This window comes from Pseudomonas sp. JC1203, from assembly GCF_056175065.1.
The window spans coordinates 116,130-171,837 of sequence record NZ_JBWCAM010000009.1 but is presented as its reverse complement, the minus strand read 5'-3'; the positions used below and the strand labels follow the sequence as shown (position 1 = coordinate 171,837).

Below are 55,708 nucleotides of genomic sequence, written 5' to 3'. Positions count from 1 at the left end.
CCCTCTGAAGCATCAGGGTGCAATTGAGCGCAAGCGGAGGTGCCGATGACGCAAGTCTGTTCGATCGATCGTGCCGTCGACGAGGTGCTGGCAAGGCTGCCGGCACATATCCACATGGGCCTGCCGTTGGGGCTGGGCAAGCCGAACAGGTTCGTCAATGCGCTGTACGCGCGCATTCGCCAGTTGCCCGAGCGGCGCCTGACCATCTATACGGCCTTGAGCCTGGGCCGCCCCAAGTTGGGCGACGGCCTGCAAAAGCGCTTCCTGGAGCCTTTCGTGGAGCGGGTGTATGGCGATTACCCCGAGCTGGATTTCCTCGCCGACCTGCACAGCGACAGCCTGCCGGCCAACATACGCGTCGAGCAGTTCTTCATGCAGCCGGGCAACCTGCTGCACAGCCATGCGGCGCAGCAGTCCTACGTCAGCAGCAACTACAGCCACGCCGCCCGTGACATCAACGCCCAAGGCCTGAACCTGGTGGCGCAGTTGGTGGCCCAGGACCCTTACCACCCGGCGAAGCTGAGCCTGAGCTGCAACCCCGACATCACCCTGGACCTGCTGCCCATGCTGGCCAAGCGTCGCGAGGCCGGCGAGACCATCCTGATGCTGGGGCAGGTGCATGCCGAGCTGCCGTTCATGGCCGGGGACGCCGAGGTGGATCGCAGCCTGTTCGACCTGATGATCGATGAAGCCGACACCACCACGCTGTTTTCCACGCCGAACATGCCGGTGGGGCTGCAGGACCATTTCATTGGCCTGCATGCCAGTACCCTGGTGCGCGACGGCGGCACGCTGCAGATAGGCATTGGTTCCATGGGTGATGCCCTGACCGCCGCACTGCTGGCGCGCCAGGCCGACAACGCCGGCTACCAGGCGCTGATGGCAGACCTGGACCTGGCCCCCTGGCAGGCGCTGATTGCCCGTGAAGGCGGCGTGGGGCCGTTCGCCGAAGGGTTGTATGGCTGCAGCGAAATGTTCGTCAACGGCCTGATGGTGCTGGTGGACGCCGGCATCTTACGCCGCAAGGTGTACCCGGACGAGCAGGCCCAGGCGTTGGCCAATGCCGGCCGGCTTGCCGGTGACGAACCAGGCGGGGTCAGCGTGCACGGCGGCTTTTTCCTCGGCCCGCGCAGTTTCTACCAGCGTTTGCGCGAGCTGCCGCGCCATAGCTTGAACAACTTCAACATGACCGCCATCAGCTACATCAACGAGCTGTATGGCCAGGAAACCCTCAAGCGCCTGCAACGGCGTGACGCCCGCTTCATCAACACGGTGTTCACCGTGACCCTGCTCGGCGCGGCAGTGTCCGACCAGCTGGAAGATGGCCGGGTGCTGAGTGGGGTCGGCGGCCAATACAATTTCGTCGTGCAGGGCCATGCGCTGCACGACGCGCGGTCGATCCTGGTGCTGCGCAGCTGGCGCGAGGCAGGTGGCGAGGTCAGCTCGAACATTCTGTGGGAGTACGGCCACTGCACCATCCCCCGGCACTTGCGTGACATTGTCGTCACCGAGTACGGCATCGCCGACCTGCGCGGGCGCACCGACGCCCAGGTGATCGAAGCGCTGCTGACCATCACCGACTCGCGCTTCCAGACCGCGCTGATCGAGCAGGCGCAGATCGCCGGCAAGCTGCCGAAGGACTTCCGGCTCCACCCGCGCTTCACCGACAACACCCCTGAACGCCTGCAGGCGCTGGCCAGCAAGCACGCGGCGCTGTTCCCCGAGTACCCGTTGGGTTGTGATTTCACGGCTGAGGAGCGCGACCTGCTGCGGGCGCTGAACTGGCTCAAGAGCAAGTTCAAGCTCACCGAGCTGCTGGACCTGGGCAAGGCTGCGCTGGACGCGCCACCGGCGTCGAGCTTTCCCGTGCACCTGATGCGCATGCAGTTGGCGCAGCCAGAGGGGCTGCGTGAGGATTTGTTGCAGCGCTTGCTGCTGGCGGGGTTGCAGGCCACGGCGCAGCCGGAGCCCCTGAGCTACCTGCGGGGGTAGCGGCCTTCGGCCGCTGCCACGAAGATTCCGTAGCAGCTGCCGAAGGCTGCGTCAGCCGTTACTCGATGAAAGTCACTACGCCGTCTTTCAACGATTCAACGCGCGCCAGGGATTCCACGTGGTAGCCCTGGGCGTCCAGTTCGGCGCGGCCGCCCTGGAACGACTTCTCGATGACGATACCCAGGCCGGCAACGCTGGCGCCGGCCTGCTTGATGATCGAGATCAGTGCCTGGGACGCTTTGCCGTTGGCCAGGAAGTCGTCGATCACCAGCACGCGGTCGCTGCTGTTGAGGTGGCGTGGCGAGATGGCCACGGTGCTCTCGGTCTGCTTGGTGAACGAGTAGACGGTGGCCGACAACAGGTTCTCGGTCAGGGTCAGCGACTGGTGCTTGCGCGCGAAAATCACCGGCACGCCCAGTTTCAGGCCCGTCATCACCGCCGGGGCGATGCCCGAGGCTTCGATGGTGACGATCTTGGTCACGCCGGAATCCGCGAACAGGCGGGCGAATTCGTCGCCGATCTGCTGCATCAGGACCGGGTCGATCTGGTGGTTCAGGAAGGCGTCAACCTTCAGTACCTGATCGGAAAGCACGATGCCTTCTTCGCGAATTTTCTTGTGCAGTGCTTCCACGGCAGTTCCTCAATATACGTATTGGCCCCGGCTACGGGGCCGAGGCGATGTTGAATCAGCGTTTGAGCATGGCGCGAATATCGGCCAATGCATTGTTGCCTCTTACGGCTTTGACTTCCGTGGGGGTGTCATCATTGCCTTCCCAGGCGAGATCATCCGGCGGCAGTTCATCGAGAAAGCGGCTGGGCGCACAATCGATGATTTCGCCGTACTGCTTGCGCTTGGCCGCGAAGGTGAAGGCCAGGGTCTGGCGCGCGCGGGTAATGCCCACGTAGGCCAGGCGGCGTTCTTCCTCGATGGTGTCGGCCTCGATGCTGGAGCGGTGCGGAAGGATTTCCTCCTCCATGCCCATGATGAACACGTAGGGGAATTCCAGGCCCTTGGAGGCGTGCAGGGTCATCATCTGCACACCCTCGGCACCGTCTTCTTCTTCCTGTTGACGTTCAAGCATATCGCGAAGCACCAGTTTACCGATGGCTTCCTCGATGGTCATGCCGCCTTCTTCGTCTTTTTCCAGGGTGTTCTTCAAGGCCTCGACCAGGAACCACACGTTGCTCATGCGGTAGTCGGCGGCCTTGTCGCTGGAACTGTTGGTGCGAATCCAGGTTTCGTAGTCGATGTCCATGATCATGCTGCGCAGGGCGGCGATCGGGTCATCGCCGGCGCAGTTCTCGCGCACCTTGTCCATGTAGCGCTTGAAGCGCGACAGGCGGTCGGTGAAGCGCGCGTCCAGGTGCTCGGTCAGGCCCAGCTCGTCGGTAGCCTGGTACATCGACACCTTGCGTTCGGTGGCGTAGTTGCCGAGCTTCTCCAGGGTGGTGGAGCCGATTTCCCGGCGTGGCACGTTGATCACCCGCAGGAAGGCGTTGTCGTCGTCCGGGTTCACGATCAGGCGGAAGTAGGCCATCAGGTCCTTCACTTCCTGGCGCCCGAAGAAGCTGTTGCCGCCACTGAGGCGGTAGGGCACCTGGTGGTGCTGCAGCTTCAGCTCGATCAGCTTGGCCTGGTAGTTGCCGCGGTACAGGATGGCGAAGTCGCTGTAGGGGCGGTCGGTGCGCAGGTGCAGGGTGAGAATTTCCATGGCCACGCGCTCGGCCTCGGCGTCCTCGTTCTTGCAGCGCAGCACACGGATCTCGTCGCCGTGGCCCATCTCGCTCCACAGCTGCTTTTCAAAGGCGTGCGGGTTGTTGGAAATGAGCACGTTGGCGCAGCGCAGGATGCGGCTGGTGGAGCGGTAGTTCTGCTCCAGCATCACCACTTTCAACGACGGGTAGTCGTCCTTGAGCAGCATCAGGTTTTCCGGGCGCGCGCCGCGCCAGGCGTAGATCGACTGGTCGTCGTCGCCCACCACGGTGAACTGGCAGCGGGTGCCGATCAGCAGCTTCACCAGCAGGTATTGGCTGGCGTTGGTGTCCTGGTATTCGTCCACCAGCAGGTAGCGCACCTTGTTCTGCCATTTTTCCAGAATGTCGGCGTGTTCCTGGAACAGCTTTACCGGCAGCAGGATCAGGTCGTCGAAGTCCACCGCATTGAACGCCTTGAGCGTGCGCTGGTAGTGGGTGTAGACGATGGCGGCGGTCTGTTCCTTGGGGTTGCGCGCGTTTTCCAGGGCCTCGGGCGGCAGGATCAGGTCGTTCTTCCAGGCGCCGATCATGTTCTTGATCTCGTCGACGCCGTCTTCGCCCGAATATTCCTTTTGCATGATGTCGGTCATCAATGCCTTGACGTCCGTTTCGTCAAAGATCGAGAAACCAGGCTTGTAGCCCAGGCGCGCATGCTCCTTGCGGATGATGTTCAAGCCCAGGTTGTGGAAGGTGGACACGGTCAGGCCGCGGCCTTCGCCGCCGCGCAGCAGGGTGCCGACGCGCTCCTTCATCTCGCGCGCGGCCTTGTTGGTAAAGGTCATGGCGACGATGTACTGGGCGCGGATGCCGCAGTTCTGCACCAGGTGCGCGATCTTGCGGGTGATCACGCTGGTCTTGCCGGAACCGGCACCGGCGAGCACCAGAAGAGGGCCGCCGACGTAGTTCACGGCTTCTTGCTGCCGGGGGTTGAGTCGGGACATGCGGAAATAGGGTTCGCTAGCGAAAATGGCCGGGCATTTTAACAGGGTCGGAGGATATTGCCGCGACCATCCGACACTGTGACGTATCCCTCTATCTAAATTTGCCGGTTTTGATACTTTGCCGCAGGATACGTAACAATTTTACCGCAGATAGTCGAAAATAGCGGTCACGGGTGGCTGCCGTCTCCCTTACAGTGTCGCCCGCCCCGCGATGCCGTCCCTTTTCCAGCCTTGATTGCCAGTGGATTTTCCTGAGGAGCCCGCTTGTCTACGCCCGTCGAACCTGTGCGCCTGTTGCTTCTGGCCAACGACCCAGCCTGGGCGACGTTGCTGCGCGAGTGCCTGGCACCGCTGGGCGCTGCCGCCATGCTGGTGGTGGCGCAGTCGTTCGACGCCGTGGGCGAGGTATTTCAGAGCGACCGCAGCGCCGTGGTGCTGGCTACCCCCGAACTGCAACCGCCCGCAGGGCGCTGCAGCCTGCCGGTGGTATTGCTGCTGGAGCACGAGCCGGCGCAGGCGCCAATGGGGGCAAGCGACTGGCTGGTGAAGGACACCTTGAGCGTTGATGCGCTGCGCCGCTGCCTGCGCCACGTGCGCGAGCGCGGCCTGCTGGAAAGCACGCTGCAGCGCCTGGCCGAGCAGGACCCGCTGACCGGTATCGCCAACCGCCAGGGCTTCCAGACACTGCTGAATGCGCGCCTGGCGGAATTCGAAGGCCGCGGCCTGGCCCTGGGGCACCTGGACCTGGACAACTTCCGCCACGCCAACGATGCCCTGGGCCACCAGGCTGGCGACCGCCTGATTCTGCAGGTGGTCGCGCGCTTGCGCAGCCAACTGGAGGCCGGCGACCAGCTGGCGCGCCTGGGCAGCGATGAGTTCGCGCTGCTGATCGACACCCGCCGCGACGCCGAACGCGCCGAGCGCCTGGCCGAAAACATTGTCGAGGCCTTGGCCGAGCCTTACTGGGTGGATGGCGAAAGCCTGCTGATCGGTTGCAGCCTGGGCATCGCCCACGCCCGTGCCCAGGGCGGCGCCGACCCGCTGATGTGGCACGCGCACATTGCCATGCAGCAGGCCAAGAGCACCCAGGGCTGCACCTTCCACATTTTCAACGAGCGCATCAACCGCAACGCCCGCAGCCTGGCCGACCTGGAAAGCGAACTGCGCCGCGCCCTGCGCCGCGACGAACTGGAGCTGCATTACCAGCCGCGCCTGGACCTGCAAAGCGGCGCCATTGTCGGCCTGGAAGCGCTGGTGCGCTGGCGCCACGCCGAGCGCGGCCTGCTGCCGCCCAGCGAGTTCGTGCCGCTGGCCGAGCAAAGCGGGCTGATCGTGCCGCTGGGCTACTGGGTGATTTCCCGCGCGCTGCGCGACATGCAGGCGCTGCGCGAAGCCGGCCTGCCCGAGCTGCACATGGCGGTGAACCTGTCGTTCCGCCAGTTCCAGGACAGCCAACTGCTGGCCACCCTGGGCCGCCTGATCGCCGACCGCGGCATCGATGCGCGCTGGTTGGAGTTCGAACTGACCGAGACTGCGGTGATGCGCCGCAACGACCTGGTCAAGCAGACCATGGACGCCCTGGGGCGCCTGGGCGTGCGCTTCTCGCTGGATGATTTTGGTACCGGCTTTTCCTCGTTCGTGCACCTGAACAGCCTGCCGATCGCGCTGCTGAAGGTGGACAAGAGCTTCGTCGGCGGCATGGAGCAGCGCGAGGAGAACCGCAAGCTGGTGCACGCCATGATCAACCTGGCCCACAACCTGAACCTGGAAGTGGTAGCCGAAGGGGTCGAGACCCCCGAGCAGCTGGCGTTGCTGCGCAGCTTTGGCTGCGACCAGGTGCAGGGCTACCTGATCAGCAAGCCTTTGCCGCTTCCAGAGCTTCAGGAGTACCTGATGTTCGGCCTGTCCCAGCGCGCGGTGCAGGGTTGAGCGCAGCGGCGGCCTTGAGCCGCCGCACGCGCCATTCGAACGCCAGCGTCAGGCTGGTGGCCGAGCAGGCCAGCCCCAGCGCCAGGCCCCACCACACACCCTGCGGCCCCCAGCCCAGCGGGAACGCCAGCAACCACGCCGCTGGCGCGCCGATCAGCCAATAGCAGCCCAGCCCCACCAGGAAGGTGACCTTGGCGTCTTTCAGGCCGCGAATGGCGCCCATGGCGATGGTCTGCACGCCGTCGAACAGTTCGAACCAGGCGGCGATGCCCAGCAACACCACGGCCAGCTGGATAACCCCGGTGAAGCCTGGGTTGTCGCGGTCCAGGAACAGCTCAACCAGCGGCTGTGGCGCCACCCAGAACAGCAGGGCGAAGCCGAGCATGGCCAGGGCACCAAAGCCGATGCCCACCCGCCCGGCCAGGCGCACGGCGTGCAGGTTGCCGGCGCCGTAGTGCTGGCCCACGCGCATGGTCACAGCGTACGAAAGCCCCGCCGGTACCATGAACGCCACCGAGACGATTTGCAGGGCAATCTGGTGGGCCGCCAGTTGCGTGCTGCCCATGGTGCCCATGCACAACGCCGCGAAGGCGAACAGCCCGACTTCCACCGAATAGGTGCCGCCAATTGGCAGGCCCAGCCGCCATAGCTCCCGCAACGCCGCCAGGTGCGGGCGCGCCAGGCCCTGGCGCAGCGGGTAGGGCTGGTAGGCCGAATGCAGGCGGATGTACAGCGCCAGTGCCGCCGCCATGCCGGTGGCGACGATGGCCGTGACCAGGCCGATGCCGGTCAGGCCCAGCTTCGGCAGGCCGAACAGGCCTTCGATCAGTGCGTAGTTGAGGCCGAAGTTGGCCACCACGGCCACCAGGCTGATCATCATCACCGGGCCGGCGCGGCCCAGGGCGCTGGTGAAGCCGCGCAGGGCCATGAAGCTCAGGTAGCCGGGCAGGGCGAAGGGCAGCAGCAACAGGAACTGGCGCGCGCCGTCGACGTTTTCCGGGGTCTGGCCCAGCATCAGCAGCAGCGGCCCCAGGTTCCACATCACCAGCGCGCCCGCCAGCGCCATGCCCCATGCCAGCCACAGCCCGGCCTGGGCGAGGCGGGTCACGCCGAGGGTGTCGCCGGCGCCCTGGCGAATCGAGGCCAGGGTGCCCACTGCGGCAATCACGCCAATGCAGAAAATCGACACGAAGGTGTAGCTCACCGCCCCCAGGCTGCCGCCGGCCAAGGCCTGTGGGCCGATGCGCGCCATCATCAGGGTGTCGGTCAGCACCATCAGCATGTGCGCCAGTTGCGAGGCAATCAGCGGGCCTGCCAGGCGTAGCAGGGCACCGAGTTCGATACGGATGGCAGAAGGCATGGGCAGGCTCGTTTCACAGGTAGCAGGAGAGCGGCAATTCTGGGCGTTTGTCGGCTTTGGCACAAAAGGATAAAAACGATGGCTCGCATGAGTTTTACTCATCCGAGTAATATCACCCACCAGAGCCAGTGGTATTTCCAGGAATCGCCCTCATGTCCCGTCGCCTGCCGCCTCTGTATGCCCTGCGTGCCTTCGAGGCCGCTGCCCGCCATAGCTCGTTCACGCGCGCGGCAGATGAGTTATCGATTACCCAAAGCGCGGTCAGCCGGCACATCCGCACGCTGGAAGAGCACTTCTCCTGCCGACTGTTCCAGCGCAATGGCCGCAACCTGCAGCTCAGCGAGTCGGCGCGCCTGCTGCTGCCCGGCGTGCGCGAGGGCTTCGCCGCCCTGGAGCGGGCGTGCGCCACGCTGCAAAGCGAAGACGATGTGCTGCGCATGAAGGCGCCTTCCACCCTCACCATGCGCTGGCTGTTGGCGCGGCTCAGCCGCTTCCGCCACCTGCAGGCCGGCAACGAGGTACAGCTCACCAGCGCCTGGATGGACGTGGACCACGTCGACTTCAACCACGAGCCGTTCGATTGCGCGGTGCTGCTGGGCGACGGCAACTTCCCGCCCGACTGGCAGGCCACCTATCTCTTCCCTGAACTGCTGATTCCGGTGGGCTCGCCCGCGTTGATCAGTGACCAGCCGTGGACGGTTGAACAGTTGGCCGCGGTGGAGCTGTTGCACCCCACCCCGGACCGCCGCGACTGGCGTGACTGGCTGGAGCGCATGGGCTTGGCCGAGCGTATCTCGCTCAAGGGCGGCCAGGCCTTCGACACCCTGGAGCTGGGCATGATCGCCGCGGCGCGCGGCTATGGCGTGTCCATCGGCGACCTGCTGATGGTGGCCGAGGACGTGGCCCAGGGCCGCTTGAGCCTGCCGTGGCCGAGCGCAGTGGCCAGTGGGCTGAACTATTACCTGGTGTGGCCCAAGACCCGTCCGGGTGGCGAGCGCCTCAAGCGCCTCAGCGATTTCCTCCAGGCCGAGGTGCAGGCGATGGAATTGCCGGTGGTCGAAATTCTTCGTTAGGTGGCGAAAAGCCGCTAAAATGCCATCAGTTTAACGTTTGCGAATAACCTGCCCAAGCACTCAAGTATTGGCCGCCGCAGCCGAATCTACAGGGTGCAGGACCTCATTCAGAAAGGTCCGTTTAAAACCGAATCGAACACTACGCCGCCTGGCCCCGAGCATTTCGGGTGTGCCCTGCGGTCAGGAGCCATCATGTCTCAACCCCGTGCCCGAATTGCCTCGCAACTCGGTATCGCCCTTGCGGCCATTCTCGCTGTCGTCATTAGCGGCAGCACTGTCTTCGCCCTGCGCTCGCTGGACAGCGCCAACCTCGCCACCCGCGAGCAGCACCTCGCCAGCGAGGCGCGGCTGCTGGCCGACCAGCTCAGCACCTTCCACGGCACCCTGCGCGACAGCACCCAGCGCCTGAGCGGGCTGTTTGAAAAGCGCTTCGCCAGCGGCCTGACCCTGGACAGCGAGACGCCTGTCACCGTGGCCGGCGTGCCCACCCCCAGCCTGCTGCTCAACGGCAAGGCGCTGAACAACGATTTCCGCGAAGTGGACGACTTCCGCCAGATGACCGCTGGCGTGGCCACCGTGTTCGTGCGCAAGGGCGACGACTTCGTGCGCATCAGCACCTCGCTGACCAAGCAGGACGGCAGCCGCGCCATCGGCACGCTGCTCGACCACCAGCACCCGGCGTACACGCGCCTGCTGGCGGGCCAGAACTATGTGGGCCGCGCGCTGCTGTTCGACCGCTATTACATGACCCAGTACACCCCGGTCAGCGACCGTAACGGCCGGGTTATCGCCGTGCTGTTCGTCGGCTTCGACTACACCGACGCGCAAAACGCCCAGTTCGACAACCTGCGCCGCTTCCGCATCGGCCATACCGGTTCGCTGGCGCTGCTGGATGAAAACAACAAGTGGCTGGTGGCCCCGGCTGGCGTGCAAGCGCTGGACAAGGCCACCGGCACCCTCGACACCTTCATCAAGCACCCGGGCAAGGGCGACTTCTGGAGCGACACCAACGAAGACTTCTACAGCGTGGCCGTGCGTTTCGATGGCGGCCCCTGGAGCGTGCTGGCGACCATGCCCAAGGCCGAGATCCGCGCGGTGACCTGGAGCGTGGGCATTCGCCTGGCCATCGGCAGCCTGCTGGCCATGCTGCTGGCGGTGGGCGTGTCGATGTGGCTGCTGCGCACCAAGCTCAAGCCGCTGGGCGACCTGGTGCGCCAGGCCGAGGCCCTGGGTGCCGGCGACCTGGACGCGCGCCTGAGCGTGGCCAGCAACGACGAAATCGGCCAGCTGGCGCGCAGCTTCAACCACATGGGCGAAGCGCTGGCCACCATGGTCACGCACATCCGCAATGCTGCCCACGAAGTCAGCGGCCGTGCACAGGCGCTGTCGGGCATGTCCACCGGCGCCTACGAAGGCATGGAGCAGCAGTCTGGCGAAATCACCAGCATGGCTGGCGCGGTGGAAGAGTTCAGCGCCACCTCGCTGAACATCGCCGACAACATGGGCAACACCCAGCGCATGGCCCAGGAGAACGCCGAGCAGACGCGCATCGGCCGCACCTCGATGACCGAGGCGTCCTCGTCGCTGGAACAGATTGCCGGGGCACTGAACAGCACCGCCACCGTGATCAACACCCTGGGCCAGCGCTCCCAGGAGATCGGCGGCATCGTCGGGGTGATCACCTCGATCGCCGAACAGACCAACCTGCTGGCGCTGAACGCCGCTATCGAAGCCGCGCGCGCCGGCGAGCAGGGCCGCGGCTTTGCCGTGGTGGCCGACGAGGTGCGCAGCCTGGCCTCGCGTACGCGCCAGGCCACCGATGAAATCTCGGCCATGATCGGCAGCATTCAGCACGAGACCGGCAATGCCATCAGCACCATGGAGCAGGGCAAGGAACTGATGGAAGAAGGCCTGTCGCGCAATGCCAAGGTCGCTGCAGCGCTGTCGCATATCGACGAGCAAAGCCGCTCGGCCGGCCAGCAGTTCGCGGCCATCACCACCGCCACGCAGGAGCAAAGCAGCACCGCGACGTTGCTCAGCAGCAACCTGCAAAGCATCGCCCTGGCCAACAGCGAGCAGCGCGAAGTGGTCTCCAACCTGGCCATCACCGCCCGCGAACTGGAAACCCTGGCCGCGGACCTGCGCCAGGAAGTGAACCGCTTCCGCGTCGGCCGCTAAGGCTCAGGCCAGGCTCGCCAACCCCAGCTGCGCCGCGCACTGCTGCAGTGAGCGGCGCTGGCTTTGGGCATACAGCCCAAGCTCATCCAGCACCGGCCGGCCCAGGGCCTGGTGAAACGCCTGCTGGGTAGAGCCGCCGGCGTAGTGGCTTTGGGCGTGGTCGCCCAGGTTGGACTGGAAGATGCCGGCGGCGCTCACCGGCAGGAAATCCTCGTACACCAACGGCTCGAAATGCACGTGCCCGGCATCGATCAGCCGCTGCAGGCTGGTGGGCCGGCCACGCTGCTCGCGTGCGGCCAAGCCTGCTTCGGTAGCGAAATAGCGGAAGTAGGCCAGGCCCTGCTCGCGCATCTGCTGCACATCATCCGGGAACTCGGCGAAGTGCTCGCCCAGTTGGCGCATGTATTCAGCGGCATTGCCCTCGCTGGGGAAGCCTGCCAGCGCCTCGCGGGAATTGTTCAATAAACGATCGTAAAGCTCGCGCCCCTTGGGCGTCAGGGCCGCGCCGCGCTGTTCTATTTCGCCGAAGCGCGCGGTGTGGCTGCCGCAGGTACCGTGCTGGTCGGTGAAAGCGACGCTCTCCTGCAGGGCCTTGAAGCTGGTCTGGCGCAGCAGAATGGGGTGGCGGCGGGTGGGCGGGCCCTCTATCACTGCCTTGGGGCTGATGCCTTTGCCGGGCATGGCGGCCTGCACGGCATCGATGTCCAATGTGCGGGGGGTGAGGTGGTTGATGTGCGGGCCCTTGAAGGCCACCACGTCGGCGATCAACCGGTGCTGGTCGTGCAGTTGCTGGTACTGCGTGCTGCTGACCGTGGCGTCGTGGTGCCAGCGGAAGGTTTCCAGCGCCTGGGTGACGAACGTCTCGGCGTCGGCTTCGTCGAGGCCGCCGTCGTTTTCGCATTGCTCGATGAGTTGCAGGGCGCGCGGCGTGAAGATCTGCCGTTGCGCGAGCAGCGCCTGGGCCAGTTCGCGCAGGGGCGGGTTGTCGATCAGCTCCAGGCGCAGCAGCGAGGTGAACACGCGGAACGGGCTGACCTGCAGCGACTGCTCGTGCACCGCGCGAAAGGCCGTGGAATGCACCGGCACGCCGGCAGGGGTCAGGTCGTAATAGCCCACGGGCTGCATGCCCATGACCGCGAACAGGCGGGCGATGGTGGAAAGCTCTGCGGCGGTGCCCACACGGATGGCGCCGTGGCGCTCCATGTCCAGGCGCTGGATCTCGCCGGTCCATTGCAGCGCCTGGGCAACGTCCGGCTGCCGGGCCATGACGGCCTGGTTGACCTCGCCCACCAGCTCCAGCAGCGCCCCGTAAAGCGGGACTTCCTGCTTGTACATGTCGGACATGGCACGGGAAAACCGGGCGCGGATCGCGTCGGGGCTGACGAAGCTGGGCATGGCGAAACTCCGGGTGGGTGAGCTGTGCCTATGAAAGCGGGGAATGACCTGGCGTCGCAAGCGAAAAAAAGTCGGTGTTTCATTCCGAAAATTCGTGTTGCGCGCCCACCTGTTCCGACACCCAATCCACCAACGCCCGCACTTTCGGCACTTCCGCCGAATGCTCCTGGTACGCCAGGAAATACGCGCCGTTGCTGCGCATCGCGTGCGGCCATGGCACCACCAGTTTGCCCTCGGCCAGGTCGCGCGCCACCAGGTAGCGCGGCACCAACGCCACGCCGCAGCCTGACAGCGCGGCGCTGATGCACATGTAGAAGGTGTCGAAGCGCGGGCCGTGGTAGCTGTTGGCCGAGTGCAGGCCCTGTTCCAGGAACCATTCGTGCCAGGTCTCGGGCCGCGAGGTGCTTTGCAGCAGCACCTGTTGCGACAGCTCTTCGGCGCTACCCAATTCGTGGCCGCCCAGCAGGTCAGGGGCGCACACGGGCACCACTTCTTCGGTGAACAGCTCCATGCAGGTTGCGCCGGGCCAGGTGCCCTGGCCGAAGAAGAACACCACGTCGGCCTTGGCCTGCAGCAGGTTGAAGGGCTCCAGTTCGTTGCGGATGTCCAGGTGGATATTGGGGTGGCGCTTGCCGAAGCCCTTCAGGTGCGGAATCAACCAGCCGACGCCGAAGCTGGGCTGCGTGGCCACGGTCAGCACTTCGGTTTCCTGGCCGTAGGAGAGGATGTAGCGGCTGGACATGTCCACCTGCACCAGGATCTTGTTCACCTCGGCCAGGTACAGGCTGCCGGCCGGGGTCAGCTGCAGGCGCCGGCGAATGCGCAGGAACAGGTGGTGGCGCAGCATCTCTTCCAGTTGCGCCACCTGTTTGCTCACCGCGCTCTGGGTGAGGTGCAATTCCTCGGCGGCGCGGGTAAAACTCAAGTGCCGGGCGGCGGCTTCGAAGCACTGCAGGGCGGCCATCGAAGGCACCAGGCGTTTGGACATGTCGATCTCGGCGGGCAAACGGGTAAAACATCATGCCTGGGTGGAATGATGTGCTGAATAAAGGTCGTTTGTTGCGCATCACTATTCGGATTAATACTGATCCCATCGCTTGATTTCAACAACTCATCGCATGCAGGAGAAGAAAATGGTTGATGGACTGCTTCAGAGCCTCGGCGTCGCGGCCAGTGCCTACACCCACGGCAACCATCCCGTTCACACCCCCATCGATGGCAGCCAGATCGCCGCGGTGACCCTGGAAGACAAAGCCCAGGTGCTGGCCAAGATCGACGTTGCGCAAAAGGCCTTCCTGGCCTGGCGCGATGTGCCGGCGCCGCGCCGCGGTGAGTTGGTGCGCCTGTTCGGCGAAGTGCTGCGCCAGCACAAGGCCCAGCTGGGCGAGCTGGTGTCCATTGAAGCCGGCAAGATCACCCAGGAAGGCCTGGGCGAAGTGCAGGAAATGATCGACATCTGCGATTTCGCCGTGGGCCTGTCGCGCCAGCTGTACGGCCTGACCATCGCTTCTGAGCGCCCTGGCCACCACATGCGTGAAACCTGGCACCCGCTGGGCGTGGTCGGCGTAATCAGTGCCTTCAATTTCCCGGTGGCGGTGTGGGCATGGAACACCGCCCTGGCGCTGGTTGCCGGTGATTCGGTGATCTGGAAACCGTCGGAAAAAACCCCGCTCACCGCCCTGGCTTGCCAGGCCCTGTTTGAAAAAGCCCTGAAGCAATTCGGCGAAGCACCCGAGGGCCTGTGCCAGGTGGTGATCGGCGACCGTGAAGCCGGCGAAGCCCTGGTGGACGACCCGCGCGTGCCGCTGGTCAGCGCCACCGGCAGCACCCGCATGGGCCGCGAAGTGGGCCCACGCGTGGCGGCCCGCTTCGGCCGCAGCATTCTTGAGCTGGGTGGCAACAACGCCATGATCCTGGCCCCCAGCGCCGACCTCGACCTGGCCGTACGCGGCATCCTGTTCTCTGCCGTCGGTACCGCTGGCCAGCGCTGCACCACGCTGCGCCGGGTGATCGTGCATTCCTCCATCAAGGACGAAGTAGTGGCACGGGTGAAAGCGGCCTACGCCAAAGTGCGCATCGGCGACCCGCGCAAGGACAACCTGGTGGGCCCGCTGATCGACAAGGCGTCGTTCGACGCCATGCAAGGCGCGCTGGCCAAGGCCCGCGACGAAGGTGGCCAGGTGTTCGGTGGCGAGCGCCAGCTGGCGCAGCAATACCCTGATGCTTACTACGTGAGCCCGGCCATTGCCGAAATGCCAGGCCAGAGCGAGGTGGTGCGCCACGAGACCTTCGCGCCCATCCTGTACGTGCTGGCCTACGATGAATTCGAAGAGGCGCTGCGCCTGAACAACGAAGTGCCGCAAGGCCTGTCGTCGTGCATCTTCACCACCGACCTGCGCGAGGCTGAGCGCTTCCAGAGCGCCGCGGGCAGCGACTGCGGCATCGCCAACGTCAACATCGGCACCAGCGGCGCGGAAATCGGCGGGGCATTTGGTGGCGAGAAGGAAACCGGTGGTGGCCGCGAGTCGGGCTCCGATGCCTGGAAAGCCTACATGCGCCGCCAGACCAACACGGTGAACTACTCGCGCGAGCTGCCGCTGGCCCAGGGCATTGTGTTCGATTGAGTCCGGCCCCAGTGGCCCCTTTCCTTTGATTTGACCGGGTTCGCGTCATGACTCAATTGCGTCAGGAATGTCTTTGGGAACACCTCACACCGCCAGCTGCCGCCACTGCAGCACTGGCGGGCTCGGCCAAGGCCGATGTCTGCGTGATTGGCGGCGGCATCACCGGGCTCAATGCCGGCATCGCCCTGCTGGAGAAAGGCCAGCGGGTGGTGCTGCTTGAGGCGCATCAGGTCGGCCATGGCGGTTCGGGGCGCAATGTGGGGCTGGTCAACGCCGGCACCTGGATTCGCCCCGACGACGTCGAAGCCACCCTGGGCCGCGAGCAGGGCAGCCGCTTGAACAAGGTGTTGGGTGAAGCGCCGGCTGCGGTGTTCGCCATGATCGAGCGCCTGGGCATTGACTGCCAGGCGCGCAATGCCGGCACCCTGCACATGGCCCACAACGCTACCGGCGTGGCTGATCTGGAAAGCCGCAACGAGCAGTGGCGCCGCCGCGGTGCCGATGTGGAATTGCTGACCGGCGCGCGCTGCGAAGAATACTGCGGCACCACGAAAATTTCCGCCGCGCTGCTGGACCGGCGCGCGGGCACCATCAATCCCATGGCCTACACCCAAGGCCTGGCGGCGGCGGTGAAACGCCTGGGTGGCGCGGTTCACGAGCATTCGCCGGTGGAGCAGCTGCAACGCCAGGGCGATGGCTGGCTGGTGAAGACGGCCAGGGGCGAGGTCAGCGCCGCCAAGGTGGTGATCTCCACTGGCGCCTACACCGAAGGCGACTGGACCGACCTCAAGCGCCGCTACTTCCGTGGCTACTACTACCAGGTGGCCTCGAAGCCGCTGGTGGGCGCGGCCGCCGACGCGGTGCTGCGCCACGGCCAGGGCTCGTGGGACACCCGCACGGTGCTCAGCAGCATCCGCCGCGACGCCGATGGCCGCCTGTTGCTGGGCAGCATGGGCCGCGTCGACAACAAACCGGCCTGGTTCGTACGGCGCTGGGCCGACCGCATCCAGGGCCATTATTTCCCGGCCTTGGGCAAGGTCGATTGGGAGATGCACTGGACCGGCATCATCGACTTCACCCCCGACCACCTGATGCGCCTGTTCGAGCCGGCACCCGGGGTGGTCTCGGTGACCGGCTACAACGGCCGTGGCAACACCACCGGCACGGTAGTGGGCAAGGCGCTGGCGGACTACCTGCTGAGCGACGACCCGGCGGGGCTGCCGCTGCCGTTCTCGCTGGACAAGCCGGTGACGCGCCCGGCGTTGCGCACCGGCTTCTACGAGACGGGCTTCTCGCTGTACCACGCGGGGCAGTGTTTGCGGGTGGTGTTGTAGCGCGCGGACGCAGCCTTCGGCAGCTGCTACGGATTGTCGTCATCGCACACGGTTACGTAGCAGCTGCCGCAGGCTGCGTCAGCGTTCCTTCAGGTGCAACCAGTTAAGGAAGCCACCCTTGCGGATTTCCGTGGGCTTTTGCAGCAGCAACGACTGGCTCTTGCGCTGCCGGTAATGCTGAAGTTTGGTGAATGCTGCCAACACTTCGCTACGCTCGCCCATGCAGGCCTTCAGCGCCTGCTTGTCGATGCGGTACAGGATGCAGGTGGTCAGCGAGCGAAACTCCGCCAGCGAGGTACCCTCGGATACCAGGTTGTCCTCGCCCAGTATTTCCCCCGGGCCCATGCGCCCGGCCTCGACCATCTTTTCGCCATCCTTGATGCGCGCCGATACCACGCCGGTACCTATCACCAGGAGGAATTCGGACGTGGCACCGTAGGCCAGGATCAACTGGTCCTCCGGGTACTCCACCGGGGTCATGCTCTCGGCCAGGTGGTCCTTGTCCTCGTTGCTCAGCGAACGGAACACCCGCACTTCTTCCAGCAGGCTGCGCTGCCGCGACCATGGCCGCTCTGCGGCTTCCAGCGCCCAGCTCACGCCCGAGGCCTGCAGGTGCCGGTGCGCCAGGTCGAACAGCAGGTTCTGCGCTTCGGTCTTCTGGTCCATGGAACGGATGAAACCGCTGGCCTCGTACTCCATGTATTCCAGGGTAGAGGCCTTCACTGCAGCCTTGGGCTTGGGCGAAATCAGCAGTGCGGTGGTGCCTTGCAGGGCCTTTTCCAGCGCGTCCAGCACCTTGCGCGGGCGCACCTGGGCGGGCACGGCGATGCTGATGGACACGCCATGGATATTGCTGGGGCGGCTGAAGTTGAGAATTTTCGCCTTGGCCGCCACCGAATTGGGTATCACCGCCATGGCGCCGTTGCTGGTCATCAGGTGGGTGGCGCGCCAGTCGATGTCGACCACCTTGCCCTCGGTGCCGTCGATGGCGATCCAGTCATCCACCTGGTACGGCTTGGTGGTGTTCAGCACGATGCCGGAAAACACGTCGCTCAGGGTGCTTTGCAGCGCCAGGCCGACGATGATCGCCATGGCCCCGGAAGTCGCCAGCAGGCCTTTCACCGGTAGCTGCATCACATAGGCTGCAGCCGCGACGATAGCGATCAGGAAGATCACCGCGCCCATCACGTCCTGTAGCAAGCGCCCGGTATGGCCGTTGCGCTGGAAGATCAGGGCGCCGAGGATCACCGTCAGCAGGCGCGCGGCGAACAGCCACCAGACGATCTCCAGCAGCGTTGCCACCATGTTCAACGTGGCATCGTCAGGCCAGGGCGCGGGCGTCAGCGGGCTCATGCCGGTGGAGTTGAGCACCCAGCTGAACAGGATGAAGGCGCTGGCCCGGGTGGCCAGCCGGGCCATGCGGTGCTTCTGCGGGATCGAATGCCACACGGCCAGGTCGATCAACAGCAGCACGGTACCGATGGTCAACGGATGGTTACTGATCAATGAGAACATGGCGGCCCCAGGGCGATTCGGCTGTTCTAGTGTGTTCGAGTATGTGCCGCGCCGCCACTGTGGATCTTGAATGAATGGGCTTCGCCAGGCATCACTGATTATTGGGCCGATACTGCAACGCCTCCGCCACATGCCCCCGCCCAACCTGCTCCACCTCTTCCAGGTCCGCCAAGGTGCGCGCCACCTTCAACAGCCGATGCGCTGCCCGCAGTGACAGCGTCAGCCGCTCGCAGGCGGTTTCCAGCCATTGCTCATCGGCTGTGGATAACTTGCAGTGTGCCTTCAGCCCCGGCAGGTCGAGAAAGGCGTTGGCGCAGCCCTGGCGCCGCAGTTGCCGATCGCGTGCGGCGGCCACGCGTGCGGCAGCGTGGGCGGTGTCGTCGCCGGGCTGTGGGGTCGGGTTGAGGGCGGTGGTTTCGCGGGCGACGGTGACGTGCAGGTCGATGCGGTCCAGCAAGGGGCCGGAGAGTTTGTTGCGGTAGCGGGCGATCTGCTCGGTACTGCAACTGCAACGGCTGCTGGGGTCGCCGAGATATCCACAGGGGCAGGGGTTCATGGCCGCCACCAGCTGGAAGCGCGCGGGGAAACGGATTTTATCGCGGGCGCGGGCGATGACGATTTCGCCAGACTCCAGCGGTTCGCGCAGCACCTCCAGCACCTTGCGGTCGAACTCTGGAAGTTCGTCAAGAAACAGCACGCCGTGGTGGGCGAGGGTGATCTCCCCTGGCTGCGGGCGGCTGCCACCGCCAACCAGCGCCGCCCCGGAAGCTGAATGATGTGGGTGGCGAAACGGCCGCTGCGGCCAGTGCTTCAAAGGCGCCAGGCTGGCCACCGACTGTATGGCCGCGACCTCCAGCGCCTCGCGCTCATCCAGCGGCGGCAGCAGCCCGGGCAAGCGGCTGGCGAGCAGCGTCTTGCCGGTGCCGGGCGGGCCGCTGAACAGCAGGTTATGCGCCCCGGCGGCGGCTACCAGCAGGGCACGCTTGGCCGCCGGCTGGCCCTGCACCTCGCTGAGGTCGGGGTAGGGCCGGTCCAGCAGGATCAGGCCGTTGGAGCTGAAGGGGCTGATGCGCTGCTGGTCGTTGAAATGGCAGACCAGCTCCAGCAGGTTGCTGGCGGCAATGACCACCAGCCCTGACGCCAGGCTGGCCTCCTCGGCATTCTCGCAGGGCACCACCAGCGCCCGCCCGGCCTCGCGCGCAGCGAGCGCGGCAGGCAGCACGCCCTGCACCGGCCGTATCGCCCCCGACAACGCCAGCTCGCCCAGGCATTCCACATCCTGCAGCGCCGCCGTGGGGAACTGCCCGCTGGCAGCGAGAATGCCCAGGGCGATGGCCAGGTCGTAGCGGCCACCGTCCTTGGGCAGGTCCGCAGGTGCCAGGTTCTGGGTGATGCGCCGCGCGGGGAAATTCAGGTTCGAGTTGACGATGGCGCTGCGCACCCGGTCCTTGCTCTCCTTGACCGACGCTTCCGGCAGGCCCACCAGCGTCAGCGAAGGCAGGCCGTTGGCCAGGTGGGTTTCCACCGTGACGGCCGGCGCGCCGACCCCGACCTGGGCGCGGCTGTGGACAATGGCTAGGGACATGGTTGCTCCGTGCGTTGAAGGGTGACCGCTTCCTGCGGTTGTTGAAGGGTAGTGGGTGGGGGTAGGAATGCCACGGGGACATTGCATCGGGGTATTGCTGCGTTGTGCAGTGTTTGGTGGCTGCACTGCAATAGCAGACTCACTTTCCTGGTGATAGGATGCCGCCCCTTGATTTGGCGGGTGCGTACATGGATTTACTCACGAGACAGTACGAAAAGTTGGATGAGGAAGCTCCTTGCACAGCCATAGGAGAAATTATCGGCATGGGGGATTCAAGGCTCGTACCTTTTCTGTGTGCCGGGCATCGCTACCTTGCGAGCTACTCCCCGCTTGTGAGCCATGGGGAGGATGTAGCTGCCTCCATCAGAGGTATCGTCTTTCATGACACCCAGCACGTTGTAAGCGAAAGTGCTCAATTATTGAAATTCGCCCACTACGATTTTTTCTTTGGGGGGCAACGTTTCGAGCCGGCCCCGGCAGGCAGGTCCTTGCGCCGCCAGATGATGTTCCGCATCCCGGAACGCATTGCCCACGCTACGATGAAATTCATGGATTTCGACAAGCAGGTGGACGAGTTCTACTTCATTGCCGGGGGCGAGACCGACGACAGGCTCAGACAGCTGGATTTGTGGTACCAGCGCATCTCTGATAGATTCGATTTTCAAGCTTTGGGATTGACCCACATTCATCAAGCAAACGGGTGCTGGTATGGCTACCGCAAAATTCAACGTTAAAGACCTCCAAAAGATGAAGGCCTCTGCGCTTGCCAATCTGATGAAGTCCGTTGGACAAGCGGTTCAGCAAGGCAGCCTTGTACAATTGACTGGCAAGAAAGGCTCTTGATGCGCTTGTGACCATTTTTCTAAAACCGCCGAAAGGCGGTTTTTTTATGCCTCCGCATGTTGGTTGCCCCGATATCCGGATATTGCAAAGCGTCTGTGCTGAACTGCGATAGCGTTTAACCAGCTATATTCAGCGCGGCAAATCACTCATGAACGCCTCCAACCGCGACCTTAACCACCGCTCCCCCGGGTCCGTATCCATCACGCTCAACCACACCATCGACAGGTCCAGCGTGGGCGTGTCGAACGGCAGCGGCTCGGTGAACAGGTTGCCATAGGTGACCATGGCGTTGGCGGTGTAGTCCGGCGCGCCGGCGAGCAGGTCGGTGCCGGCCAGCAGGGCGGGCAGGGCGCTGTATTGGGGGACGGAGAGGACGACGTTGCGCTTGCGGCCGATTTCTTCCAGCCATTCGTCCACCACGCCGCTGGTGTTGGCCATGTGCGAGACCAGCACGTGGGGGCGTTCGCAGTATTCGTCGAGCGTCAGCGGACGGTCGGACTGGTCGGCGCGCAATATGCGCGGCTGGATGCGCCGCAGCAGTTTGCGCTTGGCGTTGGCCGGCAGGCCACGGGTCTGGCTGATGCCTACGGTGATCTCGCCGGAGGCGAGCAGGTCGGGTACGCGCCAGTAGTCCACGTGTTGCACCACGAATACCACCTTCGGCGCCTCTTGGCGCAGGGCGCGCAGCAGCGGGGGCAGCAGGCCGAACTCGACGTCGTCGGACAGGCCTATGCGGAAGGTGGAGGTGCTGACGGCGGGGTCGAAGTCGTGGCTCAGGCTGATGGCGATGGACAGCGCGTCCAGGGCCGGCGACAGGTGCCGGGCCAGTTCCTCGGCGCGGGCGGTGGGCTCCATGCGGTGGCCCACCCGCACGAACAATGGGTCGTTGAACATGCTGCGCAGGCGGTTGAGCGCCGAGCTGATGGTGGGCTGGCCAAGGAACAGCTTTTCGGCGACGCGGGTGACGTTGCGCTCAAGCATCAAGGTCTCGAAAACCACCATGAGGTTGATGTCGGCCTTGCGCAATTCATTGCGGTTCATCGGCGGCTGCCCCCAGTCCATTCGCGTATGGCTGGAGTGTAGAGGGGCGGGTTTGTATGACGCAATGCTACAAACCCAATGCCTTGTAGCAGCGGCCACAGGCCGCGCCACCGGGCGCGAGGCGAGCCGTTATTGCGCGGGCGGCGCCAGGCGGGCTTCGAGCTCGGCCATCTTCGCTTCCAACGCTTCAAGGCGCGCGCGGGTGCGGGCCAACACCACCATCTGGCTATCGAATTCGTCCCGGCTTACCAGGTCCAGCTTGCTGAAGCCGCTTTGCAGCAGCACCTTAAACTGGCTTTCCAGTTCGGCGCGGGGCTGGCTGGTGTCGCTGCTGAACAGGCGCGAGGCGTGGTCGCCAAGGGCGTCGAGGAAGGCTTTGGGCGCAAGCATGGTGAAATTCCTGAATCTGATGGCCTGGAGTGTAACACGCAGGCGTCTATAGTCAGTGGCGTGGCGGCCGCACGGTTTTTGCGCATCGCCGCGTTCGTGTGCGCACCAGGATAGGGCGCAACCGTTGATCAGATCTGGAACTTGGGCTGGCGGCAGGGGTAAACGAGCCGAATTTGTTGGGTTGCACGGACATGGCAAGCTTTCTGCTTACACACCAATGACCCATGCACTGATGCAGTCGATGTGACGAATGCAGTGCGCAGGCGGAGCGGGATGTGTTTCGTCAGGAGCGGTACTGGTGGTCGGTCAGGGGATGTGGGACCGACGACGCGTTACAAAGCCAGGCACTGCGCTTAGACTTGAGCTGGGTTTGTTTTCCTGGGGCAAGTCCACTAATTCGGGAGAGAGTTTCATGAAGCTAGTCACTGCCATCATCAAGCCGTTCAAATTGGACGACGTACGCGAGTCGCTGTCCGAAATCGGCGTGCAGGGCATTACCGTAACCGAGGTGAAAGGCTTCGGGCGCCAGAAAGGCCACACCGAGCTGTATCGCGGCGCGGAATACGTGGTCGACTTCCTGCCCAAGGTGAAGATCGATGTCGCCATTGACGACAAGGATCTGGACCGGGTGATCGAGGCGATCACCAAGGCTGCCAACACCGGCAAGATCGGCGACGGCAAGATTTTCGTGGTGAATCTGGAACAGGCCATTCGCATCCGTACCGGCGAAACCGATACCGACGCGATCTAAAGCCGCCCCAAACCCCAAAGCCCCAGGAGATAACAACATGACTCTGCGTCGTTTCGCAGGGCTAGGAGCCCTTTTGTCCCTCGTTTTGCCAACGCTTGCGCTGGCAGCCGACGAGGTGGCAGCCCCCGCCGCCCCCGTACTCAACTCCGGTGACACCGCCTGGATGCTGACCTCCACCGCCCTGGTGCTGTTCATGACCATCCCGGGCCTGGCCTTGTTCTACGGCGGCATGGTCCGCTCCAAGAACATCCTGTCGGTAATGATGCAGTGCTTCGCCATCACCGGCCTGATCAGCATTCTGTGGACGATCTACGGTTACAGCCTGGCGTTCGATACCACCGGTATGGAAGCTGGGGTGGTCAACTACAACTCCTTCTTCGGCGGCATGGCCAAGGCTTTCCTGGCGGGCATCACCCCGGCCAGCATCACCGGCCCTGCGGCGCTGATTCCTGAAGCCGTGTTCGTCACCTTCCAGATGACCTTCGCCATCATCACCCCGGCGCTGATCGTGGGTGCCTTCGCCGAGCGCATGAAGTTCTCGGCCATGCTGGTGTTCATGGGCATCTGGTTCACCCTGGTGTACGCACCGATCGCGCACATGGTCTGGTCCGGTCCGGGTTCGCTGCTGGGTGACTGGGGCGTGCTGGACTTCGCCGGTGGTACCGTGGTGCACATCAACGCCGGTATTGCAGGCCTGGTGGCGTGCCTGGTGCTGGGCAAGCGCAAAGGCTTCCCGACCACCCCAATGGCCCCGCACAACCTGGGCTACACCCTGATGGGCGCCGCCATGCTGTGGGTAGGCTGGTTCGGCTTCAACGCCGGTTCCGCCGCTGCTGCCAACGGCACCGCCGGCATGGCCATGCTGGTTACCCAGATCGCCACCGCTGCCGCCGCACTGGGCTGGATGTTCGCCGAGTGGATCACCCACGGCAAACCTAGCGCCCTGGGCATCGCATCGGGCGTGGTAGCTGGCCTGGTAGCCATCACCCCGGCTGCCGGTACCGTGGGCCCGATGGGCGCCCTGGTGATTGGCCTTGCCGCAGGCGTGGTGTGTTTCTTCTGCGCCACTACCCTGAAACGCAAACTGGGCTACGACGACTCCCTGGACGCCTTCGGCGTGCACGGTATCGGCGGTATCCTCGGTGCCATCCTCACCGGTGTATTCGCAGCCCCTTCGCTGGGCGGCTTCGGCACCGTGACCGACATCGGTGCCCAGGTCTGGATTCAGTTCAAGGGCGTGGCGTTCACCATCGTCTACACCGCCGTGGTGACCTACATCATCCTCAAGGTGCTGGACGTGGTCATGGGCCTGCGCGTCAACGACGAAGAAGAGTCGGTTGGCCTGGACCTGGCGCAACACAACGAGCGCGGCTACAACCTGTAACCGCCTGCGAAAAAATGCCCGGCTTGCCGGGCATTTTTTTGCCTGCGATTTGTCATTTACCCAAGGCGCAAACGGTTTCTGCTAGCCAAGTCCCGACAACCGCGACAGATAGGCGATTGGCTTACAGGGAATGATGAATTTAGCCCCTTTGCTTTTTCCCAGAGCGCGCTAGAATGCGCCCCGAACGTGTGGAGAATGGTATGTGGCAGCAACGGTTGATCACCTTGAAGCCAAGGCCGCGCGGCTTTCACCTGGTAACGGATGAGCTGCTGCACGACTGGCCAGAGTTGCGTGCATGCCGAATCGGCCTGCTGCACCTGCTGCTGCAACATACGTCGGCTTCGTTGACCATCAACGAAAATGCCGACCCTGCGGTTCGTCGCGATTTCGAGCGTTTTTTCAACCGCCTGGTGCCTCAGGGCGTCAGCGGTTACGAACACAACGACGAGGGCGCGGATGACCTGCCGGCGCACTTCAAGGCCAGTTTGCTAGGCTGTCAACTGACGTTGCCGGTGCGGGACGGGCGGCTGGCGCTGGGTACCTGGCAAGGCGTGTATTTGGGTGAGCACCGTGATCATGGCGGTGCTCGCAGGGTGCTCGTCACGTTGCAGGGCGAGGCCAATTGAACGTCGGCAAACCGACGGATAAGAATTTTTCCCGGCAGCCATCGACAGACGGTCAGGCTGGGCTATAAATAATCTGCTTTTCGCAAGTCATGAGGTAGAACATGAGCGACGATGATCTGGAAAACGACGAACTCGAAGTAGGTGACGAGGACGATACCGAGGAAGGCCTGGAAGCGGCAGCTGAAGACGTTGCCGACGACAGCGGCGACGATACCCCCGCGCCCTCGGCCAAAGGCAAATCCAAGGCTGCAGTGTCGGTAGACGAACTGCCAAGCATTGAAGCCAAGAACAAGGAGCGTGATGCCCTTGCCCGTGCAATGGAAGAATTCCTGGCACGTGGTGGCAAGGTGCAGGAAGTCGAGGCCAACGTGGTCGCCGACCCGCCCAAGAAGCCGGACAACAAATACGGCAGCCGCCCTATCTGAGTCCTTGCTTGCATGAAAAAAGCCCGCCGTCGCTGCGGGCTTTTTCATGCCTGGGGATTGGTTATTTCCAGCCCGCCAGCACCTGCGGGATCTCCAGCAGGCTGCGCACCTCGGCGTCCGGCTTGTGGTCGGCCTGCCAGGTTTTGCCCTGCGGGTTGTACCAGATGGCGCGGAAGCCAGCCTGCTGGGCGCCGAAGATATCGTCGCCGGGGTGGTCACCCACGTGCACCGCAGCGCTGGCCGCCACGCCGCCAGCGCGCTTCAGCGCCTCGTTGAACAGCGCCGGGTCGGGTTTGCCGATGCCCAGGTCTTCGGCGCACAGGGCGAAGCCGAAGCGGTCGGCCAGGCCCAGCCGGCGCACGTCGGCGTTGCCGTTGGTGACCACGCCCAGGGTGTAGCGCTGGCCCAGTTGCTCCAATGCGGGCAGCACCTCGGGGAACACCTCGATCTGGTGCCGGGCATGCAGGAATACTTCGAAGCTTTTTTGCGCCAGCGGCTCTGCTTCAGCCTCGGGGTAGTCGGCCTCGCGCAGGGCTTGCAGCAGCACCAGCCGGCGCAGCGCACTGATGCGGTGCTTCAGGCCAGGCTCGGCGTCCACCAGGCGCTGGCGAATGGCGAACAAGTGCTCGACTTCCACGCCGCCCAGTTTTGGTGCGTGCTTCGCCAGCCAATCGCGCAGCACCGCTTCGGCGCTGACGATAACGGGCGCGGTGTCCCACAGGGTGTCGTCGAGGTCGAAGGTAATCAGCTCGATGCTCATGTGTCACTGTCCTTGCTGCGTTTGGCCCGTGGGTGGGCGCTGTCGTAGACCGTGGCCAAGTGCTGGAAGTCCAGGTGGGTGTAGATCTGCGTGGTGGCGATGTCGGCATGGCCGAGCATTTCCTGCACCGCGCGCAGGTCCTGGGAGGACTCCAGCAAATGGCTGGCGAAAGAGTGCCGCAGCATGTGCGGGTGCAGGTTCTGGCCCAGCTCGCGTTCACCCGCGGCCTTGACCCGCAGCTGAATGGCCCGCGGGCCCAGGCGCCGGCCCTGCTGGCTGACGAACACGGCATCGTCGGCAGGGTTGCTCAGGCCGCGCAGGGGCAGCCATTGCTGCAGCGCTTCGCGCGCCTTGCGGCCTACCGGCAGCACGCGGGTCTTGCTGCCCTTGCCGTGCACCTGCACCAGGCCGTCAGCCAGGTCCAGCTGCTCAAGGTTCAGGCTGGTCAGCTCCGAAAGGCGCAGGCCAGAGGAGTAGAACAGCTCCAGCATGGCCTGGTCGCGGTGGGCGAGAAAATCATCCTCCACGGCGCCTTCCAGCAGCTGCAACGCGCGGTCGGTGTCGAGGGTGCGCGGCAGGCGGCGCTCGCCCTTGGGCGGTGACAGGCCATTGGCCGGGTCGTGGCTGCAGATGCCTTCGCGGTTGAGGTAGCGATACAAGCCGCGCACGGCCGACAGCAGGCGCGCCAGGCTGCGCGAGGATTGCCCCTGCTGGTGCAGGCGGGCGACCAGGCGGCGCAGTTGCTGGATGTCCAGCGCGTTCCAGCTGGCCAGCTGTTCCTTCGTGCAGAACGCCAACACCTTGTCCAGGTCGCGCCGGTAGGCTTGCAGGGTGTGGTCGGACACTTGCCGCTCACTGCGCAAGTGCGCGCAGTAAGCGTCCAGGTGCGCCTGCACGGTCAGCGTACCGAGCGCAGGCTGCTGGTGAAGCGCGGCAGCACGCGGCCCAGGATCTCGGCGATGTAGCTCAGGAACAGCGTGCCCACCGAGCTTTTGTAGTGCTGCGGGTCGCGGCTGCCGATGGCCAGCACGCCGTGCAGGCCTTGATGCGTGAGCGCTACCACGGCGGTGGAGCCGACCTGCTTGCGCTGTTCCTCGCCGAACAGGAAATCCAGCTCGTGGTCGCGCAGGCTGCCGCTGACGGTCTTGCCGCCCGACAGCAGGGCGCCGATGGCCTGGTGCGCTTCGCTGCTGCTGACCCAGCGGCCCACCGGGGTGGCAATTTCGCTGAACAGGATAAGGCTGACGAAGGGCACCTGGAATTCCTGGCGCAGGCTGTCTTCCACGGCAATGACCACTTCCTCCAGGCTGGCAGCATCGAGGATGTCGAGGATCAGCCGGCGGGTCTTGTCGAACAGGCGGTCGTTGTCGCGGGCCACGTCCATGAGTTGCGAAAGGCGGTGGCGCATCTCGATGTTGCGCTCGCGCAGCAGCTTCATCTGCCGCTCCACCAGCGACACGGTGTCGCCACGCTGGTGCGGCAGGCGCAGGCTGAGCAGCAGTTCTTCGCGTTCCACGAAGAACTCCGGGTTGGCCTGCAGGAATGCTGCCACCGCGTCCGCCCCGGGGGCCGGCGCCGCGCTGTCCTCAACGGTATCAAGGGGCTGTGGTGCAGGTGCCTGGGGCTTCTTGGTCATGGTCGTGGCTCGCTCATAGACGCACTTGTCCTTCGTAGACGCGCACCGCCGGGCCGGTCATCAGCACGGGCTGGCCGGGGCCCGCCCATTCGATGGACAGGCGCCCGCCGGGCAGGTCGATCAACAGCGGTGAATCCATCCAGCCCTGGCTGATGGCGGCAACCGCCGCGGCGCAGGCGCCGGTACCGCAGGCCTGGGTTTCCCCGGCGCCACGTTCCCATACGCGAAGTTGCGCGCGCTGACGGTCGACCACGTGCAGGAAGCCGACGTTCACCCGCGCCGGGAAGCGCGGATGGTGTTCGATTTTCGGGCCCAGCTGGTGCACCGGCGCGGCGTTGATGTCGTCGACCTTCAGCACCGCGTGGGGGTTGCCCATGGACACCGCAGCCAGGTTCACCACCTGGCCGTCGACTTCCACGTCGTAATTCTTCGCCTGGGCGTCGGCCACGAACGGGATGTCGGCGGGCACCAGGCGCGGTGGGCCCATGTCGACGCTGATCTGGCCGTCGTTGCGGATATCCAGCTCGATGATACCGCTCTTGGTTTCCACCCGAATGCGCTTCTTGGCGGTCAGGCGCTTGTCCAGCACGAAGCGGGCGAAGCAGCGCGCACCGTTGCCGCACTGCTCCACTTCCGAGCCGTCGGAATTGAAGATGCGGTAGCGGAAGTCGACGTCCGGGTTGCTTGGCGCCTCCACCAGCAGCAGTTGGTCGAAGCCGACGCCGGTGTGGCGGTCGCCCCATTGTTTGGCATGCTTGGGCAGGATATGTGCGTGTTGGCTGACCAGGTCCAGGACCATGAAGTCATTGCCCAGCCCATGCATTTTGGTAAAGCGCAGCAGCATGGGTTTACTCCGGCAACAGGCTTTCGCCCGCGAACAGTTCGGCGACCGTTTCACGGCGGCGCACTTCAAACGCCTGGTCGGCATCGACCAGCACTTCAGCGGCACGGCCGCGGGTGTTGTAGTTCGAGCTCATGACGAAACCATACGCTCCGGCCGAACGCACGGCCAGCAGGTCGCCTTCGGCAAGGGCCAGCTGGCGCGCCTTGGCGAGGAAGTCGCCGGTCTCGCAGATGGGCCCGACGATGTCATAGCTGCGGCCTTCGCCTTCGCGTGGCTGCACGGCGCTGACATCCATCCAGGCCTGGTACAGGGCCGGGCGGATCAGGTCGTTCATGGCCGCATCGACGATGGCGAAGTCCTTGTGGTCGGTGTGCTTGAGGTATTCGACCCTGGTCAGCAGCACGCCGGCATTGGCGACTATGTAGCGGCCCGGCTCGAACACCAGCGCCAGGTCGCGGCCCTGCAGGCGCTCGCGCACAGCCTTGATGTAGTCGCCGGCCAGTGGCGGTTGCTCGTCCTGGTAGCGCACGCCCAGGCCACCGCCCAGGTCGATGTGCTGCAGGAAGATGCCGCAGTCGCCCAGGCGGTCGACCAGGCCCAGCAGGCGGTCGAGCGCGTCGAGGAAGGGTTCCAGGCTGGTGAGCTGCGAGCCGATGTGGCAATCGACGCCGACCACTTCCAGGTTCGGCAGCTGGGCTGCGCGGATGTAGACATCCTCGGCCGCGACGATGTCGATGCCGAACTTGTTTTCCGCAAGGCCGGTGGAGATGTAGGGGTGGGTGCCGGCGTCGACGTCCGGGTTCACCCGCAACGACACCGGGGCGCGCACGCCCATCTCGGCAGCCACTTGCTGCAGGCGTTCCAGCTCGTCGGTGGACTCGACATTGAAGCAGTGCACACCCACTTCCAGGGCGCGGCGCATGTCTTCGCGGGTCTTGCCGACGCCGGAAAACACCACGCGGTCGGCACGGCCGCCAGCGGCCAGGACGCGTTCCAGTTCACCGCCCGAGACAATGTCGAACCCTGCGCCCAGGCGCGCCAGCAGATTCAGCACGCCCAGGTTGGAGTTGGCCTTGACCGCGAAGCAGACCAGGTGCGACATGCCCGCGAGGGCGTCGGCATAGGCCCGGTACTGCTGTTCGATGTGTGCACGGGAATAGACATAGGTTGGCGTGCCGAAGCGTTCGGCAATGGAGGCCAACGACACGCCTTCCGCGAACAGCTCACCGCCGCGGTAGTTGAAAGCGTCCATGGTCTTCCCTTACATCATGTGTTTGTGCGATTTCGACGGGTTGTCTTGTTCCACGGTGGATTTTTGGCCGTCTGGCAGGAACAGCGGGCCTTTCTGGCCGCAGGCGGACAGCAGGCAAGCAACCGCGACGAGCGCAGCGAGGGCGGAAATCAGGCGCTTCATGGCGAAATCCTTTGTAAAAGCATTAATTGCGCCCGAGTATACCGGCCACCCGGCAGCTTGCCTATTGATGCCCGGTGGCCGCCGCGCCAAGGGGTAGTTGGTCGTAATAACTTTGCAATCGGCCGCCGCTGCTCGTATCTTCCCGCGCTTGCAGTGTGATTGGACACTTACGAGGTTCCCGCAATGAGTTTGACCGAAGCGCGTTTTCATGACCTGGTCGATGCCACGCAACAGGCATTGGAAGAACTGTTCGAAGACCACGCCGACGACGTCGAGATTTCGTCCGGCCTGATGACCATCAAGTTCGACAACGGCAGCCAGCTGATCATCAGCCGCCAGGAACCCCTGCGTCAGCTGTGGCTGGCCGCGCGTTCGGGTGGCTACCACTTCGACTACGACGAAGAGTCGGGCAAGTGGGTGTGCGAGAAGTCCGATGAGCTGCTGGGCGAGATCCTCACCCGCGCCACCTGGGAACAGGCCGGCGTGAAGCTGGACTTCGAAGAGATCTGAGCGTGACCACTCCAACACCGGCGGCCCGCCCGCCCAAGCCCTTGTTCAGCAACGTCAGCCCGGCGGTGCCGTCACCGTGCATCAGCCTGTGCCGGCTGGATGAGCAGAAGGTCTGCAAGGGCTGCTTCCGCCATGTGGAAGACATTCGCGAATGGCGTTCGGCCGACGACGCCCGTCGTCGGCAGATCTGCGAACAGGCCGCCCTGCGCCGCGCCGCCTGCTGAGCCTACATCTGGCTTAGAGCGTTGTTCAACGAGCGCTCCAGGTCAGCCTTGTAGCGCAGGTACAGATGGGTGGCGCCGGGCGCGTCGCCCAGCAGGCCGGACAGGTCCAGGTCGGTGATGTAGCAGCGGTAGGCCATTGGCTCGTTGCGCTGCTTCAGGATCTGCCGGGCCACCGCGCTGAACAGCTGGTCGCCATGTTCCAATTCGGAAAATTCCCGCTGGTTGCAGTACAGGGTCACGTGCACCTGGCCTGGCAGCGAGCGCTCGATAATTGCCTGCACGTCGTAATAGCGCTTGGTGGTTGCCGTGGGCGGTACCGGCCGTGGTTCGACGCTGCGCGCACGGCCGCTGCCGGCGGGCAGCAGTTGGTAATACAGCACTTCCTGGGCATGGCCGTCCAACGCCTGCAACGCGTTGCGGCGGTACAGCACCGACTGCAGGAAGCGTTGCATGGGCACCAGCAGGCTGGCTTCGTCATGGAACGGCAGGCGCTGGTGCCATAGCGCATTCAGCTCATCCAGCACGTAGATGTCTGCCCAGCTGTCCTGCAGGCGGTAGAACAGCTGGATGCATTCGGGCTGGCCCAGCGGCAGCACCACCGCCAGGTCGTGATCTTCCAGGGCATTGGCGTCCAGGTGCAGGGGGCTGTAGCCGGGCAGGTCCTCGCCCAGGTACTGCACCAGCGAAGCCACCGTAGGCAGTGCCATGTGGCGTACCTTGCCCGGCACCAGCTCCAGCACGTGATACTGCTGCTGTATCTGAATCAGGTAACGGTAACTCAGGCCGCTGCGCAACAGCTGCTGGGCGGTGGTCAGCAGGGCTTCGACGCGCTGGCCGATGGCCTGGGCGCGGTTGTGGCAGAAGCAGCGTACGCGCAGCCGTGGCACATTACCCGCCGGCAAAGTGTTGAGGTAGTCGCGCAGGCAGTCCATCAGCGCCGTGGGCCCGTCGAAACGGTTCACCAGCACCTCGTTCCAGCTGTTCAGGGTGACCTGGTCCAGGGTCAGCACCAGGTTCTCCCGCACGCCTGCGTAGCTCAGCGAGTCAGTGCGCTCGGTGGTCATCAGGATGTTCAGGTCGCGGTGATGCTTGAGTGGGTCGACGCCCACGTTCACCAACAACAGCACCTCTACCGGCACCGTGGGGCGCAGCAGCTGCTCATCGGCGACGGTGCCCAGGGGCAGCGGGATGCTCTGCTGCAGGCTGGCGATCAGGTTGAACAGCTCGAATTCGGTCAGGTCACTTTCGCCGGGGTGCAAGGCCAGGCGCGTACTGCTGTCAATGACGCCGTTGCGGTGGCACCACACCAGCATCTCCAGCAACTGCCGGCTGCGCTTGAAGGGCGCGAAGTGCTCCCATTCGTAGGCGCCCAGGTTGCCGTTGTACAGGCCCCATAGCACTTGCCCGGGCTCTTTGCGGTTAGGCGACTGCACCAGCGTGAGGGTGTCTTCGGCAAGGTCCGGGGCGATGCCCGGGTTGATGAACTCGACCTTGCCGGCCTTGCGCTCAAAGGCGGCGTACAGGCGCCGGCCGAGGATGCTCAGGTCGCGGCTGTTGATCAGGTTCACCGCCTGCTGGTCGCGGGCAAATTGCGTGAGGAAGCGGTAGCTGTAGTTGAGCTCGTTCACCAGTGCCCGCCGTTCGCTGGTCACCTGGCGCACTTTCCACTGGCTGCGGCTGTCCAGCAGCGCCAGGTGGCGGTTGTCCCAGCCCCATTGCGCGGCCAGGCGCTGCATCACCTCGCGCTGCCAGCTGGCCGGGCGCTGGCGGGAGCCTGCGGTGAGCTTCTTGTTGACCTTCAGGTACAGGCTGCGGCGCACCAGCTCCAGGCGGTCGATGTCGCCGCGCGCCAGCAGGTATTCCTCGATGCGCCGGTACACCACCATGTACGGGTCCAGTTCGTCGATGTCGACCTGGTTGGCGTACACCGCCTGCTTCAGGCGCAGGCTGAGGCAACCTACCTGCGGGTGCTCGCTGGCGTAGACCTCGGTCAGCAGCAGCTTGAGCACCGACTTGTAGGGCGAGTCGATGCCCTTGAACAGCTGCCACAGGCCGGCGCCGATGAACTCGCCCGCCGGGATGTGCGCCATGTGGCCCAGGTCCAGCACGTCTTCGGCGCGGATGAAACGCTTGCCCAGCAAGGTCTCGGTGTACTGCACGTAGCGCGGCTCTTCGTAGGCCGGCACCAGCCACCACAGGGGCGTGCGCCCGGCCAGCCAGATGGCGGTGCGGTAGAACTCATCCAGCAGCAGGTAGTGCTGGCTGGTGCCGCAGTCTTCGGAACTGAGTTCGCTGTCGCGCTCGCCACGCACGAAGCGAGGCGGGTCAATCAGGAAAAAGTGCGCTTCGGCGCCCTGGGTAGCGGCCCAGGCCTCCAGCAACTGGCATTTTTTGCGCAGCTCGGCGATTTCGTCGGCGCCCAGTTCGGTGTCATGGCACACCCAGAAATCCATGTCGCTCTGCTCGGCCTGGGCCAGCGTGCCCAGGCTGCCCATCAGGAACAGGCCGTGCAGCGGGCGCGGTGGGTTGCCGTGGCGCACCTTGTAGGAAAACGAGCGGGTCAGGCGCTGCGCTTCGGCCAGCACCTCGGGTTCGGGTTCGTAGTTCGACAGCCCCGCCGGGGTGTTGCCCGACACATAGCCAGGCAGCAGTGGGTGGTTGACGTGGAAGAACAACGGCAACAGGGTCAGCACTTGTTGCTGGCGGGTCGATAACCCGTCCATGGCGCGGCGCAGCCGGCCCTGGTTCAGCGTCAGGAAGCGCGCACGCAGGGTGGCGAGAACCTTGCGATCGATTCCCTCGTCCAGGTCGGGGCGAATTTCATGGGTGCGCGGCATCTGAGGCTCGAATCGACTGCTTGACGGCATGACTGGGGCGGGGCGGAAAACCCGCCATCAGCCTGTTATCGGCAGTCTTGAGAGGAATATGAGCCAGGGCGGCAAAAAAGTTGGCACGCCGGTACCCTCAGTGGCACCGGCGCAACGCTGGGTTCAGGCCGGTTCGCCGACGCCGAGCACCGTCAGCAGGGCGCGGGCATGCTGTGCGGCCTGCAGCCCGCCGCTGGTCAGGTAGCCGCCGTCGACCTGGGTAATCAGTTCCTTTTCGTGCAGCCGTCTGGCCGCCGCGATGGCCTGGGGAGTGGCGGTGTGATGGACTTTGAGGCCTTCCTGGGTGTTGTCCAGATTGAACAGCGCGAGGATTTCCAGTTCGGCGACCAGCTCAGGGGTATACGACATAGGTACTCCGGACTTTTCTAGGAATAGACGGCCAACCCCAGCGGGGACAGGCCGTGGAGGCCCCGGTGTGCGTGAGGGCAGCGGGGCAATTCCAGTGTAGTAAGGCCGCAGCGATTCTGCCGGGAAAGTCAGTCCTGCTCGGGCTTGGCCTCGGGCGGCAGCTCTGGCAGGGCGCGCAGGGCTTTTTCATACCATTCGGTATCGAACGCGCGGTCTTCTTCGAGGATTTTGTCGATTTCGACGGCCAGTACATGGGCCATCATTTCGAGGATGTCGTCGCGCTCGTAGCCGACCAGCGTCAACTTGTTGAACGTGGCCTTGGCGGCAGGCGGGTTGTCGCTTTCGATCTGGTTTTCGATGGCCTGGACCAGGGTGTCTTCGGCGAATTGTTCGTCTTCGTCGTTCTGGATATCGGTTGGCTCGCTCATGGGCGGCTCCTGATCAAAAAAAGGGGGGCGCTACAAGCCCCGTAGCCGCTACCAGGGGCAGCGGCTACGGGTGCCGGTCAGCGCTGGGCCAGCAAGGCCTGGCCGCGGATGACGGCAGTGCGTACCTGGGCCGGTGCGGTGCCGCCGATGTGGTCGCGGGCGTTGACCGAACCTTCCAGGGTCAGCACTTCGAACACGTCCTGGTCGATCTGGTCGCTGAAGCGGCGCAGTTCTTCCAGGCTCATCTCGGCCAGGTCCTTGCCGCTGTCCACGCCGTATTTCACTGCGTGGCCAACGATTTCGTGGCAGTCGCGGAACGGCAGGCCACGGCGCACCAGGTAGTCGGCAAGGTCGGTTGCCGTGGAGAACCCACGCAGGGCCGCTTCACGCATGATGGCGTGCTTGGGCTTGATGGCCGGGATCATGTCGGCGAAGGCACGCAGCGAGTCGCGCAGGGTGTCGGCGGCGTCGAACAGCGGCTCCTTGTCTTCCTGGTTGTCCTTGTTGTACGCCAGTGGCTGGCCTTTCATCAGGGTCAGCAGGCCCATCAGCGCGCCGAACACGCGGCCGCTCTTGCCGCGCACCAGCTCGGGCACGTCGGGGTTTTTCTTTTGCGGCATGATCGAGCTGCCGGTGCAGAAGCGGTCCGGCAGGTCGATGAACTGGAACTGGGCGCTGGTCCACAGCACCAGCTCTTCGGAGAACCGCGACAGGTGCATCATGGCGATGCTGGCTGCGGCGCAGAATTCGATGGCGAAGTCACGGTCCGACACGCCGTCCAGCGAGTTGCCGCCCACGGCTTCGAAGCCCAGCAGCTGGCAGGTCAGCTCGCGGTCGATCGGGTAGGTGGTGCCGGCCAGCGCGGCGCTGCCCAGCGGCATGCGGTTGGCGCGCTTGCGGCAATCCACCAGGCGCTCGTAGTCGCGGCTGAGCATTTCGAACCAGGCCAGCAGGTGGTGGCCGAAAGTAACCGGTTGTGCGGTCTGCAGGTGGGTGAAGCCGGGCATGATGGTCTCGGCTTCGCGCTCGGCCTGCTCCAGCAGGCCTTTCTGCAGGCGGGTGATCTCGCCCAGGATCAGGTCAATCTCGTCACGCAGCCACAGGCGGATGTCAGTAGCCACCTGGTCGTTGCGGCTGCGGCCGGTGTGCAGCTTCTTGCCGGTGATGCCGATGCGGTCGGTCAGGCGTGCCTCGATGTTCATGTGCACGTCTTCCAGGTCCACACGCCACTCGAAAGTGCCGGCCTCGATCTCGCCCTGGATGGTTTTCAGGCCATCGACAATGGTGTCGCGCTCGGCCTCGGTGAGCACGCCGACCTTGGCCAGCATGGTCGCGTGGGCGATCGAGCCCATGATGTCGTGACGGTAGAGGCGCTGGTCGAAGTTGACGGATGCGGTGAAGCGGGCGACAAAGGCGTCGACGGGCTCACTGAAGCGGCCGCCCCAGGACTGGTTGGTCTTGTCAGTACTCATGAATTCGCTCGTTGAAGGCGTGAACGGGAAATTGGCTGCAATAATAACAGGGCTTCAATCCGGTCGGGGATCGAGTGCCCAGTGGAATGCACATAATGCCTACAGATGGACGCAAGGCCGCACGCCACCAGCGTGCACAACAGGAGTTCTTCCTGCCGGTGCTGTGCGAGGCGCAGGCGTTGCTGGTGCTGGTGATGCTGGCCGAGCTGCTGGTGTTGGTGCTGGTGCTGGCCGAACCCATGGGCCCCGGTTTTGACTGGCCGCGCCTGGCCCTGACGTCGCTGTTCGTGCAATGGCTGGTGCTGCTGTCGGCAGCGCTGCTGTGCGGCCTGCGGCCCTGGCTTGCACGCCTGCACCCCGGTGCTGCGGGTGCCACCTGCTGCGCCCTGGTGGTGAGCCTGACCCTGCTGGCCACCTGGCTTACCGATTACCTGCACTTGGTGCCGGCCACGCCCGCTTCGGATTTTTCCTTCGGTGTATTCAACCGTTACCTGCGGCACGGGCTGATTGCGCTGATCATGTCGGCGCTGTTGTTGCGCTACTTTTACCTGCAGAGCCAGTGGCGCATCCAGCAACAGGCAGAGCTGCAGGCGCGCCTGGAGGCCCTGCAGGCACGCATCAAGCCCCACTTCCTGTTCAACACGCTTAACAGTATCGCCAGCCTGGTGGCGGTGGACGCCGTGCGTGCCGAGCAGGCGGTGCTGGACCTCTCCGACCTGTTTCGCGCCAGCCTCGGCAAGGCCGGCACGCTGGTGAGCTGGGGCGAGGAACTGGCGCTGTCGAAACGATATTTACGGATTGAGCAATATCGTCTTGGCGAGCGTCTACAGTTGGACTGGAGGATCGACACAATTCCCGATGACCTGCCGATCCCGCAGCTAACCTTACAACCGTTGTTGGAGAACGCCCTGATCCACGGAGTGGCCCCTCGAATAGAAGGGGGTGTGATCCGGGTGGAAGCCGACTATAAAGGGGGAGAGTTCATATTGTGTGTAAGCAATCCCTACGACGAAGCCGCCCAGCCGCGGGTTTCGGGCGGTACTCATCAGGCACTGACGAATATTGGTGCTCGACTTGCGGCACTTTTTGGCCCGCGCGCGAGTCTGAGCGTGGATCGCCGTGACGGTCGTCACTTCACCTGTCTACGCTATCCTTGTGCGAGACTCACGCAGGAATCCAGTGCTATATGAATGTCCTGATCGTTGATGACGAACCCCTGGCCCGCGAGCGCTTGAGCCGATTGGTAAGCGACCTCGAGGGTTACAGTGTGCTTGAGCCCAGCGCCACCAATGGCGAGGAGGCCCTGGCCCTTATCGACAGCCTCAAGCCCGACGTGGTGTTGCTCGACATCCGCATGCCCGGCCTTGATGGTCTGCAGGTTGCAGCCAAGCTGTGCGAGCGCGAAGCGCCGCCGGCGGTTGTGTTTTGTACCGCCCATGACGAGTTCGCCCTGGACGCCTTCCAGACCAGCGCTTTGGGCTACCTGGTGAAGCCGGTGCGCCCCGAGCACCTGCTCGAAGCGCTGAAGAAGGCCGAGCGCCCCAACCGTGCCCAGCTTGCCGCGCTGACCCGCCCGGCTGCCGAAAGCGGTAGCGGCCCGCGCACCCATATCAGTGCGCGCACCCGTAAGGGTATCGAGCTGATCCCGCTGGACCAGGTCATCTATTTCATCGCTGACCACAAGTACGTGACCCTGCGCCATGAAGGCGGTGAGGTGCTGCTCGACGAGCCCCTGAAGGCGCTGGAAGATGAGTTCGGTGACCGCTTCGTGCGTATCCACCGCAACGCGCTGGTAGCGCGCGACCGCATCGAGCGCCTGCAGCGCACGCCCCTGGGGCATTTCCAATTGTTCCTCAAGGGCCTCAATGGCGATGCGCTGATTGTCAGCCGCCGCCACGTGGCCGGTGTGCGCAAAATGATGCAACAGTTGTAGTGCGTCCGGGGCGGGCGAACCCGCTCCGGCCGACATGCTGCTCCCGCGATGCTGGTATGATCGGCCTATCTACCCAGCACGGATTGATTCATGCCTACTCGCGAGATCCGCATCGCCACCCGTAAAAGCGCCCTGGCCCTGTGGCAGGCCGAATACGTCAAGGCCCGCCTGGAACAGGCACACCCTGGCCTGTTGGTGACCCTGGTGCCGATGGTCAGCCGCGGCGACAAGCTGCTCGACTCGCCCCTGTCGAAAATCGGCGGCAAGGGCCTGTTCGTCAAGGAGCTGGAAAACGCCCTGCTCGACAACGAAGCCGACATTGCCGTGCACTCCATGAAAGACGTGCCCATGGACTTCCCCGAAGGCCTGGGCCTGTACGTCATCTGCGAACGCGAAGACCCGCGCGACGCGTTCGTTTCCAACACCTACGCAAGCCTTGATGCGCTGCCGGCCGGCAGCGTGGTCGGCACCTCCAGCCTGCGCCGCCAGACCCAGTTGCTGGCGCGCCGGCCCGACCTGCAGATCCGCTTCCTGCGCGGCAACGTCAACACCCGCCTGGCCAAGCTCGACGCTGGCGAGTACGACGCGATCATTCTCGCGGCCGCCGGCCTTATCCGCCTGGGCTTCGAAGACCGCATCACCGACAGCATCAGCATCGAGCACAGCCTGCCTGCGGGCGGCCAGGGCGCGGTGGGTATCGAGTGCCGCACCGGCGACAGTGAGATCCACGCCCTGCTGGCGCCGCTGCATCACCACGACACTGCGGCACGGGTCACCGCCGAGCGCGCCTTGAACAAGCACCTCAACGGCGGCTGCCAAGTGCCAATCGCCTGTTACGCCGTGCTTGAAGGTGAGCAACTGTGGCTGCGTGGCCTGGTGGGTGCGCCCGACGGCGGCCGCCTGCTGAGCGCGCAGGCCCGCGCACCGCGGGCCGAGGCCGAACGCCTGGGTATCGAGGTGGCTGAAGCATTGCTCAAGCAGGGCGCCGATCAGATCCTCAAAGCCGTGTACGGCGAGGAAGGCCACCCGTGAATGGCTGGCGCCTGCTGCTGACCCGCCCGGCCGAGGAATCGGCCGCCGTGGCGCAAGCGCTGGGCGCCGCCGGCATCTACAGCGCAAGCCTGCCGCTGCTGAGCATCGAACCGTTGCCCGTGACGCCTGAAATGATCACCCAGGTGCTGGCGCTGGCGCAGTACTGCGCGGTCATTGCGGTGAGCAAGCCTGCGGCGCGCCTGGGGCTGGACCTGGTCGACCAGTACTGGCCGCAGCCGCCTATACAGAGTTGGTTCAGCGTGGGCACCGCCACTGCCGCCATCCTCGAGGACTACGGCCTGCGCGTGCATGTGCCGCCAGAGGGCGACGACAGCGAAGCACTGCTGGCCCTGCCGGCGTTGGCCGACGCGCTGGCCCAACCGTACCCGCGGGTGTTGATACTGCGGGGCGAAGGTGGCCGCGAGTTGTTGGCCGAGCACTTGCGCGAGCGGGGTGCTACTGTCGATTATCTGCAGCTCTACCGTCGCAGCCTGCCCACTTATCCGGCGCAGGCGCTGTACCAGCGGGTAACGGCGGAACGCCTGAACGCGCTGGTGGTCAGCAGTGGGCAGGGTTTTGAGCATTTGCAGCAACTGGCCGGTGAACACTGGCCACAATTGGCTGGGCTGCCGCTGTTCGTGCCCAGCCCGCGAGTCGCCGCCCAGGCCCGGGCCGCCGGCGCTCGCCATGTAGTGGATTGCCGTGGTGCGAGTACCGCGGCCTTGCTGGCGGCCCTGCAAGAACACCGCCTACCCGGGTGAAACCTGCCCAATGCAAAGGATGGATACGTGAGCGAAACAGTCTTGCCCCAAGATGATCTGCAGTCGACGCCCCAGGCGGCTGTCCCCCCTGCGGTGAAGAAGCCCGGCCGTGGTGCGGCCGGTATCGCGGTCGTGGCCTTGCTGCTGGGCGCCGCAGGCGTGGCGGTCGGCGGCTGGAGCGTCTGGCAGTTGCGCCAGTTGCAGGCCGGCCACCAGGCCCAGTCCGGGCAACTGCAAGCGCTCGACAGCCAGGCCCAGGCGCTCAGCCAGGGCGAACAGGCCTTGACCAGCCGCCTTGGGCAGCTGCCCAGCGCTGATGAATTGGAAGACCGCCGGCGCCTGGTAGCGCAGCTGCAGGGCGACCAGCAGCGCCTCAGCCAACGCCTCGAAACCGTGCTTGGCGCCAGCCGCAAGGACTGGCGCCTGGCCGAGGCCGAGCACTTGCTGCGCCTGGCCAGCCTGCGGCTCTCGGCGTTGCAGGACATCGCCAGCGCCAAGGCGCTGGTGCAGGGTGCGGACGAGATCCTGCGTGAACAGGATGACCCGTCGGCCTTCGCGGCGCGCGAGCAGTTGGCCAAGACCCTGGCGGCGCTGGCCAGCGTCGAGCAACCCGACCGTACCGGCCTGTTCCTCCAACTGGGTGCACTGCGCGACCAGACCGTGGGGCTCTCGGCCCTGGCGCCGGAGTTCCAGGCCCAGGGTGATGCCGCGCGTGCTGCACTGGCCGGCGATGATGATCGTTGGGAGCGCTGGTGGCACAAGATCTCCAGCTATTTCCGCGTCGACTTCCGCCCTGACGAAAACATTCGGCCGTTGCTGGCTGGGCAGAGCCTGAACCAGGTGCGCCTGGCCCTGAGCCTGGCGATCGAGCAGGCGCAATGGGCGGCGTTGAATGGCGAACCCAAAGTGTACGGCCAGGCGCTGGACGAGGCGCGCAGCATCCTGCTGGCCAGCTTCAACCAGGACAACACCGAAAGCCGCGCCATGCTGGCCGGCCTCGACGCCCTCAAGGGCCAGCCGGTGTCGGTGGTTACCCCAGACCTGAACGCCAGCCTGGAAGCCGTGCAGAACTACCTTGAGCATCGGCACATGCCCGCCGAGGCGCTGATGACCCAGCCGCAAGCGGGGGCGCGCCAATGAAGCGTGCCTATGTCCTGGTCTTCATCGCCATTGCCGTGGCCGTCGGCCTGGGGCTGGGCATCGCCAAGCACCCTGGCTACGTGCTGATCGATTACCCGCACGTGTTCCGCTACGAGTCGGGGCTGTGGTCCACCCTGGCTGCCTTGGTGGTGCTGGTACTGGTGGTGTTCGTGTTGTGGGTGCTGCTCAGCCTGGTGCTGACTTCCGCAGGCGTGGTCAACCCCTGGTCCGGCCGCAACCGCCAGCGCCGTGTGCAAGTCGCCATCGAGCAGGGCCAGCTGGACCTGGCCGAAGGGCGCTGGGCCAGCGCCCAACGCAACCTGCACCGCGCCGCCGAAGGCGAGCGCCAACCCTTGCTGTATTACCTGGGCGCCGCCCGTGCCGCCAATGAGCTGGGCCGTCACGAAGACAGCGACAACCTGCTTGAGCGAGCCCTGGAGCGCCAACCGCAGGCCGAGCTTGCCGTGGCCCTCACCCACGCGCAGCTGCAGGTGGACCGCAACGACATGGAGGGCGCGCGCAGCACCCTGGAAGCCATGCGCGAACGCCACCCCGGCAACGTCCAGGTGCTGCGGCAATTGCAGCGCCTGCACCAGCAACGGGGCGACTGGACTTCCGTCATCCACCTGCTGCCCGAGCTGCGCAAGAGCAAGGCGGTCACGGCCGCTGAACTCACCGCGCTCGAGCATCGTGCCTGGGGTGAAAACCTTACGCTGACCTCCACCCGCGAAGACGGTGAGGCGGCGGTCGAAGCCCTCAAGCGCGCCTGGGAGCAGCTCAGTGCCGGCCAGCGCCAGGAGCCTGCCCTGGTACTGGCCTACGCCGACCAGCTGCGCCAGTTGGGCGCGCAGGCCGAGGCCGAAGCCATTCTGCGTGCTGCCCTCAAGCGCGGTTACGACAGCCACCTGGCTCGCCTGTATGGCTTGGTGGTGGGCAGCGACCCTGCCAAGCAGCTGCAAACGGCCGAGGGCTGGCTCAAGCAGCATGGCGACGACTCCAGCCTGCTGCTGACCCTGGGGCGTCTCAGCCTGCAGAACAGCCTGTGGGGCAAGGCACGCGACTATCTGGAAAGCAGCCTGCGCCTGCAACGCAACCCGGAAGCGTGCGCCGAGCTGGCGCGCCTGCTGGCCCGCCTGGGTGACACCGAGCGCAGCAACCAGCTGTTCCAGGAAGGCCTGGGCCTGCTGGATGAACGCCTGCTGGCACTGCCGCTGCCGGAGCCGGCACGCGCCTGAAGCACTTGTCGTAGAGCGCCTGGTAACGCTGCTCATGCGTTGCCAGGCGGGCTCCTGCACTCGCCTTTCTCTATCCCTTCAATCCCAGTCGGAATTTCCCTACACGAATTGGGAAATGTCCTTCAGGACACAGCTTGAAAGCATTCACGGCTTTCCTCTAACGTAGTTTTCCAACTGTCGCGTTACTGGATTTGCCATGGTACTGGCTCGATCGCGGTCCTTGTTTGTGCTGGGTTTCCTCATGTCCACGGGCGTTCTTGCCGCAGCGTATTACCTGCAATGGCAGGTGGGCCTGGTGCCGTGTTCATTGTGCCTGGTGCAGCGCTTTTTCATTGCCCTGCTGGCCGTCTCGTGCCTGGCCGCCTGCTTGCACCGTCCCGGGCCGCGGGGCATCCGTGGGTATCTGTGGGCCAATACCCTGCTGATCATGGCGGCGGCTGCGGCGGCATTGCGGCAGCTGTGGCTGCAAGCCAATGGCGAGCAACCCAAGGTGGCCTGCCAGCCCGGCCTTGACTACCTGATGGCTACCTTACCCTTCCCCGACGCGCTCAGGACCTTGCTGCTGGGCACGCCTGAATGCGCCCGCGTCAATTGGACGCTGCTGGACATGAGTGTCCCGGAATGGAGCCTTCTGGCCCTGATCGGGCTGCTGCTGTTAACCCTGGTGGGGTGGCTGCAAGCGTTGCGCAGGGGCGCTCGCGCCCCGTCGTGACGGGGTGCGAGTCCCGGTTTTCCGGGGCGTGGTGCCAGTGCCCTGGTTAAACACTTGTATGAACTTTATCGAAGGGGCACTTGAAGCGGCAGACGCACGGGCATAATCTCCCAGCACGCACCATAGAAAAACAGACTGCTTCGATTGCTGCTTTTTCCGAACGGTTCCGCATCCCAGCTGTCTTGGAATGGGCCGATGGCGGCATGACCCAAAAGGGAAGAAAAGACCATGTTGGAAAGTTGTCAGAATGCTCAGGAACGCTGGGGTGGGGTGCACAAGCTGATTGACCGCTGGCTGCAGGAGCGGCAAAAGCTGGTCGAGGCTTTCGACAAGCTCGGCGAAACGCCAGAAGCGCTGGCCGGCAACCGCAAGAAGCTCAAGGAGTTCTGCGGCGTGCTGGTGGACTACGTGTCCGCAGGGCACTTCGAGGTCTACGAGCAACTGATCGCCGAAGCCAAGGCGTTCGATGATGAGCGCGGCCTGGAACTGGCCGACACGATTTTCCCGCGCATCGAGGCCATTACCCAGTTCGCGCTGGATTTCAATGACCATTGCGACAAGGGCGACTGCTCGTGTGCAACCACCTTGACCGGCAAGCTCAAGGAGCTGGGTTCAAGGCTGCACGAACGTTTCGAGCTGGAAGACTGCCTGATCGAAGTGCTGCACAACGCGCACAAGGAAGAAGGTGCCGCCGTTCAGGCGTGAACCGGCCATCAGCACTGCAGGGCGGGGGCGTCAGGCGCCCACGTCGAGCAGGCTGATTTCAAACACCAGTGGGCTATAGGGCGGAATCAGGTCCCCCGCACCGTCAGCGCCATAAGCCTGCTGCGACGCAATCACTACCCGCCATTTCGCACCCTTGGGCATCTTCAGCAAGGCTGTGCGCCACCCGGCAATCACGCTGTCCAGGCGGAACCACTGCGCTTGCTGGTTCTGGTCGAACACCGTGCCATCGGGCAGCATGCCCTTGTACGTCACCTGCACGCGGCCATTGGCCGTTGGCATCGGCCCGTTACCGGGCGCCAGTTCGGTCACCAATACCCCGTCCGCAAGTTCATGCACCCCAGCCCTGGTGCGTTCGCCCGCCATGAAGCGCTGTTCGGCCATCAATGCCTTTTCCACAGGCGAGGGCGCAGGCTCGGCACTGGCCTGGGCGTCATGTTCGCGCAGGATCTGTTCGATGCGTTCGGGTGGCAGCGCCAGTGGCTTGTTCTCGTAGGATTGCTGCAGCCCCTGGATAAGCGCCTGAATGTCCACGCCAGGCGCCTCTTCGCGCAAACGCTCGCCCAGGCTGGCGCCGAGGCTGTAGGCCAGGTCGTGGGGGGTGGCAGGCTCATCGGCGTGGGCGATGCCAATCAACAGCCATGACGACAACAGCAGGTAACGCGACATGGAGGAATTCCCTGTTCGAAGGCGGGTGATTATGCCAGTCTCGCAAGTTGCCAGGCGAAGAGATTTCAGGCCCATGACAGCAGACTTTTCCATAACTTCTACACTTGTCTCGAACTGCCTTTAAAAACAACTTTGCCCAGGCATGCAACGCGGCTCGTTTGGCACTGTCAACAATGTCTAGCGGTGACACTTGCACAGGTCTAGTATGAGCCGCAATCACGTCAGCCAGGAGGTAACCCATGTCGGCTAACAAGAAGCCAGTCAATACCCCGTTGCATTTGCTCCAACAGCTTTCGAGCAGCCTGCTCGAGCATTTGGAAAGCGCCTGTTCCCAGGCCCTGGCTGATGCCGAGAAACTGCTTGCCAAGTTGGAAAAACAACGCGGCAAGGCTCAGGAAAAACTGCACAAGTCACGCAGCAAACTTCAAGACGCGGCCACCGCAGGCAAAGCCAAGGCCCAGGCCAAGGCAAAAACGGCCGGTGCTGAACTTGAAGAATTGCTTGAAGCATTGAAAGAGCGCCAGGCCGAAACCCGTAATTACATCGTGCAACTCAAGCGCGATGCCCAGGAAAGTTTGAAGTTGGCCCAGGGCGTTGGTCGTGTGCATGAAGCCGCTGGCAAGGCGTTGACCCAGCGTTCGGCCAAGCCTGCTGCCGCCACGGCACCGGCCAGGAAAACCCCGGCGCGTGCCGCTGCCAAGCCTGCCACCGCCACCAAGGCTGCGGCCAGCAAGCCAGCTGCTGCCAAGCCAGCCGCCAAAGCTGTTGCTGCCAAACCTGCGGCCAAGGCCACCACCGCCAAGCCTGCAGCCAAGCCGGCTGTTGCGAAGACAGCTGCAGCCAAGCCCGCTGCCGCGAAACCGGCCGCTACCAAGGCGCCGGTCAAGGCAGCTGCCAAGCCTGCTGCGGCTAAACCTGCAGCGAAGGCCGCTAGCACCGCCAAACCTGCAGCCAAACCTGCCGCCGCCAAGCCTGCGGCTAAACCTGCCGCCAAACCAGCGGCCAAAGCTGCGCCACGTACCGCCGCGAAGAAACCAGCTGCCCCAGCAGTCAAGGCTGCCGCTACCCCTGCTGCCAGCGCCCCAACCCCGGCCGCTGCGGCCCCGGCGCCTTCGAGCCCGGCCAACAGCAGCGCGCCAGCGCCAAGCGCTTCCTAACCGGCGACACTCGCGGCGTGCAGCCTTTGCAGCGCGCCGCGTTGTTTCTCCCGGGCAATGGGCGGCGCCACGCCGTCCAGCCAGGCCGCCAGGTCGTCGGCACCCTCTGCCTGCCAGTCCTGGGCAAGCAACTCGATGCGTTCCAGCAATTGCCGTTCGGCTTCCAGCTCCAAGGCTTTCACCTGCTCGCGTAATGCTTCCAGCTCCGGGTCGCCGGCGGCCGCGTCGCGCCAGTTCTGGCGCAGTTGGCGCAAGGGCCGTATTACCTCGTCGTGCCAAGGCTGCCCCAGGTCGCGCAGGCGCGCCAGGCGGTCGCCGTTGCAGGCCACCCCCAATTGTCCCAGCCATGCCGCCCCCAGCAGCAGGCACACGTTCGCGCCTTCGGCCTGCAGTTCAAGGCAGGCTTGCTCAATGCCCAGGCGAGTGTAAAGATCCAGAGAAAAGCCCCACAGGTCAGAGTGCATAGTCCTTCTCGCGCCAGTTGTCGTCGAAGCTGGTAGACTCCGCCGCCATTATGATTCGACTTCAAAGCCTTACTTTACAGCGTGGCCCGCAGCGTCTGCTAGAAGACGCCGAGCTGACCCTGCACGCCGGTCAGAAAGCCGGCCTGATCGGTGCCAACGGCGCCGGCAAATCCACCCTGTTCGCCCTGCTGCGCGGCGAGCTCGTGCCCGATTCCGGTGACTGTTTGCTGCCGGCTGATTGGCGTATAGCTCACATGCGCCAGGAAGTCGATACCCTCGACAGAATAGCCGTTGACTACGTTCTCGACGGGGATTTGCGCCTGCGCGAGGTGCAGCAGCAGTTGGCCGTGGCCGAGGCCGCCCATGACGGCGCCGCACTCGCCCGCTTGCATGCCGAGCTGGACAGCGCCGACGGTTATACCGCCGATGCGCGGGCCCGCAAGCTGCTGGCCGGCCTGGGGTTCACCAACGAGCAGATGGACCGGCAGGTAGCCAGCTTCTCCGGTGGCTGGCGGATGCGCCTGAACCTGGCGCAGGCCCTGATGTGCCCGTCCGACCTGCTGCTGCTCGACGAGCCCACCAACCACCTGGACCTCGACGCCATCCTGTGGCTGGAAGACTGGCTCAAGAGCTACCCAGGCACCTTGATGCTGATTTCCCACGACCGCGACTTCCTCGATGCCGTGGTCGACCACGTGGCCCATGTAGAACAGTGCAAGCTGACCCTGTACCGGGGCGGCTACACCGCGTTCGAGCGCGCCCGTGCCGAGCGCCTGGCGCAGCAGCAGCAAGCCTACGAGAAGCAGCAGGCCCAGCGCGCGCACATGGAAAAGTACATCGCGCGCTTCAAGGCCCAAGCCACCAAGGCTCGTCAGGCGCAAAGCCGGATCAAGGCGCTGGAGCGGATGGAAGAGCTGTCCGCCGCCCACGTCGATTCGCCATTCGACTTCGTTTTCCGCGAATCGCAGAAAATCTCCAGCCCCTTGCTGGACCTGTCCGAAGGCCGCCTGGGCTATGGCGACAAGGTCATCCTGGAGAAGGTCAAGCTGCAGTTGACCCCGGGCGCGCGCATCGGCCTGCTTGGCCCCAACGGCGCCGGCAAGTCGACCCTGATCAAGAACCTCGCCGGCGAGCTGTCGCCCATCGGCGGGCGCCTGGTGCGCGGTGAAAACCTCACCGTGGGTTACTTCGCCCAGCACCAGCTCGACTCGCTGGACAGCAAGGCCAGCCCGCTGCTGCACCTGCAACGCCTGGCGCCGACCGAGCGCGAACAGACCCTGCGCGACTTCCTCGGCGGTTTCGACTTCCGTGGCGCACGTATCGACGAGCCGGTGCTGAACTTCTCCGGTGGTGAAAAGGCGCGACTGGCCTTGGCACTCATTGCCTGGGAGCGGCCGAACCTGCTGCTGCTCGACGAACCCACCAACCACCTGGACCTGGAAATGCGCCTGGCGCTGACCATGGCCTTGCAGGAATTCAGTGGCGCGGTGTTGGTGGTCTCCCACGACCGTCACCTGCTCAAAAGCACCACCGACGACTTCCTGCTGGTGGCTGACGGCAAGGTCGAAGCCTTCGACGGCGACCTGGACGACTACACCCGCTGGCTGGCCGACTACCGCCTGCGCAATGCGCCGGTGAGCAGCACCCCGGTCAACCCGGACAAGACCGACAAAAAGGCCCAGCGCCAAGCCGCAGCTGCCCTGCGCCAGCAGTTGGCACCGCACAAGCGCGAAGCTGACAAACTGGAAGCTGAACTGGGCAAGGTCCATGAGCAGTTGGCCAAGGTCGAGGCTGCGTTGGGTGACAGCGGTATCTATGAGGCCGCCCGCAAGGACGAGCTGCGCGACCAGCTGGCCCAGCAGGCCAAGCTCAAGGCCCGCGAGGCCGAGCTGGAAGAGGCCTGGATGCTGGCGCTGGAAACCCTGGAAACCATGCAGGCTGAGCTCGAAGCGTTGTCTTAGTGGTGCCTTGGACGCCGCCTGCGGCAGCTGCTACGGATTTTCGTAGCAGCGGCCGCAGGCCGCGTCCGGCCGCAAAACCGATATTCTCGTGGCGTTTTCCCCCCGCAAGCAGTAGGTTTACCGGTCTACTGATTTTGTTACGAGGTGCGTCATGGCGCTGCAAACCTGGCTGGCATTCTTTGCCGCCTGCTGGATCATCAGTCTTTCCCCGGGCGCTGGCGCAATCGCGTCGATGTCCTGCGGCCTGCAGTACGGTTTCGTACGCGGCTACTGGAACGCACTAGGGCTGCAACTGGGCCTGATCCTGCAGATCGCCATCATCGCCGCCGGCCTTGGCGCCGTGTTGGCCGCCTCGGCCACCGCGTTCACGCTGATCAAATGGTTCGGCGTGTTCTACCTCGTCTACCTGGCGATCAAGCAGTGGCGCGCCCTGCCCATGGACATGTCCACCGATTCGGCCGTGCGCCCCATCGGCAAACCCATGAGCCTGGTGTTCCGTGGCTTCCTGGTCAACGTCAGCAACCCCAAGGCCCTGGTGTTCATGCTGGCGGTGCTGCCGCAGTTCATCAACCCCCACGAGCCGCTGGTGGCGCAGTACGTGACCATCGCCGCCACCATGATCACCGTCGACCTGCTGGTCATGGCCGGCTACACCGGCCTTGCCGCCAAGGTGCTGCGCCTGCTGCGCACGCCCCAGCAGCAACGGCGCGTCAACCGCACCTTCGCCGGCCTGTTCATCGCTGCCGCGACCCTGCTGGCCACCCTGCGCCGCGCGCCGGTGTAGGCGGCCACTGCAACAGGTACAAAAAAGCCCACCGAAGTGGGCTTTTGCGTTTCTGGCGTATCAGTTGCCGAACCATTTACTTGAACGGTTGACGTCGGCCTTGCCAGTGTCTTCCAGCAGCGCCTTGGTGCCGGAGCTGACATTGCGCGTGGCATCGGCCTTGGATTGCACCACGTCGGTCTGGGCAGCGCTGCTGCGCAGGTCGGCGTCGATGTAGTCGTTGGCGCGGTCGGCCTTGGCTTTCATCGCTTGCAGCTTGAGCTTGCGCTCTTCGATGTCCAGGGCGCGGTCTTCGTCTTCCTGTTGCTCGGCGCGGGTGCGCAGGCGGGTGTTTTCCTGGGCGACGGCCTTGCGCTCGGCGGCTACCTGTTCGGCGGCACGCGCCTGCGCAGCGGCACGGGCGCGGCGATTGGCTTCGTCGCGGGCCTGGGCCTTGGCCTGCTGGTCTTCCCATTGGCGCTGGTAAGCGGCCTGCTGGGCGGCTTCCACTTGCTGTTGCTGGACTTCGATCTGGTGCAGCTGGTCGAATTGCCCGGCATCGGCCTGGGCCGCCAGCAGCGACAGGGTCAAGGCAATGAGTGTGCGATTCATGATCGGTTTCAGCCTTTGACAGGTTCAGGGCAGGTGGCGTTAGGCTGGATGCGGGTTTCGTTGTTGAGCATCATCACCATCAGCGAAACGCTACCCGGGGTGAATTGGCAAGGCTTGCCAACCTGAGCCGAGGTGTAGATCTTGCCGTTGTCCGAGTAGCCCAGTAGCACGCCTGGCACCAGGCTGGTTTCGCTGACCATGGAGCCGGCCAGGGCACCTGCGGCGCCGCCGCCCACTGCGCCGATCACGCCGGTGTCGCGGTTGTGGCTGGCGCCCAGTGCGCCGCCGCCGACTGCGCCCAGCAGGCCGCCCACAACTTGCGCGGCCTGACGGTTGGCGGCGTTGCTGACTTTGATCTTGGTAGGGGAAACGGTCAGGATCTGCACAGTCTTGGCAGGCTGCTTGGTGTTGACCTGGCTGGCGTCGAACACGTCTGCCTGGTAGTCCTCACCGGTGGCTTGGCAGCCGGCGAGTGCGGCAGCGAGGGAAAGAACAGCCACGGTTTGCTTGAACATGAAATTACTTCCTTGCATCCATTTAGGTGAAACGGCTTCCTTGCGCCCATCGGTATTGCCACGCAACGAAATCGCCTTGTGTCTTGAAAACGACAATGTCAATTTGCTATCAAGAAAATTGTAACTAAAACAAACTAGTTAGTGAACTATTTAATCGCTCGACAGTCTTCAGCGCGCAGGCGATTGCCATCGTCGGTGCCGTACACTGGCGTTTTTTTCCAGCAGTGAGTCAACCATGCGCGTTTGGATCGATGCCGACGCCTGCCCCAAGGCGGCCAAGGATCAAGTCATCAAGTTTGCCCTCAAGCGCCAGTTCGAGGTGCTGATGGTGGCGGGGGTGCCCCTGATCAAGCCGGCGTTCGCCTGCGTGAAGCTGGTGGTGGTGCCGGCGGGGCCGGATGCGGCGGACGATTACCTGGTGGAACACGCCGTGCCGGGGGAATTGGTGATCTGCAGCGACGTGCCTTTGGCCGACCGGCTGGTGAAAAAGGGCGTGGCCTGCCTGGACCCACGCGGCAAGGAGTTCGACGAGCGCAATATGGGCGAGCGCCTGGCAGTGCGCAACCTGTTCACCGACCTGCGCGAGCAGGGGCAGGTGGGTGGTGGCCAGGCAGGGTACGGGGACAAGGACAAGCAGGCGTTTGCCAATAGCCTGGACCGCATTCTCACCCGCCTGGCGCGCAGCTGAAAAAACTCCCGTAGCAGCGGCCGCAGGCCGCGTCCCGCGTATGCCCGGACGCAGCCTTTGGCAGCTGCTACGCGGTGGTGAGCTCCAGCACCCGGTCCACCAGTTTGTTGATGCCTTCGGCGGCCTCGCCGATGGATTTCGCGCTCATGTAGGCAGGCGTGCTCACCAGCTTGCGCGCCGTGTCTTCGACAATGTCGCCGACCGCGCAGCGTTCGTGGGTGCCGCCCATCTTGTCGATGGCCTTGGCCGTTTCCTCGTCGGTGCCGATGGTGCAGGTCACGCCCGGGCCGTAGATCTTCGCGGCCAGGGCTGGGGAGATGCAGATCAACCCCACCGGCTTGCCGGCTTCAGCGAAGGCTTCAGCCAGTTCCAGCAGCTGCGGGTTCAGCGTGCAGCCAGCGCCCTGGGTGGCGAAGTTGGAAAGGTTTTTGGCCGCACCGAAGCCGCCGGGCACGATCAGCGCATCGAATTCGTCGACATCGGCGTCGGCGAGGTCCTTGACCTCGCCGCGGGCGATGCGCGCCGACTCGACCAGCACGTTGCGGGTCTCGGGCATTTCCGCGCCGGTGAGGTGGTTGATCACGTGCATCTGCTGGATGTTCGGCGCAAAGCATTGCACCTGTGCGCCGCGCTGGTTCAGGCGCAGCAGGGTGATCACGCTTTCATGGATTTCGGCGCCGTCATAGACGCCGCAGCCGGATAGGATTACGGCAACTTTCTTGGTCATGCTCACTTCTCCCAACGCTGTCCCTGTATACCTGAGCTTACCAGTACATGGAGCACACGGGCGGCGTTGGGTTCAGTGGCCGTTACTCGGCGTTTTGGCTAGCGGCCAACTTGCGCGCCACCCGGGCCGCCTTGATGCGCCGGCGCAGCCACAGCAGGCCACCCAGCACCAGCAGGCCACCCAGCACCCACAGCTCGTATTTCTTGATGTTGCCCAGCAGCCCTTCGAGGATGGCGCCGAAGTGGTAGGCTGCCAGGGCCAGCACCGTGGCCCATACCGCAGCGCCAATGCCGTTGAGCAGCAGGTAGCGACGCGGCGGGTAGCCGGACAGGCCAATGGCCACGGGCATCACTGTGCGCAGGCCGTAGACGAAGCGGAAGCTCAGCACCCAGATGTCGGGGTGCTTGCGAATGTGCTCCAGCGCCCGGTCGCCCATGAGCTGCCAGCGCGGTTTGCGCGCGAGCAATTTGCGCCCATGCTTGCGCCCCAGGAAATACCACAGCTGGTCGCCGGCGTAGCTGCCGAAGAAGGCAACCACCACCACCAGGTTGATATCCATGTATCCGCGGAACGCAAGAAACCCGGCCAGGACCAGAATCGTCTCGCCTTCGAAAAACGTACCAAGAAAGAGGGCCAGGTAGCCGAAATCCTGCAGAAATTGTTGGAGCATTGTCTGGATGCTGGCGAAATGAACGCGCAGCCTAACCCGTCGCGGCCATTCGTGAAAGTGTCGAAATGTGTCTCGACGTGAACAGCGTGCAGAATGACAATGTCTGAGGCTATCTGGATGGCGTTGACGCAAGATTGTCATGCAACCGTCATAATGGCCGCTTATAACTGTCGCGCCGGCCCGCACGCGTGGGCCCAGGAGTTTGCCGTGAGCCGTGCCCGCGCCCTGCGCCTGCCCTCCAGCCACCGTCAGTGTGATGAGTTGGCGTCCCGCCTCGTCAGTGCTATTAGCCCCACTGCCGACGACACGATCGTGCCAGATGCTGCCTCACCTGATTGCAAACCGTGCCGCTCAACTGAATGAGAGGGCAATTGAGCCCTTCAGGAACGCTAGATGAATAACGAAGCACTTCACGAAACTGCCGTGAAAGAAGCACAGCCCGTGCTTGAGCAGATCATCGAAACGCCACCGGCCATGGAACCGGTCGAAGAGCCCGTGGCCGACGCCACGCCCACCAGCGCCCCGGCGCCGGTGGCCGTGCCGGGCCTGGATGACAGCAGCCTGTACATCCACCGCGAGCTTTCCCAGTTGCAGTTCAACATCCGCGTGCTGGAACAGGCACTGGATGAGTCGTACCCGCTGCTGGAACGCCTGAAGTTCCTGCTGATCTTCTCCAGCAACCTTGATGAGTTCTTCGAGATCCGCGTGGCGGGCCTGAAGAAACAGATCACCTTCGCCCGTGAACAGGCTGGCGCCGATGGCCTGCAGCCGCACCAGGCGCTGGCGCGCATCAGCGAGCTGGTACACGGCCATGTGGACCGCCAGTACGCGATCCTCAACGATATCCTGCTGCCCGAGCTTGAGAAGCACCAGGTGCGCTTCATCCGCCGCCGTAACTGGACCACCAAGCTCAAGACCTGGGTGCGCCGCTACTTCCGCGACGAAATCGCGCCGATTATCACCCCCATCGGCCTCGACCCTACGCACCCGTTCCCGTTGCTGGTGAACAAGAGCCTGAACTTCATCGTCGAACTGGAAGGCATCGACGCCTTCGGCCGCGACTCGGGCCTGGCCATCATCCCGGCGCCGCGCCTGCTGCCACGCGTCATCCGCGTGCCGGAAGAAGTGTCGGGCACCGGCGACAACTTCGTGTTCCTGTCGTCGATGATCCACGCCCACGCCGATGACCTGTTCCAGGGCATGAAGGTGAAGGGCTGCTACCAGTTCCGCCTGACCCGTAACGCCGACCTTGCGCTGGACTCCGAAGACGTCGAAGACCTGGCCCGCGCCCTGCGCGGCGAGCTGTTCTCGCGTCGCTACGGCGATGCTGTGCGCCTGGAAGTGGCCGACACCTGCCCCAAACACCTGTCCGACTACCTGCTCAAGCAGTTCAGCCTGTCGGAGTCGGAGCTGTACCAGGTCAACGGCCCGGTCAACCTCACGCGCCTGTTCAGCATCACCGGCCTGGACAGCCACCCGGAGCTGCAATACAAGCCGTTCACCCCGGCCATCCCCAAGCTGCTGCAGAACAGCGAGAACATCTTCAGCGTGATCAGCAAGCAGGACATCCTGCTGCTGCACCCGTTCGAATCGTTCACCCCCGTGGTCGACCTGCTGCGCCAGGCCGCCAAGGACCCGCACGTGCTGGCCGTGCGCCAGACCCTGTACCGCAGTGGTGCCAACTCGGAAATCGTCGATGCGCTGGTGGACGCCGCGCGTAACGGCAAGGAAGTGACCGCGGTCATCGAGCTGCGCGCCCGTTTCGACGAAGAGTCCAACCTGCAGATGGCCAGCCGCCTGCAGGCCGCAGGTGCCGTGGTGATCTACGGCGTGGTGGGCTTCAAGACCCACGCCAAGATGATGCTGATTCTGCGCCGTGAAGCCGGCGAGATCGTGCGCTACGCCCACCTGGGTACCGGCAACTACCACGCCGGCAACGCGCGCCTGTACACCGACTACAGCCTGCTGACCTCCGACGACGCCTTGTGCGAGGACGTGGGCAAGCTGTTCAGCCAGCTGATCGGCATGGGCAAGACCCTGCGCATGAAGAAGCTGCTGCACGCGCCGTTCACGTTGAAGAAGGGCATGCTCGACATGATTGCCCGCGAGACCCAGTTCGCCCTGGAAGGCAAGCCGGCGCACATCATTGCCAAGTTCAACTCGCTGACCGATCCCAAGATCATCCGCGCGCTGTACAAGGCCAGCCAGTCAGGCGTGCGTATCGACCTGGTGGTGCGTGGCATGTGCTGCCTGCGCCCAGGCATCGCCGGGGTGTCGCACAACATTCAGGTGCGCTCGATCATCGGCCGCTTCCTGGAGCACACCCGGGTGTTCTACTTCCTCAATGGCGGCGAAGAGCAGATGTTCCTGTCCAGCGCCGACTGGATGGAGCGCAACCTGGACAAGCGCGTCGAGACTTGCTTCCCGGTAGAGGGCAAGAAGCTGATCCTGCGGGTGAAGAAGGAGCTGGAAAGCTACCTGACCGACAACACCCACTCGTGGATTCTGCAGCCGGACGGCCGCTACGTGCGTAGCTCGCCTACCGGCAACCAGAACCCGCGCAGCGCCCAGGACACTCTGCTGGAGCGCCTGAGCATCCCGATCCTTACCGTACGGTAAGGATCACGCCGACCCGGGTCAGCCACTCCGCTTCCAGCGCGAAGTCGGCCTGGGTCAGCTGGTTCTCTTCCAGCCAGCCAGCCGGGAACTCCACTTCCAGGCTGTCCTGGCCGGCATACAGCTTCACGGTCGGCATTTCCTGGGTACCACGGATGTGGTGGAACAGGATCGCGAAGCGCAGCAGCACGCACAGGCGAATCAGCTTGATGCCGTCGTCGCCGAAATCGGCGAACTTGTCCTTGGGAATATTGCGCCGGTGGCCACGCACCAGCAGGGCCAGCATTTGCTGGTCTTCGCGGGAGAAGCCGGCCAGATCCGAGTGCTCGATCAGGTAGGCGCCGTGCTTGTGGTAGTGGTAGTGGGCGATGTCCAGGCCCACTTCGTGCACTTTAGCCGCCCAGCCCAGCAGTTCACGCCATACGCCGTCTTCCAGGCCCCAGTCCTCGGCTACCTGGTCGAAGGCATGCAGCGCCTTGCGTTCTACCCGCTCGGCCTGGTCCAGGTCCACGTGGTAGCGCTCCATCAGCGAGCTGAGGGTGCGCTCGCGCACGTCTTCGTGGTGGTGGCGGCCCAGCAGGTCGTACAGCACGCCTTCGCGCAGGGCGCCTTCGCAGTGGTCCATGCGCTGCAGTTCCAGGGCGTCGAAAATAGCCTCCAGAATCGCCAGGCCCGCCGGGAATATCGAGCGACGGTCAGGCTTGATGCCGTCGAAGTCGATCTTGTCGACGTCGCCCAGCTTGAACAGTTTGCGCTTGAGCCAGCTCAAGCCCTCGGCATTCACCTCGCCAGTGCCGTGGCCGCCGGCTTTCAGGGCCAGACCAATGGCGCGGATGGTGCCCGAGGAGCCGATGGCTTCATCCCAGGTCAGGCGGTGCAGGGCATTTTCGATGCTCATGATTTCCAGGCGCGCGGCGGTGTAGGCCTGGGCGTAGCGCGCCGGGGTGATCTTGCCGTCCTTGAAATAGCGCTGGGTGAAGCTCACGCAGCCCATCTGCAGGCTTTCGCGCAGCAGCGGTTCGAAGCGCTGGCCAATGATGAACTCGGTGCTGCCGCCGCCGATGTCGGCCACCAGGCGCTTGCCGGGGGTGTCGGCCAGGGTGTGCGAGACGCCCAGGTAGATGAGGCGTGCTTCCTCGCGGCCGGAGATGACCTCCACCGGGTGCCCGAGGATTTCCTCGGCGCGGCGGATGAATTCACCACGGTTGCGCGCCTCGCGCAGGGCGTTGGTGCCCACGATGCGCACGGCGCCCAGGGGCAGGCCGTTGATCAGTTGGGAGAAACGCTTGAGGCAATCGAGGCCGCGCTGCATGGACTCTTCATCCAGGTTGCGCTGTTCATCGATGCCCGCCGCCAATTGAACCTTTTCCCCCAGGCGCTCGAGAATGCGGATTTCATTATGGTGGGCCTTGGCCACCACCATATGAAAGCTGTTCGAGCCCAGATCGATGGCGGCGATCAGGGAAAGGTTCTTGGGGGTGGCTTGCGGCATGGTCTGAGAATCCCGGTCGATAACCCTGCCATCGTGCCACGAACCAACCCTGCCGCCAACGCGTTTGCAGAGGATGCCCGCCGATACGTAGCTGCAACTGTATTGTGGGAGCTGGGGTGGCCGCGCGGGGTTTTTTGGCCCCCCACCCCCCGGGCCGCCCCCCCCCCCCCCCA

52 protein-coding genes are annotated in these 55,708 nt (G+C 64.5%); 26 read left to right on the top strand and 26 right to left on the bottom strand.

Features of this window, described 5'->3' with window-relative positions:
- Positions 1-45 precede the first annotated feature (45 nt).
- A complete protein-coding gene (locus tag AC0SZ7_RS15615) occupies positions 46-1,992 on the top strand; it encodes an acetyl-CoA hydrolase/transferase C-terminal domain-containing protein (RefSeq protein ID WP_475505230.1) in 1,947 nt (648 codons plus the stop codon).
- 58 nt (positions 1,993-2,050) lie between these two features.
- Here AC0SZ7_RS15615 and AC0SZ7_RS15610 read toward each other — a convergent pair whose 3' ends face one another.
- Both AC0SZ7_RS15610 and rep read right to left on the bottom strand, forming a co-directional pair.
- Positions 2,051-2,623: a xanthine phosphoribosyltransferase gene (locus AC0SZ7_RS15610; RefSeq protein WP_475505229.1), complete on the bottom strand. Its 573-nt coding sequence runs from the start codon at positions 2,621-2,623 to the stop codon at positions 2,051-2,053.
- A gap of 55 nt (positions 2,624-2,678) precedes the next feature.
- Entirely contained in the window at positions 2,679-4,688 is a 2,010-nt protein-coding gene (rep, locus tag AC0SZ7_RS15605) for a DNA helicase Rep (protein ID WP_475505228.1), read from the bottom strand.
- 264 nt (positions 4,689-4,952) lie between these two features.
- On the opposite strand from rep, the gene AC0SZ7_RS15600 reads away from it, so the two are divergent.
- Entirely contained in the window at positions 4,953-6,617 is a 1,665-nt protein-coding gene (locus AC0SZ7_RS15600) for a putative bifunctional diguanylate cyclase/phosphodiesterase (protein WP_475505227.1), read from the top strand.
- Here AC0SZ7_RS15600 and AC0SZ7_RS15595 read toward each other — a convergent pair.
- Positions 6,541-7,977: a NorM family multidrug efflux MATE transporter gene (locus AC0SZ7_RS15595; protein WP_475505226.1), complete on the bottom strand. Its 1,437-nt coding sequence runs from the start codon at positions 7,975-7,977 to the stop codon at positions 6,541-6,543. The two genes, AC0SZ7_RS15600 and AC0SZ7_RS15595, sit on opposite strands and share 77 nt — an antisense overlap.
- A 152-nt stretch (positions 7,978-8,129) precedes the next feature.
- Between AC0SZ7_RS15595 and AC0SZ7_RS15590 the strand changes: the two genes are divergently transcribed.
- Together AC0SZ7_RS15590 and AC0SZ7_RS15585 are read left to right on the top strand one after the other, a co-directional pair.
- A complete protein-coding gene (locus tag AC0SZ7_RS15590; protein ID WP_475505225.1) occupies positions 8,130-9,050 on the top strand; it encodes a LysR substrate-binding domain-containing protein in 921 nt (306 codons plus the stop codon).
- Between the two features lie 192 nt (positions 9,051-9,242).
- Complete coding sequence (locus AC0SZ7_RS15585; RefSeq protein WP_475505224.1) at positions 9,243-11,228, top strand: methyl-accepting chemotaxis protein; 1,986 nt, start codon at positions 9,243-9,245, stop codon at positions 11,226-11,228.
- A 3-nt stretch (positions 11,229-11,231) separates the two neighbouring features.
- Here the strand turns inward: AC0SZ7_RS15585 and hglS are convergent, their stop codons facing one another.
- Both hglS and gcvA read right to left on the bottom strand, forming a co-directional pair.
- A complete protein-coding gene (hglS, locus tag AC0SZ7_RS15580) occupies positions 11,232-12,623 on the bottom strand; it encodes a 2-oxoadipate dioxygenase/decarboxylase HglS (RefSeq protein WP_475505223.1) in 1,392 nt (463 codons plus the stop codon).
- Positions 12,624-12,702: 79 nt separating this feature from the next.
- Positions 12,703-13,611, bottom strand: coding sequence for a transcriptional regulator GcvA (gcvA, locus tag AC0SZ7_RS15575; protein WP_475505222.1), 909 nt, complete (start codon positions 13,609-13,611; stop codon positions 12,703-12,705).
- A 145-nt stretch (positions 13,612-13,756) separates the two neighbouring features.
- Here gcvA and amaB point away from each other — a divergent pair, with 145 nt between their 5' ends.
- A complete protein-coding gene (amaB, locus tag AC0SZ7_RS15570; protein WP_475505221.1) occupies positions 13,757-15,247 on the top strand; it encodes an L-piperidine-6-carboxylate dehydrogenase in 1,491 nt (496 codons plus the stop codon).
- A gap of 47 nt (positions 15,248-15,294) precedes the next feature.
- Positions 15,295-16,581 (top strand): L-pipecolate oxidase, encoded by a 1,287-nt coding sequence (gene amaA / locus AC0SZ7_RS15565; RefSeq protein ID WP_475505220.1) that lies wholly within the window; start codon positions 15,295-15,297, stop codon positions 16,579-16,581.
- Between the two features lie 78 nt (positions 16,582-16,659).
- Here the strand turns inward: amaA and AC0SZ7_RS15560 are convergent, their stop codons facing one another.
- The gene (locus AC0SZ7_RS15560; RefSeq protein WP_475505219.1) at positions 16,660-18,096 is read right to left on the bottom strand and encodes a mechanosensitive ion channel family protein; all 1,437 of its coding nucleotides are present in this window, start codon (positions 18,094-18,096) and stop codon (positions 16,660-16,662) included.
- 91 nt (positions 18,097-18,187) lie between these two features.
- Positions 18,188-19,681 (bottom strand): YifB family Mg chelatase-like AAA ATPase, encoded by a 1,494-nt coding sequence (locus AC0SZ7_RS15555; protein WP_475505218.1) that lies wholly within the window; start codon positions 19,679-19,681, stop codon positions 18,188-18,190.
- A gap of 188 nt (positions 19,682-19,869) precedes the next feature.
- On the opposite strand from AC0SZ7_RS15555, the gene AC0SZ7_RS15550 reads away from it, so the two are divergent.
- Positions 19,870-20,415: a hypothetical protein gene (locus tag AC0SZ7_RS15550; protein WP_475505217.1), complete on the top strand. Its 546-nt coding sequence runs from the start codon at positions 19,870-19,872 to the stop codon at positions 20,413-20,415.
- Between the two features lie 238 nt (positions 20,416-20,653).
- On the opposite strand, the gene AC0SZ7_RS15545 is transcribed toward AC0SZ7_RS15550, so the two are convergent.
- Both AC0SZ7_RS15545 and AC0SZ7_RS15540 read right to left on the bottom strand, forming a co-directional pair.
- Positions 20,654-21,565, bottom strand: a complete 912-nt coding sequence (locus AC0SZ7_RS15545) for a LysR family transcriptional regulator (RefSeq protein ID WP_475505216.1) — start codon at positions 21,563-21,565, stop codon at positions 20,654-20,656.
- Positions 21,566-21,694: 129 nt separating this feature from the next.
- On the bottom strand, positions 21,695-21,955 hold the full coding sequence (locus tag AC0SZ7_RS15540; RefSeq protein ID WP_475505215.1) for an accessory factor UbiK family protein: 261 nt from the start codon (positions 21,953-21,955) through the stop codon (positions 21,695-21,697).
- 412 nt (positions 21,956-22,367) lie between these two features.
- On the opposite strand from AC0SZ7_RS15540, the gene glnK reads away from it, so the two are divergent.
- The 4 genes from glnK (at position 22,368) to sutA (ending at position 25,141) form a co-directional block, all read left to right on the top strand.
- Entirely contained in the window at positions 22,368-22,706 is a 339-nt protein-coding gene (gene glnK / locus AC0SZ7_RS15535) for a P-II family nitrogen regulator (protein ID WP_002555808.1), read from the top strand.
- A 37-nt stretch (positions 22,707-22,743) separates the two neighbouring features.
- Positions 22,744-24,090 carry an ammonium transporter gene (locus AC0SZ7_RS15530; RefSeq protein ID WP_475505214.1) on the top strand — a complete coding sequence of 449 codons (1,347 nt, stop codon included), beginning with the start codon at positions 22,744-22,746 and terminating at the stop codon, positions 24,088-24,090.
- 200 nt (positions 24,091-24,290) lie between these two features.
- Positions 24,291-24,716 (top strand): secondary thiamine-phosphate synthase enzyme YjbQ, encoded by a 426-nt coding sequence (locus tag AC0SZ7_RS15525; protein ID WP_475505303.1) that lies wholly within the window; start codon positions 24,291-24,293, stop codon positions 24,714-24,716.
- A 101-nt stretch (positions 24,717-24,817) separates the two neighbouring features.
- Positions 24,818-25,141 carry a transcriptional regulator SutA gene (gene sutA / locus AC0SZ7_RS15520; RefSeq protein ID WP_416421866.1) on the top strand — a complete coding sequence of 108 codons (324 nt, stop codon included), beginning with the start codon at positions 24,818-24,820 and terminating at the stop codon, positions 25,139-25,141.
- 61 nt (positions 25,142-25,202) lie between these two features.
- Here the strand turns inward: sutA and AC0SZ7_RS15515 are convergent, their stop codons facing one another.
- From AC0SZ7_RS15515 to lptM, 6 genes are read right to left on the bottom strand one after another with little or no spacing between them, the layout of a single operon-like run.
- Positions 25,203-25,901, bottom strand: coding sequence for an HAD family hydrolase (locus tag AC0SZ7_RS15515; protein WP_475505213.1), 699 nt, complete (start codon positions 25,899-25,901; stop codon positions 25,203-25,205).
- Entirely contained in the window at positions 25,898-26,797 is a 900-nt protein-coding gene (gene xerC / locus AC0SZ7_RS15510; protein ID WP_475505212.1) for a tyrosine recombinase XerC, read from the bottom strand. The genes AC0SZ7_RS15515 and xerC overlap by 4 nt, the downstream gene beginning before the upstream one ends.
- A gap of 2 nt (positions 26,798-26,799) precedes the next feature.
- Positions 26,800-27,537, bottom strand: coding sequence for a DUF484 family protein (locus AC0SZ7_RS15505; protein WP_475505211.1), 738 nt, complete (start codon positions 27,535-27,537; stop codon positions 26,800-26,802).
- Between the two features lie 13 nt (positions 27,538-27,550).
- On the bottom strand, positions 27,551-28,381 hold the full coding sequence (gene dapF / locus AC0SZ7_RS15500) for a diaminopimelate epimerase (protein ID WP_475505210.1): 831 nt from the start codon (positions 28,379-28,381) through the stop codon (positions 27,551-27,553).
- A 4-nt stretch (positions 28,382-28,385) separates the two neighbouring features.
- Positions 28,386-29,633 carry a diaminopimelate decarboxylase gene (lysA, locus tag AC0SZ7_RS15495; RefSeq protein ID WP_475505209.1) on the bottom strand — a complete coding sequence of 416 codons (1,248 nt, stop codon included), beginning with the start codon at positions 29,631-29,633 and terminating at the stop codon, positions 28,386-28,388.
- A gap of 9 nt (positions 29,634-29,642) precedes the next feature.
- Positions 29,643-29,795, bottom strand: a complete 153-nt coding sequence (lptM, locus tag AC0SZ7_RS15490) for an LPS translocon maturation chaperone LptM (protein ID WP_475505208.1) — start codon at positions 29,793-29,795, stop codon at positions 29,643-29,645.
- Positions 29,796-29,978: 183 nt separating this feature from the next.
- On the opposite strand from lptM, the gene cyaY reads away from it, so the two are divergent.
- On the top strand, positions 29,979-30,305 hold the full coding sequence (cyaY, locus tag AC0SZ7_RS15485) for an iron donor protein CyaY (protein WP_475505207.1): 327 nt from the start codon (positions 29,979-29,981) through the stop codon (positions 30,303-30,305).
- 2 nt (positions 30,306-30,307) lie between these two features.
- Positions 30,308-30,529: a DUF1289 domain-containing protein gene (locus AC0SZ7_RS15480; RefSeq protein ID WP_475505206.1), complete on the top strand. Its 222-nt coding sequence runs from the start codon at positions 30,308-30,310 to the stop codon at positions 30,527-30,529.
- Between the two features lie 2 nt (positions 30,530-30,531).
- On the opposite strand, the gene AC0SZ7_RS15475 is transcribed toward AC0SZ7_RS15480, so the two are convergent.
- From AC0SZ7_RS15475 to argH, 4 genes are all read right to left on the bottom strand, one after another.
- Positions 30,532-33,366, bottom strand: a complete 2,835-nt coding sequence (locus tag AC0SZ7_RS15475; protein WP_475505205.1) for a class I adenylate cyclase — start codon at positions 33,364-33,366, stop codon at positions 30,532-30,534.
- A gap of 153 nt (positions 33,367-33,519) precedes the next feature.
- Positions 33,520-33,765: a TIGR02647 family protein gene (locus AC0SZ7_RS15470; RefSeq protein ID WP_475505204.1), complete on the bottom strand. Its 246-nt coding sequence runs from the start codon at positions 33,763-33,765 to the stop codon at positions 33,520-33,522.
- A 128-nt stretch (positions 33,766-33,893) separates the two neighbouring features.
- The gene (locus tag AC0SZ7_RS15465; RefSeq protein ID WP_475505203.1) at positions 33,894-34,193 is read right to left on the bottom strand and encodes a hypothetical protein; all 300 of its coding nucleotides are present in this window, start codon (positions 34,191-34,193) and stop codon (positions 33,894-33,896) included.
- Positions 34,194-34,270: 77 nt separating this feature from the next.
- Positions 34,271-35,665, bottom strand: a complete 1,395-nt coding sequence (gene argH / locus AC0SZ7_RS15460) for an argininosuccinate lyase (protein ID WP_475505202.1) — start codon at positions 35,663-35,665, stop codon at positions 34,271-34,273.
- A gap of 95 nt (positions 35,666-35,760) precedes the next feature.
- On the opposite strand from argH, the gene AC0SZ7_RS15455 reads away from it, so the two are divergent.
- The 8 genes from AC0SZ7_RS15455 (at position 35,761) to rsd (ending at position 43,183) form a co-directional block, all read left to right on the top strand.
- On the top strand, positions 35,761-36,855 hold the full coding sequence (locus AC0SZ7_RS15455) for a sensor histidine kinase (protein WP_475505302.1): 1,095 nt from the start codon (positions 35,761-35,763) through the stop codon (positions 36,853-36,855).
- Entirely contained in the window at positions 36,852-37,598 is a 747-nt protein-coding gene (locus tag AC0SZ7_RS15450) for a LytR/AlgR family response regulator transcription factor (RefSeq protein WP_475505201.1), read from the top strand. The genes AC0SZ7_RS15455 and AC0SZ7_RS15450 overlap by 4 nt, the downstream gene beginning before the upstream one ends.
- A gap of 90 nt (positions 37,599-37,688) precedes the next feature.
- Positions 37,689-38,630 carry a hydroxymethylbilane synthase gene (gene hemC, locus AC0SZ7_RS15445; RefSeq protein WP_475505200.1) on the top strand — a complete coding sequence of 314 codons (942 nt, stop codon included), beginning with the start codon at positions 37,689-37,691 and terminating at the stop codon, positions 38,628-38,630.
- On the top strand, positions 38,627-39,391 hold the full coding sequence (locus AC0SZ7_RS15440) for a uroporphyrinogen-III synthase (RefSeq protein ID WP_475505199.1): 765 nt from the start codon (positions 38,627-38,629) through the stop codon (positions 39,389-39,391). Before hemC ends, AC0SZ7_RS15440 begins: the two co-directional genes overlap by 4 nt.
- Before the next feature lie 27 nt (positions 39,392-39,418).
- Positions 39,419-40,531 (top strand): uroporphyrinogen-III C-methyltransferase, encoded by a 1,113-nt coding sequence (locus tag AC0SZ7_RS15435; protein ID WP_475505198.1) that lies wholly within the window; start codon positions 39,419-39,421, stop codon positions 40,529-40,531.
- Positions 40,528-41,766, top strand: a complete 1,239-nt coding sequence (locus AC0SZ7_RS15430; protein ID WP_475505197.1) for a heme biosynthesis HemY N-terminal domain-containing protein — start codon at positions 40,528-40,530, stop codon at positions 41,764-41,766. Before AC0SZ7_RS15435 ends, AC0SZ7_RS15430 begins: the two co-directional genes overlap by 4 nt.
- Before the next feature lie 196 nt (positions 41,767-41,962).
- The gene (locus AC0SZ7_RS15425; protein WP_475505196.1) at positions 41,963-42,478 is read left to right on the top strand and encodes a disulfide bond formation protein B; all 516 of its coding nucleotides are present in this window, start codon (positions 41,963-41,965) and stop codon (positions 42,476-42,478) included.
- Positions 42,479-42,706: 228 nt separating this feature from the next.
- Positions 42,707-43,183, top strand: a complete 477-nt coding sequence (rsd, locus tag AC0SZ7_RS15420) for a sigma D regulator (RefSeq protein ID WP_475505195.1) — start codon at positions 42,707-42,709, stop codon at positions 43,181-43,183.
- Between the two features lie 30 nt (positions 43,184-43,213).
- Here rsd and AC0SZ7_RS15415 read toward each other — a convergent pair whose 3' ends face one another.
- Positions 43,214-43,870, bottom strand: a complete 657-nt coding sequence (locus AC0SZ7_RS15415; RefSeq protein WP_475505194.1) for an FKBP-type peptidyl-prolyl cis-trans isomerase — start codon at positions 43,868-43,870, stop codon at positions 43,214-43,216.
- 239 nt (positions 43,871-44,109) lie between these two features.
- Between AC0SZ7_RS15415 and AC0SZ7_RS15410 the strand changes: the two genes are divergently transcribed.
- Positions 44,110-45,027 (top strand): AlgP family protein, encoded by a 918-nt coding sequence (locus tag AC0SZ7_RS15410; protein WP_475505193.1) that lies wholly within the window; start codon positions 44,110-44,112, stop codon positions 45,025-45,027.
- Here AC0SZ7_RS15410 and AC0SZ7_RS15405 read toward each other — a convergent pair.
- Entirely contained in the window at positions 45,024-45,491 is a 468-nt protein-coding gene (locus tag AC0SZ7_RS15405; protein ID WP_475505192.1) for a TIGR02444 family protein, read from the bottom strand. The genes AC0SZ7_RS15410 and AC0SZ7_RS15405 overlap by 4 nt on opposite strands.
- A 50-nt stretch (positions 45,492-45,541) precedes the next feature.
- Between AC0SZ7_RS15405 and AC0SZ7_RS15400 the strand changes: the two genes are divergently transcribed.
- Both AC0SZ7_RS15400 and AC0SZ7_RS15395 read left to right on the top strand, forming a co-directional pair.
- Positions 45,542-47,452 (top strand): ATP-binding cassette domain-containing protein, encoded by a 1,911-nt coding sequence (locus AC0SZ7_RS15400; RefSeq protein WP_475505191.1) that lies wholly within the window; start codon positions 45,542-45,544, stop codon positions 47,450-47,452.
- 151 nt (positions 47,453-47,603) lie between these two features.
- A complete protein-coding gene (locus AC0SZ7_RS15395; protein ID WP_475505190.1) occupies positions 47,604-48,236 on the top strand; it encodes a LysE family transporter in 633 nt (210 codons plus the stop codon).
- Positions 48,237-48,296: 60 nt separating this feature from the next.
- Here AC0SZ7_RS15395 and AC0SZ7_RS15390 read toward each other — a convergent pair whose 3' ends face one another.
- Both AC0SZ7_RS15390 and AC0SZ7_RS15385 read right to left on the bottom strand, forming a co-directional pair.
- Positions 48,297-48,827, bottom strand: a complete 531-nt coding sequence (locus AC0SZ7_RS15390) for a DUF5384 family protein (protein WP_475505189.1) — start codon at positions 48,825-48,827, stop codon at positions 48,297-48,299.
- 8 nt (positions 48,828-48,835) lie between these two features.
- Positions 48,836-49,342, bottom strand: coding sequence for a hypothetical protein (locus AC0SZ7_RS15385; protein ID WP_475505188.1), 507 nt, complete (start codon positions 49,340-49,342; stop codon positions 48,836-48,838).
- 235 nt (positions 49,343-49,577) lie between these two features.
- Between AC0SZ7_RS15385 and AC0SZ7_RS15380 the strand changes: the two genes are divergently transcribed.
- Positions 49,578-50,030 (top strand): YaiI/YqxD family protein, encoded by a 453-nt coding sequence (locus AC0SZ7_RS15380; protein ID WP_475505187.1) that lies wholly within the window; start codon positions 49,578-49,580, stop codon positions 50,028-50,030.
- A 67-nt stretch (positions 50,031-50,097) separates the two neighbouring features.
- Here AC0SZ7_RS15380 and elbB read toward each other — a convergent pair whose 3' ends face one another.
- Together elbB and AC0SZ7_RS15370 are read right to left on the bottom strand one after the other, a co-directional pair.
- Positions 50,098-50,757 (bottom strand): isoprenoid biosynthesis glyoxalase ElbB, encoded by a 660-nt coding sequence (gene elbB, locus AC0SZ7_RS15375; protein ID WP_475505186.1) that lies wholly within the window; start codon positions 50,755-50,757, stop codon positions 50,098-50,100.
- 82 nt (positions 50,758-50,839) lie between these two features.
- The gene (locus tag AC0SZ7_RS15370) at positions 50,840-51,427 is read right to left on the bottom strand and encodes a DedA family protein (RefSeq protein WP_475505185.1); all 588 of its coding nucleotides are present in this window, start codon (positions 51,425-51,427) and stop codon (positions 50,840-50,842) included.
- A gap of 393 nt (positions 51,428-51,820) precedes the next feature.
- Here AC0SZ7_RS15370 and ppk1 point away from each other — a divergent pair, with 393 nt between their 5' ends.
- Positions 51,821-54,046, top strand: coding sequence for a polyphosphate kinase 1 (ppk1, locus tag AC0SZ7_RS15365; protein WP_475505184.1), 2,226 nt, complete (start codon positions 51,821-51,823; stop codon positions 54,044-54,046).
- On the opposite strand, the gene ppx is transcribed toward ppk1, so the two are convergent.
- Positions 54,033-55,535, bottom strand: coding sequence for an exopolyphosphatase (gene ppx / locus AC0SZ7_RS15360; protein ID WP_475505183.1), 1,503 nt, complete (start codon positions 55,533-55,535; stop codon positions 54,033-54,035). The two genes, ppk1 and ppx, sit on opposite strands and share 14 nt — an antisense overlap.
- Between the last annotated feature and the right edge of the window lie 173 nt (positions 55,536-55,708).

Coding starts and splice junctions, on each gene's coding strand:
- AC0SZ7_RS15615 (WP_475505230.1), top strand. CDS start 46: ATGACGCAAGTCTGTTCGATCGATCGTGCCGTCGACGAGGTGCTGGCA.
- rep (WP_475505228.1), bottom strand. CDS start 4,688: ATGTCCCGACTCAACCCCCGGCAGCAAGAAGCCGTGAACTACGTCGGC.
- AC0SZ7_RS15595 (WP_475505226.1), bottom strand. CDS start 7,977: ATGCCTTCTGCCATCCGTATCGAACTCGGTGCCCTGCTACGCCTGGCA.
- AC0SZ7_RS15590 (WP_475505225.1), top strand. CDS start 8,130: ATGTCCCGTCGCCTGCCGCCTCTGTATGCCCTGCGTGCCTTCGAGGCC.
- AC0SZ7_RS15585 (WP_475505224.1), top strand. CDS start 9,243: ATGTCTCAACCCCGTGCCCGAATTGCCTCGCAACTCGGTATCGCCCTT.
- hglS (WP_475505223.1), bottom strand. CDS start 12,623: ATGCCCAGCTTCGTCAGCCCCGACGCGATCCGCGCCCGGTTTTCCCGT.
- gcvA (WP_475505222.1), bottom strand. CDS start 13,611: ATGTCCAAACGCCTGGTGCCTTCGATGGCCGCCCTGCAGTGCTTCGAA.
- amaB (WP_475505221.1), top strand. CDS start 13,757: ATGGTTGATGGACTGCTTCAGAGCCTCGGCGTCGCGGCCAGTGCCTAC.
- amaA (WP_475505220.1), top strand. CDS start 15,295: ATGACTCAATTGCGTCAGGAATGTCTTTGGGAACACCTCACACCGCCA.
- AC0SZ7_RS15560 (WP_475505219.1), bottom strand. CDS start 18,096: ATGTTCTCATTGATCAGTAACCATCCGTTGACCATCGGTACCGTGCTG.
- AC0SZ7_RS15555 (WP_475505218.1), bottom strand. CDS start 19,681: ATGTCCCTAGCCATTGTCCACAGCCGCGCCCAGGTCGGGGTCGGCGCG.
- AC0SZ7_RS15550 (WP_475505217.1), top strand. CDS start 19,870: ATGGATTTACTCACGAGACAGTACGAAAAGTTGGATGAGGAAGCTCCT.
- AC0SZ7_RS15545 (WP_475505216.1), bottom strand. CDS start 21,565: ATGAACCGCAATGAATTGCGCAAGGCCGACATCAACCTCATGGTGGTT.
- AC0SZ7_RS15540 (WP_475505215.1), bottom strand. CDS start 21,955: ATGCTTGCGCCCAAAGCCTTCCTCGACGCCCTTGGCGACCACGCCTCG.
- glnK (WP_002555808.1), top strand. CDS start 22,368: ATGAAGCTAGTCACTGCCATCATCAAGCCGTTCAAATTGGACGACGTA.
- AC0SZ7_RS15530 (WP_475505214.1), top strand. CDS start 22,744: ATGACTCTGCGTCGTTTCGCAGGGCTAGGAGCCCTTTTGTCCCTCGTT.
- AC0SZ7_RS15525 (WP_475505303.1), top strand. CDS start 24,291: ATGTGGCAGCAACGGTTGATCACCTTGAAGCCAAGGCCGCGCGGCTTT.
- sutA (WP_416421866.1), top strand. CDS start 24,818: ATGAGCGACGATGATCTGGAAAACGACGAACTCGAAGTAGGTGACGAG.
- AC0SZ7_RS15515 (WP_475505213.1), bottom strand. CDS start 25,901: ATGAGCATCGAGCTGATTACCTTCGACCTCGACGACACCCTGTGGGAC.
- AC0SZ7_RS15505 (WP_475505211.1), bottom strand. CDS start 27,537: ATGACCAAGAAGCCCCAGGCACCTGCACCACAGCCCCTTGATACCGTT.
- dapF (WP_475505210.1), bottom strand. CDS start 28,381: ATGCTGCTGCGCTTTACCAAAATGCATGGGCTGGGCAATGACTTCATG.
- lysA (WP_475505209.1), bottom strand. CDS start 29,633: ATGGACGCTTTCAACTACCGCGGCGGTGAGCTGTTCGCGGAAGGCGTG.
- lptM (WP_475505208.1), bottom strand. CDS start 29,795: ATGAAGCGCCTGATTTCCGCCCTCGCTGCGCTCGTCGCGGTTGCTTGC.
- cyaY (WP_475505207.1), top strand. CDS start 29,979: ATGAGTTTGACCGAAGCGCGTTTTCATGACCTGGTCGATGCCACGCAA.
- AC0SZ7_RS15475 (WP_475505205.1), bottom strand. CDS start 33,366: ATGCCGCGCACCCATGAAATTCGCCCCGACCTGGACGAGGGAATCGAT.
- AC0SZ7_RS15470 (WP_475505204.1), bottom strand. CDS start 33,765: ATGTCGTATACCCCTGAGCTGGTCGCCGAACTGGAAATCCTCGCGCTG.
- AC0SZ7_RS15465 (WP_475505203.1), bottom strand. CDS start 34,193: ATGAGCGAGCCAACCGATATCCAGAACGACGAAGACGAACAATTCGCC.
- argH (WP_475505202.1), bottom strand. CDS start 35,665: ATGAGTACTGACAAGACCAACCAGTCCTGGGGCGGCCGCTTCAGTGAG.
- AC0SZ7_RS15455 (WP_475505302.1), top strand. CDS start 35,761: ATGCCTACAGATGGACGCAAGGCCGCACGCCACCAGCGTGCACAACAG.
- AC0SZ7_RS15450 (WP_475505201.1), top strand. CDS start 36,852: ATGAATGTCCTGATCGTTGATGACGAACCCCTGGCCCGCGAGCGCTTG.
- hemC (WP_475505200.1), top strand. CDS start 37,689: ATGCCTACTCGCGAGATCCGCATCGCCACCCGTAAAAGCGCCCTGGCC.
- AC0SZ7_RS15430 (WP_475505197.1), top strand. CDS start 40,528: ATGAAGCGTGCCTATGTCCTGGTCTTCATCGCCATTGCCGTGGCCGTC.
- AC0SZ7_RS15425 (WP_475505196.1), top strand. CDS start 41,963: ATGGTACTGGCTCGATCGCGGTCCTTGTTTGTGCTGGGTTTCCTCATG.
- rsd (WP_475505195.1), top strand. CDS start 42,707: ATGTTGGAAAGTTGTCAGAATGCTCAGGAACGCTGGGGTGGGGTGCAC.
- AC0SZ7_RS15415 (WP_475505194.1), bottom strand. CDS start 43,870: ATGTCGCGTTACCTGCTGTTGTCGTCATGGCTGTTGATTGGCATCGCC.
- AC0SZ7_RS15410 (WP_475505193.1), top strand. CDS start 44,110: ATGTCGGCTAACAAGAAGCCAGTCAATACCCCGTTGCATTTGCTCCAA.
- AC0SZ7_RS15405 (WP_475505192.1), bottom strand. CDS start 45,491: ATGCACTCTGACCTGTGGGGCTTTTCTCTGGATCTTTACACTCGCCTG.
- AC0SZ7_RS15400 (WP_475505191.1), top strand. CDS start 45,542: ATGATTCGACTTCAAAGCCTTACTTTACAGCGTGGCCCGCAGCGTCTG.
- AC0SZ7_RS15395 (WP_475505190.1), top strand. CDS start 47,604: ATGGCGCTGCAAACCTGGCTGGCATTCTTTGCCGCCTGCTGGATCATC.
- AC0SZ7_RS15390 (WP_475505189.1), bottom strand. CDS start 48,827: ATGAATCGCACACTCATTGCCTTGACCCTGTCGCTGCTGGCGGCCCAG.
- AC0SZ7_RS15385 (WP_475505188.1), bottom strand. CDS start 49,342: ATGTTCAAGCAAACCGTGGCTGTTCTTTCCCTCGCTGCCGCACTCGCC.
- AC0SZ7_RS15380 (WP_475505187.1), top strand. CDS start 49,578: ATGCGCGTTTGGATCGATGCCGACGCCTGCCCCAAGGCGGCCAAGGAT.
- elbB (WP_475505186.1), bottom strand. CDS start 50,757: ATGACCAAGAAAGTTGCCGTAATCCTATCCGGCTGCGGCGTCTATGAC.
- AC0SZ7_RS15370 (WP_475505185.1), bottom strand. CDS start 51,427: ATGCTCCAACAATTTCTGCAGGATTTCGGCTACCTGGCCCTCTTTCTT.
- ppk1 (WP_475505184.1), top strand. CDS start 51,821: ATGAATAACGAAGCACTTCACGAAACTGCCGTGAAAGAAGCACAGCCC.
- ppx (WP_475505183.1), bottom strand. CDS start 55,535: ATGCCGCAAGCCACCCCCAAGAACCTTTCCCTGATCGCCGCCATCGAT.